This is a genomic window from Paractinoplanes atraurantiacus (genome assembly GCF_900215205.1).
In the GTDB taxonomy this organism is placed as follows: Bacteria; Actinomycetota; Actinomycetes; order Mycobacteriales; family Micromonosporaceae; genus Actinoplanes; species Actinoplanes atraurantiacus.
Genome location: NZ_OBDY01000030.1, coordinates 56,466 through 110,030 on the forward strand (window position 1 = coordinate 56,466; position 53,565 = coordinate 110,030).

63 protein-coding genes (2 of these 63 running past the window's edge) are annotated in these 53,565 nt (G+C 71.8%); 20 read left to right on the top strand and 43 right to left on the bottom strand.

Translation table 11 applies throughout. From position 1 onward, the window contains the following. The 3 genes in view from CRP55_RS41830 to CRP55_RS41840 are tightly spaced (each overlapping or abutting the next) and all read right to left on the bottom strand, a layout consistent with a single transcriptional unit that may run on beyond the window. Positions 1-155: the beginning of a ricin-type beta-trefoil lectin domain protein gene (locus CRP55_RS41830; protein WP_179855569.1), read on the bottom strand. It extends 1,390 nt beyond the left edge of the window; only the first 155 of its 1,545 coding nucleotides appear in the window; the start codon lies at positions 153-155; the stop codon falls past the left edge of the window. Then, a complete protein-coding gene (locus CRP55_RS41835; protein WP_097327557.1) occupies positions 128-748 on the bottom strand; it encodes a PulJ/GspJ family protein in 621 nt (206 codons plus the stop codon). The genes CRP55_RS41830 and CRP55_RS41835 overlap by 28 nt, the downstream gene beginning before the upstream one ends. Next, positions 745-2,421 carry a putative Ig domain-containing protein gene (locus CRP55_RS41840; RefSeq protein WP_097327558.1) on the bottom strand — a complete coding sequence of 559 codons (1,677 nt, stop codon included), beginning with the start codon at positions 2,419-2,421 and terminating at the stop codon, positions 745-747. Before CRP55_RS41840 ends, CRP55_RS41835 begins: the two co-directional genes overlap by 4 nt. Positions 2,422-2,558: 137 nt before the next feature. On the opposite strand from CRP55_RS41840, the gene CRP55_RS41845 reads away from it, so the two are divergent. Both CRP55_RS41845 and CRP55_RS41850 read left to right on the top strand, forming a co-directional pair. Further along, positions 2,559-3,074: a SigE family RNA polymerase sigma factor gene (locus CRP55_RS41845; protein WP_097327559.1), complete on the top strand. Its 516-nt coding sequence runs from the start codon at positions 2,559-2,561 to the stop codon at positions 3,072-3,074. Then, positions 3,071-3,841: a hypothetical protein gene (locus CRP55_RS41850; RefSeq protein WP_097327560.1), complete on the top strand. Its 771-nt coding sequence runs from the start codon at positions 3,071-3,073 to the stop codon at positions 3,839-3,841. The genes CRP55_RS41845 and CRP55_RS41850 overlap by 4 nt, the downstream gene beginning before the upstream one ends. Here the strand turns inward: CRP55_RS41850 and CRP55_RS41855 are convergent. The 10 genes from CRP55_RS41855 to CRP55_RS41900 form a co-directional block, all read right to left on the bottom strand. Then, positions 3,838-4,395 carry a hypothetical protein gene (locus CRP55_RS41855; RefSeq protein ID WP_143235307.1) on the bottom strand — a complete coding sequence of 186 codons (558 nt, stop codon included), beginning with the start codon at positions 4,393-4,395 and terminating at the stop codon, positions 3,838-3,840. The two genes, CRP55_RS41850 and CRP55_RS41855, sit on opposite strands and share 4 nt — an antisense overlap. Before the next feature lie 238 nt (positions 4,396-4,633). After that, positions 4,634-5,029, bottom strand: coding sequence for a DoxX family protein (locus CRP55_RS41860; protein ID WP_097327562.1), 396 nt, complete (start codon positions 5,027-5,029; stop codon positions 4,634-4,636). Positions 5,030-5,385: 356 nt separating this feature from the next. Continuing rightward, positions 5,386-7,596 carry a putative bifunctional diguanylate cyclase/phosphodiesterase gene (locus tag CRP55_RS41865; RefSeq protein WP_097327563.1) on the bottom strand — a complete coding sequence of 737 codons (2,211 nt, stop codon included), beginning with the start codon at positions 7,594-7,596 and terminating at the stop codon, positions 5,386-5,388. 49 nt (positions 7,597-7,645) lie between these two features. Beyond that, positions 7,646-8,032, bottom strand: a complete 387-nt coding sequence (locus CRP55_RS41870) for a four-helix bundle copper-binding protein (protein WP_097327564.1) — start codon at positions 8,030-8,032, stop codon at positions 7,646-7,648. Between the two features lie 91 nt (positions 8,033-8,123). Continuing rightward, positions 8,124-9,179: an amidoligase family protein gene (locus tag CRP55_RS41875; protein ID WP_097327565.1), complete on the bottom strand. Its 1,056-nt coding sequence runs from the start codon at positions 9,177-9,179 to the stop codon at positions 8,124-8,126. After that, positions 9,176-10,006, bottom strand: coding sequence for a hypothetical protein (locus CRP55_RS41880; protein WP_097327566.1), 831 nt, complete (start codon positions 10,004-10,006; stop codon positions 9,176-9,178). The genes CRP55_RS41875 and CRP55_RS41880 overlap by 4 nt, the downstream gene beginning before the upstream one ends. Continuing rightward, positions 10,003-10,518, bottom strand: a complete 516-nt coding sequence (locus CRP55_RS41885; protein ID WP_245923704.1) for a SigE family RNA polymerase sigma factor — start codon at positions 10,516-10,518, stop codon at positions 10,003-10,005. The genes CRP55_RS41880 and CRP55_RS41885 overlap by 4 nt, the downstream gene beginning before the upstream one ends. Positions 10,519-10,573: 55 nt before the next feature. Then, entirely contained in the window at positions 10,574-11,503 is a 930-nt protein-coding gene (locus tag CRP55_RS41890; RefSeq protein WP_097327567.1) for a diacylglycerol/lipid kinase family protein, read from the bottom strand. An 11-nt stretch (positions 11,504-11,514) separates the two neighbouring features. Next, on the bottom strand, positions 11,515-13,068 hold the full coding sequence (locus CRP55_RS41895; protein WP_097327568.1) for an alkaline phosphatase D family protein: 1,554 nt from the start codon (positions 13,066-13,068) through the stop codon (positions 11,515-11,517). Positions 13,069-13,169: 101 nt separating this feature from the next. Continuing rightward, complete coding sequence (locus CRP55_RS41900; RefSeq protein WP_097327569.1) at positions 13,170-14,432, bottom strand: pyridoxal phosphate-dependent aminotransferase; 1,263 nt, start codon at positions 14,430-14,432, stop codon at positions 13,170-13,172. Between the two features lie 221 nt (positions 14,433-14,653). Here CRP55_RS41900 and egtA point away from each other — a divergent pair, with 221 nt between their 5' ends. Genes egtA through egtD form a run of 4 tightly spaced genes read left to right on the top strand, consistent with a single transcriptional unit; the run spans position 14,654 to position 19,018 of the window. Further along, positions 14,654-15,838, top strand: a complete 1,185-nt coding sequence (gene egtA / locus CRP55_RS41905; protein ID WP_097327570.1) for an ergothioneine biosynthesis glutamate--cysteine ligase EgtA — start codon at positions 14,654-14,656, stop codon at positions 15,836-15,838. Continuing rightward, positions 15,835-17,157 (top strand): ergothioneine biosynthesis protein EgtB, encoded by a 1,323-nt coding sequence (gene egtB / locus CRP55_RS41910; protein ID WP_097327571.1) that lies wholly within the window; start codon positions 15,835-15,837, stop codon positions 17,155-17,157. Before egtA ends, egtB begins: the two co-directional genes overlap by 4 nt. Then, complete coding sequence (locus CRP55_RS41915; RefSeq protein WP_245923705.1) at positions 17,157-18,074, top strand: class II glutamine amidotransferase domain-containing protein; 918 nt, start codon at positions 17,157-17,159, stop codon at positions 18,072-18,074. The genes egtB and CRP55_RS41915 overlap by 1 nt, the downstream gene beginning before the upstream one ends. After that, positions 18,071-19,018 carry an L-histidine N(alpha)-methyltransferase gene (gene egtD, locus CRP55_RS41920; protein WP_097327572.1) on the top strand — a complete coding sequence of 316 codons (948 nt, stop codon included), beginning with the start codon at positions 18,071-18,073 and terminating at the stop codon, positions 19,016-19,018. Before CRP55_RS41915 ends, egtD begins: the two co-directional genes overlap by 4 nt. Here the strand turns inward: egtD and CRP55_RS41925 are convergent. The 3 genes from CRP55_RS41925 to CRP55_RS41935 all read right to left on the bottom strand — a co-directional run bounded on the left by CRP55_RS41925 (position 19,007) and on the right by CRP55_RS41935 (position 21,310). Continuing rightward, entirely contained in the window at positions 19,007-19,624 is a 618-nt protein-coding gene (locus tag CRP55_RS41925) for a dihydrofolate reductase family protein (protein ID WP_097327573.1), read from the bottom strand. The two genes, egtD and CRP55_RS41925, sit on opposite strands and share 12 nt — an antisense overlap. A 29-nt stretch (positions 19,625-19,653) precedes the next feature. Continuing rightward, on the bottom strand, positions 19,654-20,886 hold the full coding sequence (locus CRP55_RS41930) for a hypothetical protein (protein WP_179855570.1): 1,233 nt from the start codon (positions 20,884-20,886) through the stop codon (positions 19,654-19,656). A gap of 94 nt (positions 20,887-20,980) precedes the next feature. Further along, complete coding sequence (locus tag CRP55_RS41935; RefSeq protein WP_097327575.1) at positions 20,981-21,310, bottom strand: hypothetical protein; 330 nt, start codon at positions 21,308-21,310, stop codon at positions 20,981-20,983. A gap of 63 nt (positions 21,311-21,373) precedes the next feature. On the opposite strand from CRP55_RS41935, the gene CRP55_RS41940 reads away from it, so the two are divergent. Beyond that, positions 21,374-22,141, top strand: coding sequence for a phosphotransferase (locus CRP55_RS41940; protein WP_097327576.1), 768 nt, complete (start codon positions 21,374-21,376; stop codon positions 22,139-22,141). On the opposite strand, the gene CRP55_RS41945 is transcribed toward CRP55_RS41940, so the two are convergent. Beyond that, a complete protein-coding gene (locus CRP55_RS41945) occupies positions 22,138-22,713 on the bottom strand; it encodes a DinB family protein (protein ID WP_097327577.1) in 576 nt (191 codons plus the stop codon). The genes CRP55_RS41940 and CRP55_RS41945 overlap by 4 nt on opposite strands. Positions 22,714-22,718: 5 nt before the next feature. Continuing rightward, the gene (locus CRP55_RS41950; RefSeq protein ID WP_097327578.1) at positions 22,719-23,624 is read right to left on the bottom strand and encodes a DUF6282 family protein; all 906 of its coding nucleotides are present in this window, start codon (positions 23,622-23,624) and stop codon (positions 22,719-22,721) included. A 79-nt stretch (positions 23,625-23,703) separates the two neighbouring features. Here CRP55_RS41950 and CRP55_RS41955 point away from each other — a divergent pair, with 79 nt between their 5' ends. From CRP55_RS41955 to CRP55_RS41965, 3 genes are read left to right on the top strand one after another with little or no spacing between them, the layout of a single operon-like run. Next, positions 23,704-24,693, top strand: coding sequence for an ABC transporter substrate-binding protein (locus CRP55_RS41955; protein WP_218854886.1), 990 nt, complete (start codon positions 23,704-23,706; stop codon positions 24,691-24,693). Beyond that, positions 24,690-25,421 carry an ABC transporter permease gene (locus CRP55_RS41960; RefSeq protein ID WP_097327579.1) on the top strand — a complete coding sequence of 244 codons (732 nt, stop codon included), beginning with the start codon at positions 24,690-24,692 and terminating at the stop codon, positions 25,419-25,421. Before CRP55_RS41955 ends, CRP55_RS41960 begins: the two co-directional genes overlap by 4 nt. Then, a complete protein-coding gene (locus CRP55_RS41965) occupies positions 25,418-26,143 on the top strand; it encodes an ABC transporter ATP-binding protein (protein ID WP_097327580.1) in 726 nt (241 codons plus the stop codon). The genes CRP55_RS41960 and CRP55_RS41965 overlap by 4 nt, the downstream gene beginning before the upstream one ends. Here CRP55_RS41965 and CRP55_RS41970 read toward each other — a convergent pair. Next, positions 26,140-27,015, bottom strand: a complete 876-nt coding sequence (locus CRP55_RS41970) for a hypothetical protein (RefSeq protein ID WP_143235309.1) — start codon at positions 27,013-27,015, stop codon at positions 26,140-26,142. The genes CRP55_RS41965 and CRP55_RS41970 overlap by 4 nt on opposite strands. On the opposite strand from CRP55_RS41970, the gene CRP55_RS53620 reads away from it, so the two are divergent. Beyond that, the gene (locus CRP55_RS53620; RefSeq protein WP_179855571.1) at positions 27,003-27,155 is read left to right on the top strand and encodes a hypothetical protein; all 153 of its coding nucleotides are present in this window, start codon (positions 27,003-27,005) and stop codon (positions 27,153-27,155) included. The genes CRP55_RS41970 and CRP55_RS53620 overlap by 13 nt on opposite strands. Positions 27,156-27,656: 501 nt before the next feature. Here CRP55_RS53620 and CRP55_RS41975 read toward each other — a convergent pair. Then, a complete protein-coding gene (locus CRP55_RS41975) occupies positions 27,657-28,766 on the bottom strand; it encodes an SMP-30/gluconolactonase/LRE family protein (RefSeq protein ID WP_245923707.1) in 1,110 nt (369 codons plus the stop codon). Further along, the gene (locus tag CRP55_RS41980; RefSeq protein WP_143235311.1) at positions 28,763-29,116 is read right to left on the bottom strand and encodes a hypothetical protein; all 354 of its coding nucleotides are present in this window, start codon (positions 29,114-29,116) and stop codon (positions 28,763-28,765) included. The genes CRP55_RS41975 and CRP55_RS41980 overlap by 4 nt, the downstream gene beginning before the upstream one ends. A 94-nt stretch (positions 29,117-29,210) precedes the next feature. Here CRP55_RS41980 and CRP55_RS41985 point away from each other — a divergent pair, with 94 nt between their 5' ends. Then, a complete protein-coding gene (locus tag CRP55_RS41985; RefSeq protein ID WP_245923716.1) occupies positions 29,211-29,678 on the top strand; it encodes a YfbM family protein in 468 nt (155 codons plus the stop codon). Here the strand turns inward: CRP55_RS41985 and CRP55_RS53625 are convergent. Then, positions 29,671-30,111: a hypothetical protein gene (locus CRP55_RS53625; RefSeq protein WP_179855572.1), complete on the bottom strand. Its 441-nt coding sequence runs from the start codon at positions 30,109-30,111 to the stop codon at positions 29,671-29,673. The genes CRP55_RS41985 and CRP55_RS53625 overlap by 8 nt on opposite strands. Further along, complete coding sequence (locus tag CRP55_RS41995; protein ID WP_143235313.1) at positions 30,108-30,539, bottom strand: hypothetical protein; 432 nt, start codon at positions 30,537-30,539, stop codon at positions 30,108-30,110. The genes CRP55_RS53625 and CRP55_RS41995 overlap by 4 nt, the downstream gene beginning before the upstream one ends. Positions 30,540-30,600: 61 nt before the next feature. Between CRP55_RS41995 and CRP55_RS42000 the strand changes: the two genes are divergently transcribed. After that, positions 30,601-31,473 (top strand): hypothetical protein, encoded by an 873-nt coding sequence (locus CRP55_RS42000; RefSeq protein WP_097327585.1) that lies wholly within the window; start codon positions 30,601-30,603, stop codon positions 31,471-31,473. After that, positions 31,466-31,933: an NUDIX domain-containing protein gene (locus CRP55_RS42005; RefSeq protein WP_342751612.1), complete on the top strand. Its 468-nt coding sequence runs from the start codon at positions 31,466-31,468 to the stop codon at positions 31,931-31,933. The genes CRP55_RS42000 and CRP55_RS42005 overlap by 8 nt, the downstream gene beginning before the upstream one ends. Positions 31,934-31,940: 7 nt before the next feature. Here CRP55_RS42005 and CRP55_RS42010 read toward each other — a convergent pair whose 3' ends face one another. The 4 genes from CRP55_RS42010 to CRP55_RS42025 are packed head-to-tail and all read right to left on the bottom strand — an operon-like array spanning position 31,941 to position 35,180. Continuing rightward, complete coding sequence (locus tag CRP55_RS42010) at positions 31,941-32,609, bottom strand: glycosyltransferase family 2 protein (protein WP_218854896.1); 669 nt, start codon at positions 32,607-32,609, stop codon at positions 31,941-31,943. Continuing rightward, positions 32,606-33,211 (bottom strand): class I SAM-dependent DNA methyltransferase, encoded by a 606-nt coding sequence (locus tag CRP55_RS42015; RefSeq protein WP_097327586.1) that lies wholly within the window; start codon positions 33,209-33,211, stop codon positions 32,606-32,608. Before CRP55_RS42015 ends, CRP55_RS42010 begins: the two co-directional genes overlap by 4 nt. Next, positions 33,208-33,933 carry a PIG-L deacetylase family protein gene (locus CRP55_RS42020; RefSeq protein ID WP_245923708.1) on the bottom strand — a complete coding sequence of 242 codons (726 nt, stop codon included), beginning with the start codon at positions 33,931-33,933 and terminating at the stop codon, positions 33,208-33,210. Before CRP55_RS42020 ends, CRP55_RS42015 begins: the two co-directional genes overlap by 4 nt. Continuing rightward, positions 33,927-35,180 carry an acyl-CoA dehydrogenase family protein gene (locus CRP55_RS42025; protein WP_245923709.1) on the bottom strand — a complete coding sequence of 418 codons (1,254 nt, stop codon included), beginning with the start codon at positions 35,178-35,180 and terminating at the stop codon, positions 33,927-33,929. Before CRP55_RS42025 ends, CRP55_RS42020 begins: the two co-directional genes overlap by 7 nt. A gap of 54 nt (positions 35,181-35,234) precedes the next feature. On the opposite strand from CRP55_RS42025, the gene CRP55_RS42030 reads away from it, so the two are divergent. After that, positions 35,235-36,005, top strand: coding sequence for an alpha/beta fold hydrolase (locus CRP55_RS42030; protein ID WP_245923710.1), 771 nt, complete (start codon positions 35,235-35,237; stop codon positions 36,003-36,005). Here the strand turns inward: CRP55_RS42030 and CRP55_RS42035 are convergent. From CRP55_RS42035 to CRP55_RS42045, 3 genes are read right to left on the bottom strand one after another with little or no spacing between them, the layout of a single operon-like run. Continuing rightward, on the bottom strand, positions 35,992-36,396 hold the full coding sequence (locus CRP55_RS42035; RefSeq protein WP_097327587.1) for an RpiB/LacA/LacB family sugar-phosphate isomerase: 405 nt from the start codon (positions 36,394-36,396) through the stop codon (positions 35,992-35,994). The genes CRP55_RS42030 and CRP55_RS42035 overlap by 14 nt on opposite strands. Positions 36,397-36,406: 10 nt before the next feature. Next, a complete protein-coding gene (locus tag CRP55_RS42040) occupies positions 36,407-37,552 on the bottom strand; it encodes a zinc-binding dehydrogenase (RefSeq protein ID WP_097327588.1) in 1,146 nt (381 codons plus the stop codon). Between the two features lie 23 nt (positions 37,553-37,575). Continuing rightward, entirely contained in the window at positions 37,576-38,301 is a 726-nt protein-coding gene (locus tag CRP55_RS42045) for an SDR family NAD(P)-dependent oxidoreductase (protein WP_097327648.1), read from the bottom strand. 81 nt (positions 38,302-38,382) lie between these two features. On the opposite strand from CRP55_RS42045, the gene CRP55_RS42050 reads away from it, so the two are divergent. Then, the gene (locus tag CRP55_RS42050) at positions 38,383-39,213 is read left to right on the top strand and encodes a LysR family transcriptional regulator (RefSeq protein ID WP_097327589.1); all 831 of its coding nucleotides are present in this window, start codon (positions 38,383-38,385) and stop codon (positions 39,211-39,213) included. On the opposite strand, the gene CRP55_RS42055 is transcribed toward CRP55_RS42050, so the two are convergent. Both CRP55_RS42055 and CRP55_RS42060 read right to left on the bottom strand, forming a co-directional pair. Then, positions 39,191-40,051: a helix-turn-helix domain-containing protein gene (locus tag CRP55_RS42055; RefSeq protein WP_097327590.1), complete on the bottom strand. Its 861-nt coding sequence runs from the start codon at positions 40,049-40,051 to the stop codon at positions 39,191-39,193. The two genes, CRP55_RS42050 and CRP55_RS42055, sit on opposite strands and share 23 nt — an antisense overlap. A gap of 53 nt (positions 40,052-40,104) precedes the next feature. Beyond that, positions 40,105-40,848: an SDR family oxidoreductase gene (locus tag CRP55_RS42060; RefSeq protein ID WP_097327649.1), complete on the bottom strand. Its 744-nt coding sequence runs from the start codon at positions 40,846-40,848 to the stop codon at positions 40,105-40,107. Positions 40,849-40,932: 84 nt separating this feature from the next. Between CRP55_RS42060 and CRP55_RS42065 the strand changes: the two genes are divergently transcribed. Next, entirely contained in the window at positions 40,933-41,412 is a 480-nt protein-coding gene (locus CRP55_RS42065) for a flavin reductase family protein (protein WP_097327591.1), read from the top strand. 73 nt (positions 41,413-41,485) lie between these two features. On the opposite strand, the gene CRP55_RS42070 is transcribed toward CRP55_RS42065, so the two are convergent. Next, entirely contained in the window at positions 41,486-41,851 is a 366-nt protein-coding gene (locus CRP55_RS42070) for a hypothetical protein (protein WP_097327592.1), read from the bottom strand. A 66-nt stretch (positions 41,852-41,917) separates the two neighbouring features. Between CRP55_RS42070 and CRP55_RS42075 the strand changes: the two genes are divergently transcribed. After that, positions 41,918-43,354 carry a nitroreductase family protein gene (locus CRP55_RS42075; protein ID WP_245923712.1) on the top strand — a complete coding sequence of 479 codons (1,437 nt, stop codon included), beginning with the start codon at positions 41,918-41,920 and terminating at the stop codon, positions 43,352-43,354. Between the two features lie 3 nt (positions 43,355-43,357). Here CRP55_RS42075 and CRP55_RS42080 read toward each other — a convergent pair whose 3' ends face one another. Continuing rightward, a complete protein-coding gene (locus CRP55_RS42080) occupies positions 43,358-44,125 on the bottom strand; it encodes a PIG-L deacetylase family protein (protein WP_097327651.1) in 768 nt (255 codons plus the stop codon). Positions 44,126-44,220: 95 nt separating this feature from the next. Here CRP55_RS42080 and CRP55_RS42085 point away from each other — a divergent pair, with 95 nt between their 5' ends. Further along, on the top strand, positions 44,221-45,387 hold the full coding sequence (locus CRP55_RS42085; RefSeq protein WP_097327593.1) for a phosphodiester glycosidase family protein: 1,167 nt from the start codon (positions 44,221-44,223) through the stop codon (positions 45,385-45,387). A gap of 69 nt (positions 45,388-45,456) precedes the next feature. Continuing rightward, complete coding sequence (locus CRP55_RS42090; protein WP_097327594.1) at positions 45,457-46,908, top strand: GGDEF domain-containing protein; 1,452 nt, start codon at positions 45,457-45,459, stop codon at positions 46,906-46,908. Here the strand turns inward: CRP55_RS42090 and CRP55_RS42095 are convergent. The 9 genes in view from CRP55_RS42095 to CRP55_RS42135 are tightly spaced (each overlapping or abutting the next) and all read right to left on the bottom strand, a layout consistent with a single transcriptional unit that may run on beyond the window. Next, entirely contained in the window at positions 46,905-47,708 is an 804-nt protein-coding gene (locus CRP55_RS42095) for an HpcH/HpaI aldolase/citrate lyase family protein (protein ID WP_097327595.1), read from the bottom strand. The two genes, CRP55_RS42090 and CRP55_RS42095, sit on opposite strands and share 4 nt — an antisense overlap. Next, the gene (locus CRP55_RS42100) at positions 47,705-48,865 is read right to left on the bottom strand and encodes an acyl-CoA dehydrogenase family protein (RefSeq protein WP_097327596.1); all 1,161 of its coding nucleotides are present in this window, start codon (positions 48,863-48,865) and stop codon (positions 47,705-47,707) included. Before CRP55_RS42100 ends, CRP55_RS42095 begins: the two co-directional genes overlap by 4 nt. Next, positions 48,855-49,202 (bottom strand): Zn-ribbon domain-containing OB-fold protein, encoded by a 348-nt coding sequence (locus CRP55_RS42105; RefSeq protein ID WP_097327597.1) that lies wholly within the window; start codon positions 49,200-49,202, stop codon positions 48,855-48,857. The genes CRP55_RS42100 and CRP55_RS42105 overlap by 11 nt, the downstream gene beginning before the upstream one ends. After that, positions 49,199-50,272 carry a thiolase C-terminal domain-containing protein gene (locus CRP55_RS42110; protein WP_097327598.1) on the bottom strand — a complete coding sequence of 358 codons (1,074 nt, stop codon included), beginning with the start codon at positions 50,270-50,272 and terminating at the stop codon, positions 49,199-49,201. The genes CRP55_RS42105 and CRP55_RS42110 overlap by 4 nt, the downstream gene beginning before the upstream one ends. After that, entirely contained in the window at positions 50,269-50,661 is a 393-nt protein-coding gene (locus CRP55_RS42115; RefSeq protein WP_097327599.1) for a MaoC/PaaZ C-terminal domain-containing protein, read from the bottom strand. Before CRP55_RS42115 ends, CRP55_RS42110 begins: the two co-directional genes overlap by 4 nt. Continuing rightward, positions 50,648-51,097 (bottom strand): FAS1-like dehydratase domain-containing protein, encoded by a 450-nt coding sequence (locus tag CRP55_RS42120; protein WP_097327600.1) that lies wholly within the window; start codon positions 51,095-51,097, stop codon positions 50,648-50,650. Before CRP55_RS42120 ends, CRP55_RS42115 begins: the two co-directional genes overlap by 14 nt. After that, positions 51,097-52,008, bottom strand: a complete 912-nt coding sequence (locus CRP55_RS42125) for a RidA family protein (RefSeq protein ID WP_097327652.1) — start codon at positions 52,006-52,008, stop codon at positions 51,097-51,099. Before CRP55_RS42125 ends, CRP55_RS42120 begins: the two co-directional genes overlap by 1 nt. After that, on the bottom strand, positions 52,005-53,363 hold the full coding sequence (locus CRP55_RS42130) for an MmgE/PrpD family protein (RefSeq protein WP_097327601.1): 1,359 nt from the start codon (positions 53,361-53,363) through the stop codon (positions 52,005-52,007). Before CRP55_RS42130 ends, CRP55_RS42125 begins: the two co-directional genes overlap by 4 nt. Beyond that, on the bottom strand, positions 53,360-53,565 hold the 3' end of the coding sequence (locus CRP55_RS42135; RefSeq protein WP_097327602.1) for a CaiB/BaiF CoA transferase family protein. Its footprint extends 991 nt past the window's final position; 206 of the gene's 1,197 nt are visible here — the last part of the coding sequence; the start codon falls outside the window, past its right edge — the gene reads right to left on this strand; the stop codon is at positions 53,360-53,362. The genes CRP55_RS42130 and CRP55_RS42135 overlap by 4 nt, the downstream gene beginning before the upstream one ends.

Sequence of the window (53,565 nt, forward strand, 5' to 3'; positions counted from 1 at the left end):
TGGAGGTTGCGGGTCGAGGTGATCTGCCGGATCACCACGGGGGCGATCGCGGCCGACATCGCCAGGACGATCGTGATGATGAGCAGCGCCATCGGAATCGAGCCCCGCTCGTCGGTCCGGGGCATCCTCATGACGACGGCCTCCCGCTGCTGCACGGATTCTCCGTGTTGGTGTTGCGCGTCGTGTTCTCCGCGCTGAACAGCGTGTCGAACGGGATGGTCGTCGTGCCGACGGTGGCGTTGAGGCGCAGCCGGATCTGGTAGAACTCCGGCGTGTAACCGGAGCCCATGGCGTCGCTGCCCGCGCTGGCCGAGGCGTACGGCTGCTCGGTCGGGGTGATCACCGTGAACGGCGCCGTGCCCGGCATGAGCGCCAGCTCGCTGGCGACGACCATGGCCTTGCCCGGGGCGGCCGGCGCCGTCCAGCTCGCCAGGGTGAGCACTCCGTTGTCGTAGACCAGCTGACGGCATCCGGTGGGCAGGGCGAACTCCAGGTAATAGCGGCCGCCGACCGGCACCGCCGCTTTGGAGGACAGCCAGCTCGCGTACCGCAACTGCGTGTCGAGGCGGCGGAAGGCGGCCGCGACCTGGTCACGGGCGAAGGACGTGCCTTCCGTACGGTTCACGGCCGAGTACACCTGCATGATGCCCCCGAAGACCACCACCAGGACCACGCTCATGATGCCCATGGCGACGATCAGCTCCAGCAGGCTGTAGCCGCCGTCCTTTTCTTCCGGCGGAGCGCTCATGTGATCGTCCAGACGAAGGTGAGGACCGACGTCTGCGGCGGCAGCAGATTCGTCGAGGTCAGCGTGACGACGTACGTACCCGGTGTGTCCGGTTTACCGCTGATATTGCCCGATGCGCCGTTGAGCGTCAGACCCGGCGGCAGCCCGGTCGCCGTGATGACCGGGCTCAGGCCGAGCGCCGAGCCGTTGTCGGTGGCCTTGAGGTTCACCTGCTTGCCGGAGGCCGAGGTCTGGTCCGGCGCGAGCGGGTTCGGCGAGGTGAAGGAGAGCAGCGTGGTCGTGGTGATGGTCAGCGCGAACGATTGCGTGGCCTTGTTGCCGAGGGTGTCGGTCACGGTGATCGCCGGCAGGTAGCGGCCCGGCACGGTGGCGACGCCGGAGATGACGCCGGTGCTTGAATTCAGCGTCACCCCGAGGGGCAGACCGGTCGCGGCGTACGTGTAAGTGCCGTATCCACCGGAGGCCACCGCGGTGACGTTGACCGCCGAACCGAAGGCGACTGTCTGATCGGGCACGGCGGCCAGGGCGAGGCCGGGATAGACGACGTAGGTGAAGTTCGCCGTCCCGGTGACCTGGTTCTCGTCCGTCACCGTGACCGTGACCGGGTAGGAGCCGGCCGTCGCCGCGGTTCCGGTGATCAAGCCGGTGTCGGAGATGCTGAGCCCGGCGGGCAGGCCGGCCGCCGTGAAGGTTTTCGTTCCCCAGCCGTTCGCCCCCACCGCCTGCACGGAGACCGGGTCGCCGACCCGGCTGCTCGTGGTACCCACCGTCACGGTCGGCAGCAGCACGATCTGGAAGTTGACCGCGAAGGTGACGTTGCGCTGCAGCGGGGGCGCCTCGGTGACCTTGAAACGGAAGTCCTGGTTGAGAAGACCGGCGGTCGTCGCTCCGGTGACGACGCCGTTCGACGCCAGCGTCAATCCCGCCGGCAGCGTGTCGACCACGCTCCAGGTGTTGGGCAGCTGTCCGCCCTCGACCTTCAGCTGGACCGACCGGTCGAAGCCCTTGTAGAACACGGCCGTCTGTTTCGGGTCCGGGCCCGTCGGCGACGGCCGGTAGATGTCGAACGTCGGCTCCGAGGCACGGGCCACCAGCGTCGAGGTGACGTACTGGCACCGGCCCGCGTTGCAGCCCTTGTTGTTCCACGCGAGCAGCACCACGACCCGGAAGAACTGGAGGTCGTCCGGGGTGTTGAGCCAGGAGGGCGGATTCTTGTCCGGGTCGTAGCCGACGCAGTCACCGCTGACGCGCACGTCACAGGAGCCGACATAGATGGTGCGGTCGAAGTTGACCCCGTCCCACAGCAGGGTCCGGGTCTCGGTCGGTACGGCGGCGTCGTCACCGGAAGTGGAGGTGGCGCTCAGCAGCGGATCAGAGGACGGGAATGTCTTCGCCAGATAGGGCTGCACGATCGCCGGGGCGGCGCTGAACTGCGCCTTGACCTTGGCCGAGCTGCGGTCGGTCAGCAGCGAGCTGCCCTTGAGCGCGCGGACCTGCTCGATCGCCATGTTGGCGAGCTGCACGGCGTTCTGCTGATTGCGCTGCCGGGCGACGGCCTGAAAGCTTTGGATGAAGAACGGGCCGGCCGCGGCCAACGTGATCACGACGAGGGTGAGGGCAGTCACCGTCTCGATGATGGTGAACCCCTCGTCCGAGCCCCGATCGCGACCCATGCACCCTCCTCCACAGGCCCCATCGGCAGCGAAACGGCGAAAAGTAGGGAAACGGGCCACAAGAGCGGAACCGGCTTGCCCGGTGCGTCCCCGGCCTTCTATCGTCGGGCGTTCGATCTTGTCGGGAGGGCGGTGCGGTGCGCGAGCAGGCCTTCCACGCCTTCTTCGAGGCCCATCACGTCACATTGGCCCGCCTGGCGTACCTGCTCACGGGCGACACGACCGCCGCCGATGACCTGGCCGCCGACGCGCTCACCGAGGTGTGGCGGCATTGGGACCGGGTCGCGGCCGCCGACGACCCCGCCGCGTACGCCAAGGGGATCGTCGCGAATCTCGCCAGGAACTGGATCCGCCGCCAGGGACGGGCCCGCCGTGGTCTCGACCTGCTCGGCTTCCCGCGCTCGAGACCCGCGCCGGACGTGCCGGCCGTCCTCGACGTGCGCAGCGCGCTGCGCCGTCTCCCCTACCGCCGGCGCGCCTGCGTGGTGCTGCGGTACGCGTTCGACCTGCCCGAACAGGAGGTGGCCGACATCCTCGGCATCTCCGTCGGCACGGTCAAGAGCCAGACCTCACGCGGCGCCAAGCAGCTCGCCGACCTGCTCGAAGACCTGCGCCTGCCCGACCAGCTCGGTGGATGGGAGGTGGCCCGGTGAACGACGACTTCCTGCGCTCCGAGCTGCGAAACGCGCTGTCCGAGCACACCCCCGACCGCACCGCCATGCTCAACCGCATGGCGGCCAACCGCGCGGCCACCCCGTCCCCGCGAGGCCGCCGCCTGCGCCTGGCCGGCGCCGCGGCCGCCGTGACCACGGTCCTGGGCCTGGGCGGCGTGGCCCAGTGGGCCCTGGCCGGCGAACACGAGCCGGCCCCACCGGCCGCGCCACCACCCGCCACCGCTCCGGCCATCACTTCCCCCACGCCGCGCCCTTCCAAGTCATCGCCGACGCCGACACCCTCGCGCACCTCGTCCCCCTCTACTTCGCCGCCCGCCGCCACGACGACGGAAGTTCGCGGCCACCCCGGCGACACCCAGGTCGAGAAGGGCACCCTCTGGTCCGACGGCTCGGTCGTGGCCGACGGCCGGAGCCGGGTCACTCTGAAGGCCAAAACCGCCTTGACCAGCCTCGACCTGATCCTGCGCATCGAGCCCGCCACCGGCCTCACCACCGGCAAGGTCAACTCCCCCGACCCCCGGGTCAACGCCACGCTGACCCGCGACGGCAACGCCTTGCTCTACCGCTTCACCCTGGCCAAGGGCCAAACCCTTCCCAGCGGCACGTACGTCTTCACGGCCACCTACAAGGGCGACATCACCGACCGGGACGCCGCCCAGGACACCTACGAGGCTTTCGCCGACACCACAGTCGACGACGAGAACAAGCGCCTGCACATCTACGGCAACTACTTCCCCACCGACTAGAGCGTCGTAGCGCGGACGTTGTCGCGGTTGCCGGTCAGGAAGATCGTGGCGCGGCCGTCGCTGACAGAGAGCTCGACGCAGGCGGTGGAGCCGTCCAGCAGCCAGCCGGTCGGGCGGCAGCCCGACCCCCAGCCGCGGGCCTTCAGGTGGCGGGTCAGCTCGGAGCGCAGGTCCGCGGCGGCCTGGCCGGGGCGGCCGGTGATCTCGATGGTGACCTGGCAGGTGCCGGAGCCGCAGTCGGCGTCGCTGTGAGGATGCACGGTGGCCCGCAGGCCGTCCGGGGCGGGCAGCACCGTGTCGGTCGCGGGGAAATACGGTCCGGGGACCGACACCACAAGGAGCGCGCACAAGCTGACCAGCAGCCAGCCGACGACGAGGAACGCCGGCACCGCCGAGCGGGCGCCCACGGCCGGCCTGTCGAACAGCCGGGCGGCGATCAGGGTCAGGCCGCCGAGCACCGGCACGGCCAGCAGGACCTCGAGGCTCGCCCGCGGCACGAGCCACAGGGCCAGGGCGGCCACCGCCACGATCGCCGTCAGGACGGTCGCGACCACCCAGCGGCTCCCGCGCCGGCGCGACATAAGAAGCCAAAGCGCCAGCACCGGAGCCATCACAATGAATACGAGAACCACGCGAAGATCATGCCCGCCGGACGGGCCCGGGCGACCGGCGCACACAATGCCTTCACACAATCCGCCCGACGGCGCCGCACGGGTGGCGCCGCCGGGCGAGTGGCGCCGCCGGGCGAGTGGCGCCGCCGGGCGAGTGGCGGCGCCGCGCTGCCGGTGGTGGTCAGCGGTGCGCCAGCCGGGCGATCGAGGCGCGGCGGCCCCAGGCGACGAAGCCGAACAGGGCGAACAGCACCACAGGCGTGATCGCAACGGCGCCGCCGTGCAGGATGAACACCTGGGTGTAGAAGGCGCCGACCATCAGAAGCATGAGGCCCACCGCGGCCAGGCCGGCCAGGCGGGGCACGAGGAGGCCGAGGCCGCCGGCCAGTTCGACGACACCGATGAAGTAGCGGAACCAGGTGGCGGCGCCCATGTCGTCGAAGGTCTGCACGGCGTTCGCCTCGCCGACCAGCTTGGGCGCGGCCGAGGCGACCACCATGAAGAGCCCGAGAACGATCTGCACGGCCCACAGCGTGCGGCGAAAAGCGAGCGGGGCGGTGGTGGCGGTGATGGTCATGACGTCTCCTTCGTTAGCCGTGAGTTGCATCTGCACCTACTGAGACCAGCGGCGCATACCGAACTCATCGCATTTCCGAAAGAAATATTTGTCGGCCTGTGGAGGGGTGCGTTGAAGGCCCGGAGGGGCGCGGAGGGGCACGGAGGGGCGCGGAGGGGCACGGAGGGGCGCGGAGGGGCACGGAGGGGCGGAGGGCGCGGAGGCGCGGAGGGCGCGGAGGGCGCGGAGGCGCGGAGGGCGCGGAGGCGCGGAGGGCGCGGAGGCGCGGAGGCGCGGAGGGCGCGGAGGCGCGGAGGCGCGGAGGGCGCGGAGGCGCGGAGGGCGCGGAGGCGCGGAGGGCGCGGAGAGGCGCGGGGTCAGGTGTTTGCGGGTGAAGGGCGGGGCGCGTTCCAGGCTGTGGTGAGCAGGGCCGTTACCTGGTCGGACGGGGTGGGGCGGGCGAACAGGTAGCCCTGGCCCCGGTCGCAGCCGAGCTCGCGGAGCAGGTCGGCGTGGTGTGCGGTTTCGACGCCCTCGGCGACCGTGGTCAGGTTCAGGCTGCGGGCCAGGTCGACCACCGCGCGGACCAGCGCCGTCTGGCGCCGGTCGGTGGGGTCGGCCGGCATGAAGGACTTGTCGATCTTCAGGGTGTCGATGGGGAGGTCGCGCAGGTAGGCCAGCGACGAATATCCGGTGCCGAAGTCGTCGATCGCCACCCGGACGCCCTCGGCCCGCAGGGCGTGCAGGTGGGCCAGGGCCTGCGCGCCCGAGCCGATCAGCACGCCCTCGGTGATCTCCAGGGTGAGGGCGGACGGGTGCAGGCCGCTGTCGGCGATGGCGCGGTTGGCCTTCGCCGTGAAGGCGGGGTCGGCGAGCTGGCGCGGGGAGACGTTCACCGTCACCGCTATGCCGTAGCGGCCGTGCCAGACCGCCGCGTCGGCGCAGGCCCGGCGCAGCACACGCTCGCCCAGGTCGATGATGAGGCCGCTGTCCTCGGCGGCCGGGATGAAACGGTCCGGGCCGATCGGCGGCCGGCCCGGTGGCGTCCAGCGCACGAGCGCCTCGACGGCCACGATCAGGCCGCTGCACAGGGCGACGATCGGCTGGTAGTGGACCGTGAACTCGTCGTGTTCGAGTCCGGCGCGGAGGTGCTCCACCATCCGTACACGGTCAATCTGCTCCTGCCGCAAGCGCGGGTCGAAGAGCTCGGCCCGGTCCTTGCCCGCCGCCTTGGCGGCGTAAAGCGCCAGATCGGCGTCGCTGAGCACCTCGGCCACGTCGGCGCCCGGCGCGAGCAACCGGATGCCGGCACTGCCGGTGACGTGCAGGGTGTGCCCGCTGACCGCGAACGGACTGCGCACCGCGGCCAGCACGTCGCCGGCCCGCGCGGTGACCTCGATCGCGTCGGAGGAGGGCAGGAGAAGGGCGAATTCATCTCCGCCCGTACGCGCGAGCATCTCGCCCGGGCGCAACATCGGGCGCAGCCGGCCCGCGATCGCCACCAGCAGCTCGTCGCCCAGCGAGTGGCCGAGGCGGTCGTTGACGTCCTTGAAGCCGTCGAGGTCGAACAGGATCAGCGCGCCCGACGACGCCACTTCGGCCGTGAGCAGGTGCCGGTTCGGCAGATCGGTGAGCGCGTCGTGCAGCACCATGTGCCGCATGGCCGACGCCTGCCGGCGGGCCAGCCGCAGGGTGAGCGTCATCCGGACGACCAGCATCACTGTGATCACCGCCGTGAAGGTGACCGGCACGCCGATGTCCAACACGTCCAGCTCTTCCTCCCGGATGTCGCGGATCAGCGCGTACGCGGTGACGGCCGGCCCGGTCAGCACCAGCGCCAGGTGGACCGCCATCAGCTTCCACGAGCCCGCCTTGGGCTCCGGGATCGCGCGGTGCGAGGCCATCGCCGGATGCAGCGCGGCCGCCGCGATCAGCGCGAACGCCACACCCCACCCGGTGACGCTCAGCTCCGGGCCGCTGACCGTGCCGGCCACCGCGGCCAGGAAGAAACGGATGTCCGAAGCGGCGAACAACGTCGCGGCCGCCACCACCAGCAGGTGCGGACGGGGCAGCCGCTCCTGTAAAGCGAACAGGCGCAGCGCCAGGCCGAGCACGAGCACATCGGCCAGCGGGTAGATCAGCACCTCGGGGCTGGGGGGAACATCCGCGTCGTACACGTACGGGTCGTACAGCAGTACCCAGGCAACGAGCGCGCCCGTGCAGACGATGACGCCGGTCTCGGCCAGCCCGCCCGGGCGCCCGGTCGACGGATCACGCCGGGGCAGCAGGACGAGCCCGCCGAGCGCCAGCAGGAACGTCGCCGGGTGCAGCACGTCGACGAGGTTCCACCGAGGGAAGCCCACCGAGCTCAGCATGCCGAGCCCGGCGCACGCGGCGGCACCCGCGAGGAGTCGCCAGGCCACCGCCCGGTCGGGCTTGTACAGGCGTACACCCCAGATGACGCCCGCGCACGCGCCCAGCGCGACCACGCCGCTGGTGACGCTCCGAACGCTGAACCCGTACAGCTGGGCCGCGCCGAGCATCAACGCGGCGGCGACCAGCAGCCACCACCACGCGTGTTGTCTCACGCCCTCATTTTCGCCACCGATAGACGGCCCGGTCCGGGCTTTCCGGCAACTACTGCAGGGCCGCCAGCAGCTCCGAGCAGGCCTTCTCGCAGGCACGGCAGGCTTGCGCGCAGACCCGGCAGTGCTCGTGCATGCCGGCGTGCCGCTCGCATTCCTCGGCGCAGGCGCGGCAGGCGGCCAGGCACGCCTGGAGGAGCTCGCGGGACGGGTGCTGCCGCGTCAGCACGCGCTCGGTGGCCGCGCAGACGTCGGCGCAGTCGAGGTTCGTTCGGATGCAGGTTCTCAGCTCGGCGACCATGTCCTCGGCCAGGCACGCGTCGGCGCAGGCCGTGCACGTCTGCGCGCAGGCGGCCAGCGCGTCGATCGCCGCGACCAGCAGACCACGGTCAAGAGCGATTTCTCGGGGGTACGCGTCGAGCATCGTTTTCGTGTCCATGACCGCACCGCTTACCCGCGCCGGCCTGCGGTTACCGCTGTCTCGCCTGTCCCCGTAGTCACAGCCGGCACGGCCGAACTCAGGCGAGATCTCACCGTTGTGCGGCCAGGGCCTCCGCGGCGAAATGCAGCAGGTCCTCGACCGACGGCGCCGGGCTCACCGGCAGCGGCTCCGGGTCCTGGCAGCGGTCGAGCAGCAGCTCGACCAGGGCGGCCCGGTTGACGATCTCGTCGGTCGAGATCATGCCGGGCAGGATGCGGATCTCGACGGTGTCGCGGATCGGCTGGTCGGCGAAGAGCTGCGTGAGGTTGACGTCGAAGTATTTCGTCAGCTCGCCCTCGCCGGCCGCCTTGGCCAGATCGTCGAAGTCGGGGACGCCCTCGGCCGCCGCGACCAGCTGAGCGGGCAGCGGGGCCAGCCGGCGGCAGGCCGGGTTGGTCTGCAGCAGCTCCCGCAGCGGCTCGCGCCAGTGCGCGAACAGCCGCACGACGTTGGCCAGGGCGTGTGCCTCATGGAACGGGGCGCCGTCGACGTGCAGGTGGACCGCGGCCTCGTTGGGCACCGTGAAGCCGAGCTCGCGGGCCGGGCCGAGCAGCTCGTCGAGGGCCCGCTCGTGGTCGTGGGCGAGCGGCGGCGTGACGATCTCGCACGGGCGCTCGCGCTCGGCACCCTGTGGGGCGGCCAGCGCGATGGTCGCGCCGTGCTCGTCGTCGAGGCGGACCACGTCGGCGATCGGCTCCGGGGCGCGGCCCCACAGCTCGCCGGCCGCGTCGAGGACCTGCTCGAGCGGGGCGCCGGGATCGGTGTGCCGGGCCAGCAGGCGCAGCAGCCGCGGCTCGTCGCTCAGCACCCGGTACCAGCCGGGCCGGGCCGGCGAGCGCGGGTTGAGCCCGTCGAGCAGGGTGATGTCGTCGACCAGGGTGCACAGCAGCGTGCCGTCGGCCCGCAGCACCTCGAAACCCTGGGTCAGGTGCAGGAAACGCCCCAGACCGGGCACCAGGGACGGCTCGCTGTCGGAGTGCCAGACCGGTCGGACCCGGCCGCCGTGACGGGCGGCCAGGTCGTCGGCGAGCGTGCGCCGGCTGGCGCCTCGCGGCGCCATCAGCTCGATCTCGAAGCCGATGCGCCGGCGCAGCTCCGCGGTCACGGCTGGATCGGCAGCGTCTGACCGGCGAGGATCCGCTTGCCGGCCTCGGCCTTGGCGTCGCCCGTGGAGATCTTCCACAGCTTGCCCAGCTTCACCGCGTCGTCGTAGTCGTAGCCCTTGGCGAAGAAGGCGTTGACGTTCTTGGCCTCCTTGGCCGCCGCCACGTTGGCCGGCGTCGGCGCCACGGGCAGCGTCTCGCCCGCGATCAGCCGCTTGCCGGCCTCGACCTTCGCGTCGGACGGGTCGGCCATCTTCCAGATCTTGGCCAGTTTCTCGGCCTCGTCCCAGGTGTAGCCGGCGTTGAAGAAGGCGTCGAACTGCTTCTGGTTCTTCTCGATCTCCTCGCTCGACGGCCCGGTCACCTCGGGGTCGGGCGAGGGCTTGATCGGCAGGGTCTCGCCGAGCAGCAGGCGCCGGCCGGCCTCGGCCTTGGCGTCGCCCGCGTTGTCGCCCAGCTTCCACAGCTTGGCCAGCTTGAGAGCGTCGTTGTAGCCGTAGCCGGCCTCGAAGTAGGCCTTCCAGTAGTTCTGGAGGTCGGCCTCGCTGGGGGCGCTGCTGGCCGAGGGGGACACGGCCGGCGCGGCGGCCGGGAGCGTGGCGCCGCCCGTGTTGGCCGGGTCGGAGGGCAGGAACGTCGGCAGGTTGAGCACGCCGGCGATCAGGCCGGCGCCGAGCACGGCCCCGCCGGCGGCGTAGGCGCCGCGGCGGCGGCGCTTGTACTTGCCGGCGAGCTCCTCGACGCGGGCGTAGACGGCGGCCGGGTCGGGGGTCTGGTTCGAATATTTCTCGAAGACCACGCGGAGCTGGTCCTCGTGCTGCTCAGTCACGACTTCTCCTCGACGGGGATCCGGTTCGCGTGCTCCGAGAGCCGGAGCGATTTCAATGCCCTCGACGCGTGGCTGCGCACGGTGGCGGGCGTGCAGTCGAGCAGGTCGGCGATGGAGTCGTCGTCCAGCTGCTCGTAGTAGCGCAGCACCAGCACCGCCCGTTGCTTGCGCCCCAGGGTGGCCAGCCTGTTCCACAGCGCGTCGGCCTCGACGACATCCTGGGCATGGTCGTTCGTCATGCTGCGGGCGTCATCGATCTCGACCAGGCGCTCCCCGACGGCGTGCACATGCCGCACCGCCCAGCTGCGCCGCCACGACAGGTACTCGTTGAGCACCATGCGCCGCACGTACGCCTCGGGCGAGTCGGCCTCGCTGATACGCCGCCATCGGACCTGCGCCCGGGCCAGGACCTCCTGAACGACATCCTGTGCGAGATCGTTGTCGCCGGTGAGGACGACCGCGTACCGCATCAGGCTGGGAAGCCGGGCCATCGCGAATTGCTCGAAGGTCACGAACACTAAGACGTCCCCCGGGCCGCTGTTGTGCAGTCGTACACGAAAGAATTTTTTATCTGTCCGGAACGCCGAGGGGCGCCATCACCCGAAGCGCGTTCGCGGCCAGGCCGACCCGCAGCGGCGTGGTGCCGCCGGGCTCGCCGTCGACCTCGACCCGGACCGGCCGGTCGGTCTCGAGCCACAGCTCGTCCACCGCGAGGAAAGGCTCCTCGCGCAGGCTGCGGCGCGGGCCGGTGGCGGCGTTGCGCGCCGTCTCGCGCAACAGCTGGATCTTGGCCGGGCCACCGACGGGGTACGCGATGAGCAGCCGGTCGTCGGCGTTGGCGTCGCCGGTGATCGGGCGACCGGCGTGATGCCCGCCGTTGGCCACGTACACCTGATGACTCACAAAGACATGACTGCGTTCTCCCGTACGCACGGTGATGCGCAACGGGCGGTGACGGGTGAGCAGGCCGAGCGCCGTCAACGGGTAGGCCACCTTGCCCAGCACCCGCTTGAGCAGCGGCGGCGCCTTGAGCATGACCTCGGCCGACAGCCCCACGCCGACGTGGTTGGTGAACGCCTGGTCGCCGGCCAGTCCCAGGTCGAGGTCGATCACCTTGCCCTCGGCCAGGACCGCGATCGCCTCGTCGAGGCCGAGCGGGATCCCCGCCGTACGGGCGAAATTGTTCGTCGTGCCCAGCGGCAGCAGGCCCAGCGCGATGTCGCGGTGGGCCAGCAGCCGGGCCGCCGTGCTGATCGTGCCGTCGCCGCCGCCGGCCACCAGAAGGTCGGGCCCGAGACCGATGGCCTCGGCCAAAATCTCGGGCAGCTCCTGGGGCCGGTCGACCGGATAGGCCTTGAGCAGCGTGAAACCGGCCTCGGCGAGCCGCGCGCGGGCGCCCTCGTAGAGCTGCCGCCCGCGCCGGGAGTGTGCGTTGACGACCAGCACCGCCCGGCGCTCGCCGCGGATGGCCTCGGTCAGCTGCTCTTTCGTACGCATCAGGGCCGACCCTATCGGGTCAGCACCGAGGTCCCCGCTTCCACCGCGTACGAGGCGCTGGTGCTCACCGGCGCGTCGGGCACGTCGATCGTCTCCACGGTGCGCACGTCGGTGTGCCATACGGAACGGTTGACCACGCAGCGCAGGTAGCCGCGCCTTGAGCCGTCGAAGTACCTGACGTGCGGGTTGAGGGTCGGGTTGACCGCCTTGAGCGGCGCGTCGAAGGCGATCGGGAAGTCCGAGCTGATCGAGGTGGCGGTGAACTCGACCGCGACCGGGCGCTGTTCCGGCCGGTCGAAGTCGGTGCGCAGCTCGCTGAACCAGGTCGAGTGGATGTCGCCGGCCAGGATGACCGGGTTGGCGACCTTCGCGTCGGACAGATGCTGGAGGAAGCGGGTGCGCTGCGGCGCGTAGCCGTCCCACTGGTCGAGGTTGGCCACGATCGGCGGCACCGGGGCGCCGGTCGGGTTGGGGAACTTGATCCGGCTCATCATGACCTGCTGGGCGACCACGTTCCAGCGGGCCGGCGAGTGGTCGAGCCCGGCCCGCAGCCAGCGCTCCTGGCTCTCGCCGGTGAGCGAGCCGGTGGCGTTGGCCAGGCCGGCCTCGGCCAGGCCGAAGTCGCCGGGGAAACCGCCGGGCTGGTCGGTGCGGTACTGCCGGGTGTCGAGCACGTTGAGCCGCAGCAGCCGGCCGAAGTCGAAGCGGCGGAAGATGCGCAGGTCGGTGCTGCCCGGCCGCAGGTCGGCCCGGATCGGCATGTGCTCGTAGTAGGCCTGGTAGGCCGCGGCGCGCTGCCGGGCGAACTGGTCGACGGTCTGATGCTTGGCCCCGGTGTCGTCGATCTCGTCGATCAGCCCGGCGTAGTTGTTCTCGGTCTCGTGGTCGTCCCAGGTGACGATCCACGGGAAGGCGGCGTGCGCGGCCTGCAGGGCCGGGTCGCCCTTGTACTGGGCGTGCCGGGCGCGGTAGTCGTCGAGCGTGACCAGCTGGTCGAGCCCGGCCGTCAGCGGCGCGGTGTGCCGCCGGTCGGCGAAGCGGCTGCTCGGGTCGTACTCGTAGATGTAGTCGCCCAGATGGACCACGACGTCGAGGTCCTCGGCGGCCAGGCCGAGATAGGCCGGCCAGTAGCCGTTCTGGAAGTCCTGGCAGTTGACGATGCCGAAGCGCAGATTGTTGCCGCGCCCGGCCGTCTTGGTGCGGCCCACGGGGCTGATCCGGCCGAGGGCGCGGAAGCGGTAGAAATACTCCCGGCCCGCGTCGAGGCCGCGCGCGTCCACGTGCACGGAGTGGGCCAGCTCGGGCCGCGCGACCGTGCGGCCCTGCCGGGCGATGCGGCGGAAGCGCTCGTCGTGGGCGACCTGCCATTCGACCTCGACCTTGCCCTTGAGGCCCTGCCTGATCAGGCGGGTCCAGAGGATGACGGCGTTCGGTAACGGGTCGCCGCTGGCCACGCCGAGCGGGAACAGGTCGGCGGCCCGCGTGGCGTGGGCCGAGACGGGCGGCAGGGCGGCGAGCCCGGCCGCCGCGGCGGCTCCGGACAGGACGTGGCGGCGGGTCAGCATGGCGGCGACTCCTCGACGTCGAGTGAACGCGTCCAATTTCGACCGTCACCCTGTCATGGAGGTCACCCCCCGGCGAAAGCCCGGTGACGCATATATGACCCCTACGCGTTGGCGGCCCGGCGTGCGGTGTACTCGCCGCCGGAGCGGTGCGACGGGTACTGGATGAGGTTGTTGGGGGCGTCCTCCAGGCCGCTCGACCAGCTGCGGCGGCCCTCCAGGGGCTCCTCCTGGTACGTGTCGCGGACCCGGAACTGGCGGCCGTAGTCCATCATCCCGTCGATGAGCCGGTCGACGTCGCGGGCCGGCCGCACCACCAGGCGCATGAACTGGCTGGTCATGCCCAGCTTGTTGCCGCACTCGCGGGTGTAGACGCCGTGGTTGGCCACCAGGTAGTCGCGCAGCGCCACGCCGGACCACTCGGTGGGCAGCTTGACCAGGATGAAGTTGCCCTGCGAGGGGAAGACCGTGATGCCCGGGATGCGGGCCAGCTCGCCGGCCATGGCCCGGCGGTCCCGGCTGAGCAGGCGCAGGCTGTCCTCGTACTCCTCCTCATGATCTTGAATCATGAAGACGACCTTCTCGGCCAGCGAGTTCAGGTTCCACTTGGGCAGCGCCTTGCCGATCTTGCCGGCGATCGACGGGTTGGCCATGAGGTAGCCGAAGCGGATGCCGTGCAGGCCGAAGTTCTTGCCGAGGCTCTTGAGCACCACCGTGTTGGGGCGGATCACCGCGTCCGGGCCGACCGACGGGTACTGCTCCATGTCCGAGAAGTCGATGAACGACTCGTCGATGACCACCAGGTCGAGGTCGCCGAGCATGTCCATGAACCGGATGACGTCGCGGCGCGGCAGGTAGCAGCCGTCCGGGTTGTTCACGTTGCAGACCACCGCCACCTTGGAGCCGCGGTCGCGGATGAAGCGCACGTAGTCGTCGAGGTTGAGCCGGAATCCGTCGCGCTCCTGGAGCGGGAACATGTCGACCCGCTTGCCCGTCTCCAGCGGCTGGTCGGTCCAGCGGCCGAAGGTCGGGATGGGAATGGCCACGCTCTCCTTGATCAGCAGGTGGTCGATCCAGGTGATCAGCTCGGTCGAGCCGTTGGCCATGGCCACCGTCTGCGGATGGAGGCCGAGAACGCTGCACAGCTTCTTGGTGATGCTGGTGGAGTCGCTCGGGTAGTACTTCAGGATGTTCTTCAGGTCGCGGCTGAGCTCGTCGAACATCTCCGGGGTCGGGAAGTACGGGTTGCACGGGATGCAGAAGTCCACGATCTCCACGCCCTCGCCCGCGGTGCGCGCGAGGTCGAAGTAGGACGCGCTGTGCGCGCCCTTGTGCAGGATCGAGGTGTCGATTCCGGTCCCCGCCATGACGACTCCTAGCTCGTGAGAGGTGGCCGCCCCTCAGTACGGGAGAAGACATCGAAGGGTTCAGAAATTCTGTTTTCGCAGGTCAGCGTCTTAGGTAACCCTTAACCGGAGCCTGTGAGCCAGATCACTTCACGGCGATTGCCCTGGTCGGCGCGGGTTCATCCAAGGTCATGTGGGATCCGTCGCGGGAAAGTGTCGGACCCCGGCTTTAGCGTCAGCCCATGACCGAAAGCACGCGCACAGTCACGGCAACCGTGCTGCGCACCCAGGACGAGGTGGAGGCGCGCATCCGTGCCATCTGCTTCAAGACCGGCCCACCCACCCTCATCGGCGCCGAGCTGGAATGGACCCTGCACCACACGGCGGCGCCCTCCGCGCCGCTTCATCCCTCCGACATCCGAGACGCCCTGGGCCGCTACACGCCGGAGACCCTGGGCTCACCGGTTCCACCCGGCCCGCTTCCCGCGGGCGGTGCGGTGACCGTCGAGCCCGGCGGCCAGGTCGAGATCTCCTCCGCCCCCGCGTCCTCTCTTCTCGCGCTGCACGCCGCGGTCAGCACCGACACGGCCTTCCTGACCGAGCTGCTCGCCGAGTCCGGCCTCTCCCTCGGGGAGCACGGCGCCGATCCCTACCGCGAGCCCCGGCGGCTCGTGCGCACCCCGCGCTACGACGCGATGGAGCAGGCCTTCGACATCCGCGGCCCCCACGGGCGGGTCATGATGTGCAGCACGGCCGGGCTCCAGGTCTGCCTCGACCCCGGTGCCGACTCGCTCCGCTGGGCGGCCGTCTCCGCGATCGGGCCGGCCATGGTGGCCGCGTTCGCCAATTCGCGCCGGCACGCCGGCCGCGACACCGGGCTCGCCTCGGCCCGCATGGCGGCCTGGTGGGCCATGGATCCCCGGCTCACTCATCCCGTGCCCGCCTTCGGCGACGATCCGGCCGGCGACTGGGCCCGTTATGCCCTCGAGGCGCCGCTGACCTGTGTGCGCCGCGACGGCGACTGCTGGGACGCGCCCCGCGGCCTGACCCTGCGCGACTGGGTCCGCGGCGCGCTGCCGTGGCAGCCGACCGACGACGACGTCGACTATCACCTCAGCCTGCTGTTCCCGCCCGTGCGGCCACGCGGCTACCTCGAGGTGCGCTACCTCGACGCGCAGCCCGGCGGCGACTGGATCGTGCCGGTCGCCGTCATTACCGCGCTCATGGACGACCCGGGCGACACCCTCGACCTGGCGGCGCCCACCGCCGGCCGCTGGGTCGAGGCGGCCCGCCTCGGCGTCGCCGACCCCGCCCTGCGGCGCACCGCCGCCACCCTGCTCGACCGGGCCTGCCGCCGCCTCGGCGGCTCGGGCCTCGACCCGCGTGTCGTCGAGTCCGCTTCGCGGCTCCAGGAGGCTTTGACATGACCATCGAGACCGAACGGCTGCGCGACCGCGTGGCCGCCGACATGATCCGTGCCCGCGAGCGCACCACACTGCTGACCGGGGCCGTCGACGACGGCGACCTGATCCGCCAGCATTCCCCGCTGATGTCGCCGCTGGTCTGGGACCTGGCCCACGTCGGCAGCCAGGAGGAGCTGTGGCTGGTGCGCGACGTCGGCGGCCGCGAGCCGGTGCGCCCCGACATCGACGAGCTGTACGACGCGTTCAAGCACACCCGCGCCGACCGTCCCGCCCTGCCGCTGCTGAGCCCGGCCGAGGCCCGGCGCTACGTGGCCCAGGTGCGCGACAAGGCGCTCGACGTGCTCGACGCGGCCCGCCTGGAGGGCCGCCGGCTCACCGTCGACGGCTTCGCCTTCGGCATGATCGTGCAGCACGAGCAGCAGCACGACGAGACCATGCTCGCCACCCACCAGCTGCGCGTGGGCTCGCCGGTGCTGACCGCTCCCCCGCCGCCTGCCGTCTCCTCGCCGATCGCGGGTGAGGTGTTCGTGCCGGGCGGGCCGTTCGACATGGGCACCGACACCGAGGCGTGGGCGCTGGACAACGAGCGGCCGGCCCACCGGGTCGACGTCCCGGCCTACTACATCGACCGGGCGGCGGTGACGAACGGGCACTATGCGGCGTTCATCGCGGCCGGCGGCTACGACGACCCGCGCTGGTGGAGCCCGGCCGGGTGGGACCACCGCCAGGCGGCCGGGCTGACCGCTCCCCGGCACTGGCAGCGCGACGGCGACGGCTGGCTGGCCACGTCGTTCGGCCGGACGGCGCCGATCGTGGCCGATGAGCCGGTCGTGCACGTCTGCTACTACGAGGCCGAGGCGTTCGCCGCGTGGGCCGGCAAGCGGCTGCCGACCGAGGCCGAGTGGGAAAAGGCGGCCCGTCACGACCCGGCCACCGGCCGCTCCCGGCGCTACCCGTGGGGCGACGACACACCGGAGAGCCATCACGCCAACCTCGGCCAGCAGCATCTGCGGCCGGCCGCGGCCGGCGCGTTCCCCGGCGGCGCGTCGCCGCTCGGCGTCCACCAGCTCATCGGCGACGTGTGGGAGTGGACGTCGACCGACTTCGCGGGCTACCCGGGCTTCGGCCCGTTCCCGTACAGGGAGTATTCGGAGGTCTTCTTCGGCCCCGACTACAAGGTGCTGCGAGGCGGCTCGTTCGGCACCGACCGCGCGGCCATCCGGGGCACGTTCCGCAACTGGGACTACCCCATCCGCCGCCAGATCTTCAGCGGCTTCCGCCTGGCGCGGGACGCCTCCTCCGAATCCGCAGGGGACGCCTGATGTGCCGACATCTGGCCTACACCGGGCCGGCGATCCCGCCGGCCCGGCTCCTCTTCGACCCGCCACACTCGCTGTCCCGCCAGTCGTGGGCCCCGCGCGACATGAGAGGCGGCGGCACGATAAACGCCGACGGCTTCGGCCTCGGCTGGTTCCCCAGCGCGGGTGCCGGCGGGGACGCGGGTGCCGGCGCGGGCTCGGGTGCCGGCGCCGGCTCGGGTGCGGGTGTGGGCTCGGGTGCCGGCGCCGGCTCGGGTGCGGGTGTGGGCTCGGGTGCCGGCGCGGGCTCGGGTGCGGGTGTGGGCTCGGGTGCCGGCGCGGGCTCGGGTGCGGGTGCGGTGCCGATTCGGTATCGGCGGGCCACGCCGATCTGGAGCGACACCACACTTCCCGCGCTGGCGGCTTCGCTGGCGGTGAGCGGGATGCTGGCGGCCGTGCGCAGCGCGACCGAGGGCATGCCGGTGGTGGAGACCGCGGCGGCGCCCTTCGGCGGCGTGGACGGACCGTGGCTTTTCAGCCACAACGGCAAGGTGACCGGGTGGCCCGACTCGGTGGCCAAGCTCGCCGCCACCCTGCCGACCGTCGACCTGCTCACCCTGGAAGCGCCGACCGACTCGGCGCTGCTCTGGGCGCTGGTGCGTGAGCGGCTGCGCTCCTCGTCCCCGGCCGAGGCCGTCTCGTCCGTCGTGGCCGACGTCGAGGCGGTCGCGCCCGGGTCCCGGCTCAACCTTCTGCTCACCGACGGCACGACGATCGTGGCCACCACGGTCGGTCATTCCCTTTCCGTCCGGCTCGGCGCCGGCGTGACGGTCAGCTCCGAACCGCTCGACGACTCGCCGGAATGGCAGCCCGTCCCCGACCGTTCCCTGCTCGTCGCCACCGCGAACGACCTCGCCCGCACGCCCCTGGGAGCGCCATGACCACCACCGACGTCTACCTCGACGACGCCTACATCGAGCGCTCGCTGCGCGCCGACGTGGTCGCCGGTCTCACCGCCGACCCCAAGTGGCTGCCGCCGAAGTGGTTCTACGACGCCCGCGGCAGCGAGCTCTTCGAGCTGATCACCGAGCTGCCCGAGTACTACCCGTACCGGGCCGAACGGTCGATCCTGTCCGCCCGTGCCGGCTCGTTGCCGCCCGTGCGCACCTTGATCGAGCTCGGCTCCGGATATTCGACCAAGACCCGGCTGCTGCTCGACGCGCTCGGCACGCTCGAGACGTACGTGGCCATGGACATCTCGGCGTCGGCGCTGGCCGCCGCCGCCACGCAGATCGAGGCCGGCCATCCGGCGCTGCGGGTGCACAACGTCGTCGGCGACTTCGGCCGCCACCTCGGCCATCTGCCGGACGGGCCCGACCGCATGGTCGTCTTCCTCGGCGGCACGATCGGCAACCTCGAGCCGGCCGAGCGGGCCAAGTTCCTGGCCGCCATCCGCGAGGTCCTGCACCCGGGCGAGCATCTGCTGCTCGGCACCGACCTGGTGAAGAGCCCGCGCGTGCTGGTGCCGGCCTACGACGACGCGCGGGGTGTCACGGCCGACTTCAACCGCAACGTCCTCCGCGTGATCAACGGCTCGCTCGGGGCCGACTTCGACGTCGACGGCTTCTCCCATCAGGCGCTGTGGGACGACCGCAACGAGTGGATCGAGATGCGCCTGCGGGCCCGCTGGCCCATGCGGGTCACCATCCCCGCCGTCGACCTCGTGTTCGAGCTCGGCACCGGCGAGGAGATCCGCACCGAGATCTCGGCGAAGTTCCGCCGCGAGGGCGCCGAGAAGGAGCTGGCCGAGGCCGGCTTCAGCCTCGACCAGTGGTGGACCGACCCCGAGGGCCGCTTCGGCTTGTCACTGGCCTCAGCGGTCTGAGGCGAGGTGGGCCTTCGCGTCGTCGTATCCGGCTTCGGCGGGCGCGTCCCCCACCCCGTACACCAAATGAAGAACGCCCGTCTCGAAAGCCTTCGAGGATCGGAGGGTGAGCGGCAGACGCCGCTCGCCCTCCGGGAAGAGACGTTTCCCTTGCCGTACGGCGAGGGGATGCACCAGCAGATGCAGTTCGTCCAGCAGGCCCGCCTCGATCAGCTGCACCACGATCGACGGCGAGCCGCTGATGCCGATCGGGCCGCCGGGCTCGTTCTTCAGCGCGGTCACCCCTTCGACGAGGCCGCCGCGCAGCTGCTCCGAGTTACGCCAGCTGAAGCTGAGCTCCCGGTGGGAAACGACGACCTTGCGGCAGTCGCCGAAGTGCTTGGCGAAGGCCGCGTCGTCCCCACCGGCCAGCTCACGGTCGGGCCACGCGCCGGCGAAGCTGTCGTAGGTCTTCCGCCCGATCAGCAGCGTGTCCGTCGTGCCCTCACCGACGACGGCTTCGACGGCCACGCCCATCTCGTCGTTGAAGTACGGGAAATGCCACTGGTCGGGCGCCTCGACGACGCCGTCGAGGGAGATGAACAGGGTCGCTTTGATCGTTCGCATGCCCTACAGACCGGGCGGCTCGACGGAACTCATCGGTTGAAGCGGAAGACCGCCACCGACTCGGTCTGGGCCCGGCCCCCGACGAGCAGTTTGCCGCCGGGCTGGACCATCAGCGTGGTGCCGAGCTCGAAGCCGCCGCCGAAGTCGGTGGTGTCCGACCACAGCAGCCGGCCGTCCGCGGCGAACTCGGCGAGAAGGACGTCTTCGTTCAGCTCCCCGGTGACCATGATGCGGCCGCCGGCGCCGACGACCGGCGAGTTGAGCGCGCCGAAGGCGGTGGTCACGAGGCCGTCGCGGTCGAAGCTGCGGTCGGGGCGGCCGTTCGGCAGGAAACGCAGCAGGGCCGTACGCCGGGTGTCGTCCTTCTGCGTCCACCCGGTCACCAGGATGCGCCCGTCGGCGGTGACGGTCGGCTTGCCACCACCGTCGATACCCTGCGGCCCGGTGATGTCGCGGGTCACCCGGCCGCCGTTGCCGAAGGAGGTGTCGAGGGTGCCGTTCGGCGTGAACCGGGCCACCATGATGTCGCTGGTCATCTCGGGCAGGGTGCTCCACCACATGGTCGAGCCGCTCACCACGATGCGGCCGTCCGGGGTGACGGCCAGGCCGTTCACCTGGTCGACGTCGCGCTCGCCGACGTCGGCCCGCACCACCCCGCCGACGCCGAACGTGGCGTCGGGCGTGCCGTCCGGCAGCAGCCGGGTGAGCACGGGCGGGGCGCTGCCGTCCTCGGTGGCCGCGTCGACCGCGACGAGCAGCTTGCCGCCGGCCAGCGGCGCCAGCCCGGTCACCCGGGCGCTGACCACGCCGTCCCCCAGGTCGGGGCGGATCGTGCTCAGCACGGTGCCGTCGGCGGCGTACGTCACCAGCAGGGGAAGCTCACGGGCCTCGGGACTGGTGGAGCCACCCACGACGATACGTCCGTCCGCCAGCAGGGTGAGCGTCGTCGGATAGTCCCAGTAGCCGCTGGACTCGACGTCGGTGCTGACTCGCCCCCAGAGACCGAAGGACTGGTCGGGAAAGCCGTCGGGCGTGAGGCGCATCAGGTTGAAGTCGAAGTTACCGGGCGACATCGCGATGATCTTCCCGTCGGGCTGCACCGCCAGGGCGGCGATCCCGTCCCCCCACCCGAAGTCGTCGAGGGCCACACCGGTCACGGCGAACGAGGTGTCGAGACTCGGCGTGCGGCTCGCGGCATGTGCCCCGGCCGGCGCGATCAGCGCCCCGGCCACGACGGCGGCCAGCAGAATTCGTGTACGCATGGCGACCACCTTCCTCATTCACGGTCCACGCTGGACGGTGTCGGGCCAGTCTCGGGGCGCCGGTGTGAGGTCCGTGCCAACAGTTCACGATGCGTCAATCGGTGCAAGACGTCAGCCGTGCCGCCAGGTCAGCGCCGGAGGCGCACTCCTCGGCCCCGGCCACCAGGTCGGCCGGGGCCCAGCCGGCCAGCGGGGCCGGTGTGCCGTTGCCCCAGAAGTCCCAGCCGTCGAAGAAGAGGTGTTCGCGCAGGTAGGGACCTGTTGGATCAGCCCGGGCCACGCCGCCGTCGCGGCTCCAGCAGCCGGACCAGCCGGCGGTGACGGCGGCGCCGGCCGGCCGCACGCAGACCCACAACCGGTGACCGGTCAGGACGACCGCGACGAACGGGTGCTCGCCGTCGAAGGCCAACTTCAGTGGGACCATCCCGGCAGGCTACGTCGCGAAACTCGATGTCGGTGATGATGCGGGTTGCGGTATGAAGCAGCAATGGACGAAGAAGTTCTGCCGGGTGGCAACACTGTCGGGGCGGCGCGGATCGGCGAGGTCGTCCACAAGCGGGCGTCGCCGTGGACGGAGACCGTGCACGCGCTGCTGCGCCATCTGGAGAGCGCCGGCTTCGACGGGGCGCCGCGGGCGGTCGGCTTCGACGCCGAGGGGCGCGAGATGGTGAGCTATCTGCCCGGTGAGGTGATCGGCGGGCGGGTGCCGTGGCCGGCGTGGGCGTTCACCGAGGCGACCCTGAGCCAGGTGGGGCGCTGGCTGCGCCGCCTGCATGATGTGACGGCCCGCTTCGAGCCGCCCGACGGCGCGCGCTGGTTCGCGGGTGGCGAGATGCGGCCGGGCATGGTCGTCGGGCATCAGGACGCGGCGCCGTACAACGCTGTGATGGACGGCGACCGGCTGGCGGGCTTCTTCGACTGGGACACGGCGGGGCCGTCGACGCGCGAGTTCGATCTGGCCTTCTCCGCGCTGTCGTGGGTGCCGCTCTACCCGCGGGCCGCGGCCGCTCATCTCGGCTTCCCGGACGGCGACCGTTCGCGCCGCCTGCGGCTGCTGCTCGACGCGTACGGCTATGAGGGCGACCGCCTCGCCTTCGGCGCCGTCGTCGTCGAGCGGGCCCGCCGGCAGGCCTCGGTCATGCGCCGGATGGCCGACGCCGGCGATCCCGCGGCGATCGCGCTCCTGCCGGTCGCGGCCAACCTCGAACAGTCGGCCGCGGAGGCCGAGGCCCTGCCGGACGAGTTCTGGACCTAGTCGCGGAAGGTCTGTGCCGCTTTCTCCAGGCGGTCGTGGTAGCCGGGCCACCACTCGCGCTCGGCCGGCGGGAGGTTGGAGAGGTTGGCGCGGACGCCCACCTCGCCGTCGATGAGCTCGCGGACGATGTCGGCGTGGCCGGCGTGGCGGTGGATCTCGGCGGTCACGTGGACCAGGATCTGGTGGAGGGTCACCGGCTCGTCGCCCCACCACGCCACCGTGCCGGCGCCGTCGGCCGGCAGGGCGGCGATGGTCTCGTCGGCGTGCGCCCACACCCGGCGGTAGAGGGCGATGATGTCGTCGCGGGACTCGGCCGGGGTCGCCCACATGTCGGCGTTCCACTCGGCGTCGTCGTCCATCCACGGCATCGGCTCGGGAAACGGGCGGCCGAAGGTCTCGCCGAAATAGGCGGCCTCCACGCCGGCCATGTGCTTGACCAGGCCGAGCAGGTTGGTGCCGGTCGGCACCAGGGGCCGGCGGGCGTCGTACTCGGAAACGCCGTCGATCTTCCACAGCAGCGCCTCGCGGGCCTGCTGCAGATAGCGGTGCAGCGTCGCGATCATCGGATCCATGGTCGTCAGGATGCCAGGCGCCGCGAGTTCGTGACGGCCATGGTCCGGACCTCGGCCGGGGTGAAGCCGGCCTCGAGCAGACGGTCGGCGAACAGGGCGAGACCGTCCTCGACCGGCGGGTTGAAGGGCTGGCCGAGGTCGCTCGACAGCACGGAGTGCTCGACGCCGACCGTCCGGATGTTCGCGAAAAGATCTTCCCAGGAGACCTTTCCGGTGTACGGGGTGGTGAAGCACCGCTCGAGCAGCGCGCCCATGGCGGCCAGTTCCCGCTGCGATGCGACGGGCAGACGCTGGGAGGTGAACTCCGGGTGGGTGACGACGATCCGCCGTACGCCCTCGGACCGCGCCGCCGCCACGACCGCGACGATCTCGCCGGCCGCGAGGTGGCCGGTGGCCAGGACCATGTCGTGCCGGGCGATCACCCGCAGCACCTGGCGCACCGAGTCGAGCACGGTGCCGTCCGGCGACACCACCTCGACGATGTCGGGGACGATGCCCCGCGCGTGCAGGTCGGCCTGCAGCGCGCCCCACATCGCGGGCTTGGCCCCGGGCAGGTCGCCGGCGGTGCTGGTGCGCTGGTTGCGGGAGTCGACGGTGGGCATCCAGACGATCCGCGCGCCGAGGCGGCCGGCGATCTCGACGGCGGCCGGGTTCATGCCGCCCATCGAGCCGTTCAGGGTGATCGCGCCGAGGGCGTCGACGCCGGGCACGGCGGCGCGGACGACCGAAGCACGCTCGGCGGTTGTCACATAGTGCGATTTGAGGACGAAGCCCGCGAGGCCCACCGAGGCGCAGCGGCGGGCCAGGGTGAGGTCGTCGATGCGCCGCTCCATGACGTCGGGGGCGACGTGCACATGCGTGTCGTATGCCCCATGAACGATCTCTCGGGCCGTTGCTGACGGATCGGGCATAAGACCCCCATGGATATCGTCGACAATCGCGTCTACGATCTCACTTCGATAGATCCAGATCTATAGCGGGGTGCGCGACATGATCAGACGGATCGCGATGACAGCGCTGGCCGCCTTGGTGATCACTACCGGCGGATGCGGCGACGACTCCAGTGGCGGCGAGGCGAACGACAAGGTCACCTACGTGACCGCGTTCGGGGCGGTCGGCCGCGACGCCTTCATCTGGGTGGCCAAGGAGAAGGGCTACCTGGCCGACGCCGGCATCGACGTGGAGATCCAGAAGGGCGCCGGCAACGTCCAGAACCTCACGATAATCAAATCCGGTCAAGCGCAGTTCGGCGCGCTCGACTTCACCGGGGCCGAGATCCAGGCCGGGCTCGGCAAGTTCACCGACTGGCGGGCCGTGGCCGCGGTGCACCAGCAGACCCTCGTCTCGATCATGACCACCGCCGACACCGGGATCACGAAGCCCACGGATCTCGCCGGCCGCACGATCGCCACGGCCACCGGCAGCGTCAGTGAGCTGCTCTTCCCCGCGTACGCCAAGCTCGCCGGTCTTGATCCGAAATCCGTGAAGATCCAGGGCGCGCAGACGACCGCGCTGAACAGCCTGATGGCCCAGCGCAAGGTCGACGCGCTCAGCACGTTCCTGCTCAGCCAGAAGGCCCTGGAGACGGCGTCGAAGAAGCCGGTGGTCGTGCTGCCGTACAGCCAATATCTGACCGACCTGTTCGGCAACGCGGTGATCGTCAAGGCGGACCTGATCGGCAGCAACCGTGACCTGGTCGACCGCTTCGTCGGCGCGGCGATGAAGGGCCTTCAGTACACGATCGACCATCCTCAGGAGGCGGCCGACATCCTGCACAAGGCCGAGCCGACGGCCACCACGGCGGCCGCGATCGGCGAGATCGAAGCCATGAAGCCGTACGTGCCGGCGCCCGGCGGCGGCGCACTCGGCTCGTTCGACCCGAAGCGCGTCGAAGCGGGCATCACCGAACTGACCAGGAACGGGCTCATGCCGGCCGGGCTGACCGCGGACAAGGTCGTCGACGCGAGCTTCATCAAGTGAAAGGTCTGCTCGGCGCCGCCATCGCGATCGCGCTGTGGTGGGGCGCGACGATCGTCTTCGACATCGACCCGTTCTACGTGCCGTCACCGGGCGACGTCGTGGAGACCTTCTGGAGTACGCCGGGATTCCTGCTCGGCGAGACCTGGGTGACGGCGGGCCGCGTGCTGATCGGGTTCGGGATCGCCGTGGCCGGCGGGCTCGCCGTCGCGGTGGCGCTGGCGGCGTCGCGCACCGTCGAGCAGATGACCATGCCCGTGCTGGCCGCCGTCAACGCCGTACCCAAAGTAGCCCTGGCTCCTCTGCTGTTGGTCTGGATGGGCTTCGGCAACACCCCGAAGATCGTGATGGTGGTGCTGGTGAGCTTCTTCCCGATCGTGGTGGCGACCATGTCGGGGCTCAGCTCCACCCCGGCCGAGCTGCGAAAACTCGCCCGGGTGCTGCGCTCGTCGTGGTGGCAGACCTTCGTGAAGGTGCGGCTGCCGTGGGCGCTGCCGCAGATCTTCGTGGGGCTCAAGGTGGCCACCCCGCTCGCGATCATCGGGGCGGTGATCGGCGAGGTGGTCAGCCCCGACCGCGGCCTCGGCTCGGTCATCACGGGATCGGGCGCGTCGGCCGACACGCCGATGGCGTTCGCCGCTCTGGTGCTGCTGGCGCTGGCCGGGGTGGTGCTGTTCTACCTGGTGGCGGCCGTGGAACGGGTCGTGATCCCGTGGAGCGCGGCCGTATGATCACCGTCGACGGCGCCGCCCGCTCGTTCGGCACGCTCGAGGCGCTCGCGGACGTCACCCTCACCGTCTCCGACGGCGAATTCGTCACGCTGATCGGGCGCTCGGGCTGCGGCAAATCGACACTGCTGAACATGATCGCCGGCCTGCTCCCGCCGACCCGCGGCACGATCACCATCGACGGCACACCGGTGACGTCGCCGCGCCGGGACGTGGCCATGGTGTTCCAGCAACCCGCATTGTTGCCGTGGCGGTCGGTCGAGGCGAATGTGCTGTTGCCGGCCGAGATCTTCGGGTGGAATGCGGCCGCCGAGGCGGCTCAACTACTCGAGATGACGGGGCTGGCGGAATTCCGGAAAAGGCGGCCGCACGAGCTGTCCGGTGGCATGCAGCAGAGGGTGGCCCTGTGCCGCGCGCTCATTCAGAAGCCGAAAGTGCTGCTGATGGACGAGCCGTTCTCGGCGCTGGACGCGCTGACCCGCGAAGAACTGGCCGTCGAATTGCAGCGCATCCACCTCGACCTGGGCACGACGATCGTGTTCGTGACCCATTCGATCCAGGAGGCGGTGCTGCTCGCCGACCGGGTGGCCGTGCTCAGCGAACGGCCGGGCCGGATCCGCGAGATCGTGAAAATCGACATCCCCCGGCCGCGGACGTTCGGTTACAACGCCCATCTGGAAGCGGTCGCGTCGGCGTCGGCGCGGTTGCATTCCCTGCTGCATTAGTTGCGGGTCCAATTCCAATTCCGCACGTGTACTTCATGGGAGGGCGCGGTGGTGGCATGGGCGCCCGGGAAAACGGAGATGGCTTCGGCTTGCAGGCGCGCGGCCACGCCCGTACCCCAGCCGGTCTTCGGTGTCGTGGAATAGGGAACCGGCAGCTTCCTGCCGTCCAGCACGAGTTGAACGGTCTTCTTGGCTGGCGTCACCGTGTAATTGACGGTGTGCCAGGCGGTGTCGGGCTTCTTGACGCCGGCGGCGACCCAGGCGTCACCCGTCCACACCGACAGCTGGCCGAAAGTGGTCAGCCACGGGTTGAGCTCCCACTGGAACGCGGTGCCGTGATCCAGGTGGCCGTCCCAGACGAAGAGGCCGCCCTCGACGGTCTGCGCGGTCCCGTTGACCGCGGGCACGGGCAGCCGGAAGGCGTAACCCCCGCGGTGGGTCACCCTCATCAGTCCGCTTCCGGTCACTTTTTTGTACGCGATGACGTGCGCCATGATCCCGCGACGGTTGACGTTGGCCCGCAGCCGCGAATAGCCACCGACATGCTCGACGGCGATGTCGCTGGCGGTGACGGGCGCCTGCCCCTTGGCCGCGTAGAGCCCGTCGCCGAGCGCGGCCGTCCAGCCCTTCAGGTCCTTGGCCGCTTGCGCTTGCGCCTTCGCCGGTTCGGCCAGGCCGGCGGTGGCCGCGGCGCTGACGCCGAGCAGCCCGAGGAACCCGCGGCGGGTGGTTTTGTGGTCACGCACGTCCCGAAGAATCGGCAGCACTGCGCGATTCAGCACCGAACTGGTTCTTTCGACGAGCCCCCATCCTCCGAACCGCCGATTCAGCCGATCACCCAGGCGCGAAGACTTGCCCGATGCGCCGCACACCGCGCCACTCCGACCGCGAGTGGCCGGGCCAGCCCAGGCCCCGGCTGTGGGACCGCCTGACCCCGTGGCAGCACGCCCTGGTCATAGTGACAATCCTGCTGCTCCTCTCGGCGGGTTGCATGGCCGCCCTGGGCGACTGACCCACCCCACCCACTCGCCACACTCACCGCGCCACACTCACCGCGCCGCGCCCCTACTCCGCACTCGCCGCTCCGCGCTCTCCGCGCCGCGCCTTCTACTCCGCACTCACCACGCCACGCTCTCCGCGCCGCGCCCTCTACTCCGCACTCACCACACCACGCTCTCCGCGCCGCGCCCCCACATCCGCGACCACCGCGCCAAGCTCTCCGCGCCACACTCACCGCGGGGCGCCCTCAACCCCGCGAACACCGCGCCATGCTCTCCGCGCCACACTCACCGCGCCCTCAACCCGGCGACCACCGCGCCATGCTCTCTGCGCCACACTCACCGCGCCCTCAACCCGGCGACCGCCGCGCCATGCTCTCTGCGCAGCACTCACCGCGCCGGGCCCTCAACGCCGCACTCTCGGCGCCGCGACCGCCGCGACCGCCGCGACCGCCTGACTTGCCAGCCCGCCGCGCGCTGCCGCCAAGAGCTATGTCGCGCCTACGTGTCGCTTGTCAGCGACTTTTGCCGCTTTTGCGCCGGACGACCAGGATCCCGGTCGCGGCGGCGGCCAGGACCACGCCGGTGATCACGATGCCGAGGGGGACGCGGTCGGACGACTCTGATACCGCAGCTCCCGCCGCCTTCGACGACGCCGGGGCAGGGTCATCGCCCGAAGACGCGGCAGGTCCCGCGGGCGTCGAAGCCTCGGGAGACGAACCTGCGGGCGTCGACGACTGTGCGGGCGTCGACGACTCCACGCCGCCCTTTGTCGGATTTATCAGTGGATAGCGGAGAATCTCTGGTTTGGCGCCCTCGGAGATTGTCAGCAGGGCAGTACCGTCGCGGGTGTAGGCGATCGACTCGCCCTGCGGCTCGTCGGGCAGGGCCGTCTGGCGCGGCGAGCCCCCGGTTATCGCGGCGACCACGTCTCCGTCGCGTACGTCGAATTCGAAGGCGTCGGCGTACGTCCTCAGGACCGCCCTCGTCCCGTCCGGGCTCACCGCGCCTCCGGTGATCACCAGCCGCCCGGCCAGCGAGAACGGATTGCTCGTGGTGGTCACCGGCAGCCGTACATTGCCCACCATTTTCAGCGCCGTCGTCTTCTTCAGCGGCCCCGCCGGCACGTAGACCCCCGCCGCCAGCGGCGTTTTCGTCACGATGATCGGCGTACCGTCCGGGCTGAGCAGCAACGCTTCCGCGTCGTGCGCCCCGTCCGGATATCTCAGGCGGAGAAGCTCCGGCGTACGCCCACCCGGTTTGAGCCGCCACAAAGCGACCGTCTCCCTCGTGGCCGAATTATCCCCGATGTCCCCCACCCACACCGTGCCGTCCGCCCCCAGCGCGAGGTCCTCGGTGTCCCGCGGCCGCGACGGATAGGCCACCGCCCGGGTCACCTTGCAGCGCCCGTCCAGAAAGAAGACGCGCCGCCCGGCCGGATCGTCGGCGCCGTCATTGACCATGACGTAGCCGTTCCCGGTCGCCGCCATGCCCGAGATCTCGTTGAGCCGGCTGTCCCCGACCCGGCACACCCGCTCCGGCGCCGCCGCCGCGTAAGCCGGCCCGCCCAGCCCCACCACCGCGACGGCTACCGCTCCGAGACAGGCGCCGAACCAGGCCCTCATCGAGCCGTTGCCGCCCGGTTCGCCCGCACCCGCTGCGCTTCCAGCCGCGCCGGCGTCATGAAGGCCAGGAACAGCAGCACCAGCCCGACCACCACGGCCAGCCCTGCCGGCTTGCTGCCGTCGTAATAGATCACCGGCAGCGTCGCGGCCAGGGCCAGCCCCGCCGCGGTCCACCATCCGGCCAGGATCCAGCGCGACCCCCGCTCCCGCGGCCGCCGCAGGCGCTGCCCGGCGCCGTCGAAGAGCCGCGTGGCGAACATTCCCGCCGCACCGTAGTAGGCCGGCTGCGCGACATCCCACGCCCCCAGGAGCTGACTCACGACCGCGACGAGCAGGAGCCACCCGCTCATCAGCCCTGTGATCAGCCAGAACACTCCCGTGCTTTCCTTGCCGGCGGCCATCGCCCCGCACTCCCCCGCTGCCTGTACCTTCTCCCGCGTGGGAATGATATTCGTAGGCCGCCGCCTCCCGAGCGACGAAGTCGACGCCGTCCTCGACAACCCCGAGGCCATCGACGCCCTGCTGTACGGCGACGGACCCGGCCAGATCGACCTCGACAAGTCCTGGCACGGCATCCACTTCTTGTTGACCGGCACCACCTGGGACATCACCGAGGGCGCCGGCTCGGCCGTGCTGGGCGGCACCGTGGTCGGCGACGACAACGGCGCCGGCCCGCCCCGCCTGCTGCGCCCCACCGAGGTCCAGGCCGTGGCCGCGGCCCTGGCACCCATCACCTCCGGCACGCTGCGTGCCCGCTGGGATCCGGCGGCCTTGTCCGAGGCCGAGATCTATCCCGACGCCTGGGACGCAACCGACTTCGACTCCTACCTGGAGCCCAACTTCACCATCCTGCGCGCCTTCTACGAGTCGGCCGCCGCCGAGAACCAGGCCGTCCTGATCGCCATCACCTGACCAGCTCCACAGCGGTGGCCGGAACCGTGACGACCACGTAGTCCTCGGCCAGGTCGGACTGGATGACGATGGTCGGAGCCCGGCTGACGTAGCGGACCACGAACACCGTCTCGGCGTACCCGGCCAGGCTGTCCGGCAGTTCACCCACGAGCCGGACCGCGTCGCCCGGCTTGAGCACCGCGCCTTCGGGAGCCTCCCGGCGCTGCACGGCTGTGATCTCGCCGATCAGAGCCTCCAGCGGCTCCATGTCGGTGCCGTAGTGAACCAGGTGCCCGGCCTGCCCGAAGAGCCTTTCGGACTCGGCCCGGCTGAGATCCTCCAGCGCTTCCACCGCACCCGCCGCCAGCACGTGACCGGGCGTCGCGGCAACTTGCGCCGCCAGCGCCTGGAGCAGGCGGTCGATGAGATTCTCGGCGACGTCCTCGTCCCTCACCAGGACCGCCACTCGCGGCCGACGACGCCCGGCCATGCGCGCAGGTGGGTGGCCAGCGTCCCGCCGAAGGCGACGGTCCACTCGTGGGAGGCGTACGCGATCCAGTCGTGGTGCTCGTCGGTCCAGATGCCCTCGGCGCCCGTGTAGGCCGGGGCGAATTCGTCGTCCACCTCGAGCAGACAATCAACATCGCCGGTCTCGCGGAGCTCGACCACGTGCGTGCGGCCCAGGCTCCGTAGGATGCGGCGCACCTCGGCGGCGCCCTGGCCGTCCCACATCGACTCGTTGAGCACCAGCACGTCCGGCGGGACCTCGGCTCCGAGCATGGGGTGCCAGACGCCGGCGCCGTCGACGCCCCAGCGGCGCTGCACCTCCGTACGCCAAGCGTCTGATTCTTCCGGAGTGAGAACGCGCGTCGTCGGGTCCATCGGCGCATTGTGCCTGGATGCGGGTATCTTCGACGCGGCCGGGGTGTGGGGAGGGCTGGGGATGAGGACGGCGACGCGGCGGTTCGCGCTGTGGCGTGCGGACATCGACGGCGGGGTCTGTGCGGCGCCCGAGGAGTGTGTCCGGGAGCTGGAGGACCGCGAGACCGTCACCGTGGTGATGGAGCATCGGCAGCTCGGCGTGACCGCTGTGCGGGCCGAGTTCGCGTCGGCGCTGCGGCAGGATGTCGAGTGGGAGTTCACCGGCATCTCCTGGCCGCCCGACGTGCGCCCGGGTGTGCTCGTCACCGTCACCTGGCAGAAGAGCAAGGACGCCGTGGTGGTGCGGACCACGCCGCTGGACGAGCCGATGCGCGTGGACGGGGTCGACTACTTCCACGAGTACGACCCGAAGGTGGTCACGCGCGAGTTCGATCCGGGCACATCAAACCGAGGTCAAGTGCTTGCGGCCGTACGGCGTCAGGGCCGCGTCTTCTCCGACGGCAGCGCCGTGCTCCCCGAGGAGCGTGTCAGTTCCCTGAGCGGGCTCGGCCGCGGCGCCAAGGCCGCTTTCCTGCTGCGCAACGCCGTCGACCAGCTGATCCGGGAGGGGTTCCTGACGCGGGTCGAGGGCAGCGTCGACTCCTCCGGCTACCCGTCCTATCCGCCGGCCGACGGCCAGAAGACGGCCGACATGCTCTTCTACGCCCCTCTGGTCGAGCCGGTGGAGTTCTACGACGAGGACGGCGAGGACGGGGACGGAGCCGATCGGCGAGACCATTGGGTACGGGGTTTCGTGCGCCGCCTTCCACCCGGCGCCCACCCGTCGGAGAAGCAGCTGAGCGCCCACGAGCAGGCCGTGGAGAACGCCCAGATAGGAGCCGGCGAGCTGGCGCCCGGTTATACGTTCGTCAAGCGCCACCACCGCAATGGCTGACTACACGGCCACGTTGCCGCGCAAGCGCATGGGGGCCGGCGCGCTGCTCACCGGCGCCGACGGGCGGGTGCTGCTGGTCGAGCCGACGTACAAGCCGTACTGGGAGATTCCCGGCGGCGCGGTCGAGGCCGGCGAGTCGCCGCACGCGGCCGTGACGCGGGAGCTCGAGGAGGAGCTCGGCCTGGCCCTGAAGCCGGGCCGGCTGCTGGTCACCGACTGGGTGCCGCCGCGCGAGGGCCGCACCGAAGGGCTGATGCTGGTCTTCGACGGCGGCACGCTCAGCGACGAGCAGGCCGCCCGGATCCGCGTGCCCGCCGACGAGTTGCGCGGCTGGGCGTGGTCGACCGAGCGGCAGGCCGAGGAGCGCCTGTCCGGCCTGCTGGCCCGGCGGATCGTCGCCGCGATCCGCGCTCGCGCGGCCGGAACAGCGGTCTACCTGGAGAACGGCTACGTCGTCTGAAAGCCGGCTACGTCGTTCGCAGGCCGGCGGCCAGGGCCGCCAAATGGGCCGAGAAGCCGTGTGGGGCGCGGGCGACCGGCCGCGAGCTCGTGCTGACCGGGCAGCCCCCGTCGGCCACCACGTGCGCGCCGGCCGCGCGGAACCGGCCGATCAGCGCACGATCCTCGTCGTACGGCAAGGGCGGAAACCCACCCACCGAGACGTACGCCGTCGCGGAGAACCCGAGATTCGCCCCGTGCACGTGCGGTTGTCCCGCCCGGCGATATCGGGCCTCGTAGACGGCTCGCAGCGCCTCCGGCCAGCGCAGCCAATCATCCACGGCCACCGTGCCCATCAGCAGGTCGGCACCCGCCCGGGCGTGCGCGAGCTGCCACTGCAGCCACTGCGCCGGCACCCGGCTGTCGGCGTCCGTCGTGGCCAGCCACAGACCGCCGGTTCCGGCTCTCATGGCGTACGCGGCCCCGGCCGCCCGCGCCTGACCGACGTTCCGCGCGTTCGTGGCGACCACGTGCGCCCCGGCCTTCGCGGCCAGCGCGGCGGTGTCGTCGGTGCACGAGTCGGCCGCCACGATGATCTCGACCGGAACCGGCGACGGGCACGAGCCCAGAGCGTTCAGGCATCCCGGCAGCAGTGACTCCTCGTTGTGCGCCGGCACGATCACCGCGATCCGGTTCACGCGAGTCCCTCACGCTGGGCGACGGACCGGGCTTCGGTGGTACGGGAGTAGACCTCCAGCACGAAGTCCGCCTCCTGCAGCCTCGACAGGCGGGTCAGGCCGGGCCGGGCGGCGATGGCCCGGTGCACGTCGTCGCCGGAGCGCGCGTGCTCCTCGACCGGCCAGCGCCAGTGCACCGCGACGAGGTCGCCGCCCGGTTCCAGCGAGTCGACGGCCCGGGTGAGCAGCGTGTCGAGGTCGGCGTCGTCGAAGTAGTAGCCGAGCTCCGACAGTACGACCAGATCGAACGACCCGTCCGGCCACTCGGCCGGAATCGTGGCGCGCCCGACGGTCACCCCCGGCACCCCGGCCAGGCGCTTCGCGGCCGTCTCGACGGCGTCGCCGACCGCGTCGACGGCCAGCAGCTTGTCGCACCGCGGGGCCAGCAGCGCGGTGAGCCGCCCGGTCGAGCAGCCGGGCTCGAAGGCCGACCGGTAGCGCCGGGCCGGCGCGATAGCTGCCGTGAGTGCGTGTTTGCGGGCGTCGTACCACCGGGACTCGAAGCTCCACGGGTCGGCGCTGGCCGCGTACATCTGCTGGAAGTAGTCAATGGGGGTCGTCATGCCAGCACCACCTCGAACGGGCGCGCGAATCGCGCGAGAACATGCGGCGGCAGAATGGCCGCGTCGGCCGGATCCGGTCCGAGCGGATGGATCTGGCTGGGAAAGGCTTCGATGGCGGCCTGCTTGGCGGCCAAGACTTCGGGGCTCAGGGGTACGCGGCGAGCGCGTTCCCACGGCACGCGGGAATCTCCCGGCGAAGCCCAGTGCCAGGTCCAGATCGGATATTCGAGAAGGCGAGCGCCGGTCCGCGCACAGGCTTCGGCGGCGGCCCGGCCGACGGCCTCGTGGTCGGGGTGCCCGTCACCCCGCCAGGTCGCAAGACACCACTGGCCCTCGCCGAGCAGCCCGGCCAGCGCGTCGGCGAGCGCCGCTTCGTCGATGCCGCCGTCCGGCTGCCCGAGCCGAACCACCGGCGATGCACCGAGCCCGAGACGGTCCATCGCCTCCGCGGTCTCGTCGCGGCGGATGCCGGCCAGCCGCTCCGGCGTGTAGACGCTCGACCCGGGATGTGACGCCTCACCATCGGTGACGGCCACCAGGCTGACGTCACCGAGAGTCGCCATCAGTCCCGCCACGCCGAGTATCTCGTCATCCGGATGCGGCGCGACGACGACAGGCGGCCGCGGCCCGGCCTCCAGCCCCAGCACCGGCCACGCCGTCATCGCCGGCCAGCTTTGCCAGGTCGCCTCGGCCGTCCCCTCACCGGCAATCGCGATCACCACGGCTCGCCGTCCCCACGTGCCACTCCGAGTCGCGGGAGGGAGGCCGAACGCAGGGCGCCCGGGTCAGGCCGGCCGACGTCCGTGGCTGCCCCGCGCCGGCCGAGACCCTCGGCTTCCTCGGGCGGGGCCAGGTCGGTGCTTTCCCCGGGCGAAGCCAGGTCGGTGGCTTCCTCGGGCGAAGCCAGGTCGGTGGCTTCCTCGGGCGAGGCCAGGATGGCGGCGCCGAGTTGCTCCAGGTCCTTCTCGGCGTGGCTCTGACGCAGGTAGACGGTCAGGTCGGCGACGCGGCGAGCGTGCTGCTCGTCGCGGCTCAGGGGGCCCGCACCGAGCGCGCGGCCCACATGGTCGAGGACCTGGGTGGCGGCCGCCTCGACGGTCGCGCGCACCCGCAGCGCCAGCCGGTGCACGTTCCGGGTGGGGTCGGCGTCGATCTCAGCCGCCGCCTCGGCCAGAACCGCGCGAGCCGCGCCCAGCGCCACGTCCACCGCGCCCAGGTGGGCCAGCCCGTGCGGGCCGAGATCAGCGGCACTGAGGCGAGTCCGGCCGCGCGGACCGCCGTCGGCCGCGCTGAGGTCGGCCGAACGACGGGAGCCGCGGTCGGCGACGCTGAGGTCGGCCGAACGACGGGAGCCGCCGTCGGCGGCGCTGAGGTCGCCCGGACCGCGCGGGCGCAGGTCGGGGGCGGTGAGCAGGCGGTCGGCGACGCCGAGGGCGCCGCCGTACCAGCAGGCGGCCACGCCGATGCCGCCGTGCCAGAAGCCTGGGCGATTCACGTACTGGCCGGGCTCTCCCACCGGGCGGGCGGGTGCGGCGTCGAAGCGGATCGTGCGGCTGTCGCTGCCGGCCATGCCGATCGCGGGCCAGGTCCCGTCGACCGGTCGGGCGTGCGGGGGCTCGTTCCGCACGGCGAACAGCCGGATGCCGTCGTCGGCCACCGCCGTCACCAGCGCGTCCGTGCACCAGGCGGCGCCCGAGCACCACGGGCGGTCGCCGGTCAGGCGCCAGCCGCCGGGGGTGTGCTCAGCCCGTACGGACGAAGGTGCCGCCGCCCAGACACCCCACCTCTCCCCCGGCGGGGTTTCGGGTTTGCCCAGGTCGCCCAGCTCGACGCGAATGGCGACGGCGTCGGCGTGGCCCTCGCCGAGCCGGGCCTCGACGAGATCGTGGCGGCCGAGATCGGCCAGGAGGCGCAGACGTTCAGCGGTGGCACCGTGCCCGGGAAGCGGCAGGTGAGGGGGGTTGATCACGTGCGCGCATTTACCCGCGCCACCGAAACTCAACCAACGTGCGAGACTTCCGCGGTGCTCACCCTCCCCAGCGGCGTCTCGCTCTCCTACCTGACGCGCGGCAGCGCCGGCGGCCCCGTCACCGTTCTGCTGCACGGGCTGGCGGGAAGCGCCCGGGAGATGCTGCCGACGGCCACCGCTCTGGCCGCCGCCGGGCATCGGGCCGTCGCGCTCGACCAGCGCGGCCACGGCCGCTCCACCCGCCGCCCCGGCGACCTGTCCCGCGAGGCCTTCGTCGCCGATGTCGTGGCGCTGATCCGTGAGGTGGCCGACGGCCCGGTCACCCTCGTGGGGCAGTCGATGGGCGGGCACACCGCGATGCTGACGGCCGCCTGGCATCCCGATCTGGTGGGCCGGCTGGTCATGCTCGAAGCCGGCGTCGGCGGTGGTGAACGGGCCGAGCTGGGCCGGTATTTCGCCTCATGGCCGCTGCCGTTCCCCACCCTCGAGGCGGCCGCGTCGTTCCTCGGGCCCAAGCCCATCACCGGGGCCTGGCTCGCCGACCTCGAGGAGCGGGACGGCGGCTGGTGGCCCCGGTTCGACGCCGACGTCATGCAGGCCGCCATCGACCCGGTCACGGCCGTGGCCCGCTGGGCCGAGTGGGAGCAGATCATCGCGCCCACCCTGCTCGTGACCGGCGAAAAGGGCATTGTTCCGGCCACCGAAACAGAGCAGATGCTTGCCGTACGGCCGGAGACCGCCCACGCCGTGATCGCGGGCGCCGGGCACGACGCCCATCTCGAACAGCCCGAGGCGTGGATCGAGGCCCTGCTCAGAGGGCTTTGATGTTCGCCGCCTCGTCCGGGTCGGGCTCCGGCTCGGCCAGGAACGCCCGCAGCACCTCGACCGCCACGTCCGGCGCGAGGCGCTTGAGGCTCATGGCGAGCACGTTGGCGTCGTTCCAGAGGCGGGCGCCCTTGGCGATCCACGGGTCCCAGGCCAGGGCGGCCCGCACGCCGGGCACCTTGTTGGCCGCGATGGCCGTGCCCGTGCCGGTCCAGCACATCACCACGCCGTAGTCGGCGCGGCCCTCGACGACGTCGAGTCCGACCGCGCGGCCCAGCTCGGGCCAGGTCGCGAAGGACGGCCGGAGCACCTCGTGGCCGTCGTCGGTCAGGGCCTGGACCACCGCCCGGGTCGTGTCGTTCTCGTCGTCGCTGCCGAAGGCCACCCGCATGACGGCCAGCCTATTTCAGCCACGGGTCGACGAGAATCTTCGCGTGCCGCCCGGCCCGCCCCAGCTCGTCGAAGGCGCCGGCCACGCCGTCGAGGCCGACCACGCCGGTGAGCAGCGGGCGCGGGTCGAGCTTGCGGCGGGCGACCAGGTGCAGCGTGGCGCGGAACTCGGCCGGGTCGTAGCAGAACGAGAACCGCAGGTCGATCTCCTTGTTGCTGGCCATGGTGGGGCGGAACGTGTCCGGTCGCATGCACACGCCGACCACGACCACGCGGGACTGGAACGGCGCCCGGGTCACGATCTCCTCGATGACGCCGGGCACGCCCACGCACTCGAAGACCACCGCGCCGCGCGGGCCGGCGCCGAGGCGCTGGGCGGCGGTCAGGGCCGACCACCACGGCAGGCCGGGCACGGAACGCAAGGCGTGCAGCGCGTCCAGGCCGGTGCCGTAGAGCTCGGGCGCCGAGGTGACCGGCCCGTCACCGAGCATCTCCCACGGCGACTCCACGGCCGGGTCGACCACCACGTCGGCGCCGCACGCCCACGCGAGCTCCCGCCGGCCGGCCGAGTAATCGCTCGCCACCACGTGGCGTACACCCAAAGCCTTGAGAATGAGGATGACCGCCAGGCCGATGGGACCGCAACCGATGACCACCGCGGGGTCGCGGCGGGCGACCTCGCCGCGCCGGACCGCGTGGTAGGCCACGGCCAGCGGCTCGGTCAGCGCGGCCAGATCCGGCGGCAGGCCGGCCGGCACCGGCATGGCGGCGTCCTCGGCGACCAGCATGTACTCCGCGTACGCGCCCGGGGCCTCGGTGGACAGGCCGATCATGTGGATGTCGTCGCCGTGCCGGATCAGCGGCAGGGCGACGACCGCCTGGCCCGGCCGCCAGCGCCGCCGGCAGCCCGGACCGTAGGCGTCGACCGCGCCGGTGAACTCGTGCCCCATGACGACCCGCTGCTTGGCCCGCATGAAATCGGGATAGCCGACCTCGGCCGCGACGTCGGCGCTCACGTCCGGGTCGACCCGCACGTGCAGGTCGGAGCCGCAGATGCCGGCCCGGGTGACGCGCAGACGGACCTGGCCCGGCCCGGGTGTCGGTTGTGGAACGTCGGCCACGCCGAGTTCGCCTTCGTGCAGCACCACGGCTCTCATGCCTCACATCGTCGGGCATCACTTCACCACGGCACCACCCCCGCGTCCTCGAAGAACGCGCCGCTGGGCCCGCCGTCGGGCAGCGTGGCCAGGCGGAGAGCGGTGGCCGCGCCCTGCTCGGGCGTGCGGTGACCACGGAAGCCGTTCAGATCGGTCGCCACGAAACCCGGGCAGGCCATGTTGATCAGGATGTTCGTGTCCCGCAGCGCCTTGGCGTACTGGATGGTCACGGCGTTCAAGAACGTCTTCGAGGGGGCGTAGGCCATGGAGAGCGGCCCGGTCTCGCCATCGGGCTCACTCTGCCGCGTCAGCGATCCGACGCCGCTCGACATGTTGACGATCCGCGGCGACGCCGACCGGCGCAGCAGCGGCAGCATCACGTCGGTGACCCGGATGACGCCGAGGACGTTCGTCTCCATCACGTCCCGCACGATCGACAGGTCCGTCTCGGTCGGCGCCTGCTGCCAGCCGCCGGTGATGGCGGCGTTATTGACGAGCACATCCAAACGGCCGGCCTTGGCCTCGATCAGGGCCGCGGCGGCACTCACGCTGGCGTCGTCGGTGACATTCAGGGGTACGCCGAACACGTCCGCCCCGGACGCACGAAGCTTCTCCACCGCGGCGTCGCGCCGCTGCTCGTCGCGGGCGCCCACACCGACGGTGAACCCGCGGGCGGCCAGGCCGGCCGCGATCTCGTACCCGATTCCCTTGTTGGCCCCCGTGACCAGGGCAATCTTGTTGTCGCTCATGCCATCGATCCTGTCGCCGCCGGCCCGGGCGACCAACACCGTTCCGGTACCCACCGATACCGTGCGGGTATCGTTCGCGGCATGGAGACCCGCGAGCTGCGCTACTTCGTGGCGGTCGCCGAGGAACTGCACTTCGGCCGCGCCGCCGACCGCCTGGGCATGGCCCAGCCGCCGCTGTCCCGTGCGATCGGCCACCTGGAGCGCCGCCTGGGCGTCTCCCTGTTCACGCGAACCAGCCGGGCCGTCGCGCTCACCCCGGCCGGCACGGTGCTGTTGCGGGAGGGCCGGGCCGCCCTGGACGCCATGGAGGCGGCCGAGCGCCGTACTCAGCGCGCCGTCGACGGCACCGAGCGCCTGGTCCTGGTCACCAAGGCCGGCGCCTCCAGCGACCTGCTCCCCAAGCTGCTGGACGCGTACGCGGCCGAGCCCGGCTCCGTCCCGGTCGACGTGATCCTCTGCGGCGTCGCCGAGCAGGAGTCCCACCTGCGCGACGGCCGCGCCGACGTGGCCCTGCTGCACCTGCCGTTCGACTCGACCGCCGGCTTCGACACCGAGGAACTGGTCACCGAGGGCCAGGTGCTGATCCTGCCCGGCGGCCACCCCTTGAGCACCCGCACGTCGATCACCATGGCCGAGCTGTCCGGCATCCCCCTGCCCCGCTGGCCCGGCCACAACGGCGCCTACGCCGACGGCCCCGGCCCCGAGGTCCGCGACCACGCCCAGCTGCTCCAGCTCATCTCCCTGGGCCGCGCGGTGGCCGTCCTCCCCGAGTCCTGCCGCCCCCTGCTCCCGTACGACCTGACCGTCGTCCCGGTCACCGACGCCCCGCAGGTGACGACGGTGATCGCCTGGCCCCCGCACAGCCGCTCCCGCCCCTTGGCCACCCTGATCAGGACAGCGACCCGCCTCTGACCTCCGCCACCTTCTCGATGAGGTCGACCGTCTCCTGCTGGTCGAGACATCGCGCGACCAGTTCCTCGAAGCTCTCCCGGCACTGCGCCACCTCGGCCGGCTGCCTCACGAACCGGTGGGTGCCGCGGTACTGCTCGAGATAGACGACATCCAGGTCCGGGACTTCCGCGAACTCCAGGATCGCGACGGCGATACCCAGCAGCGCGTGCTCCCCGGCGTCATAGGGAAAGATGCGGACGTCCACCGTCGGCAGCCGCGACATGACGACCAGGTGCCGCAACTGCCCGGCCATCACCTGGTCGTCACCGATCCGCCGATGGATCACCGACTCGTCCATCACCGCGAACAAGCGGAGCGGGCGCGGCCCGGTCAGCCGCCGCTGGCGAGCGAGCCGAAGCGACACCGCACGGTCGATGCGGGCCGGTTGCAGCCCGACCGCGAACAGCGCCCGCATGTACGCCTCGGTCTGCAACAGCCCCGGCACGGCCACCGGTTCCCAGTTGCGCATGGTTGACGCGTCCGACTCGAGTTGGATGAACGGGTTGGCCCGCAAGATGTCGCGATATTCCCACCACCAGGCGCGCTCCCGGCCCGACCGGGCGAGCTGCATCAGCGATTCGCGGTACTCCCGGTCCTCGACCCCGTAGAGCGCGAGGAGGTCCTTGACATCGCGAGGTGTCACGGCGACGCGCGCGGCCTCGATGCGGGTCACCTTGGCGGCATGCCACTCGAACTCGCGCGACACTTGCTCCTGTGTCAGCCCGGCGGCTTCGCGGCAGCGCTTCAGCTCCGCGCCCAGACGGCGGCGGCGGATTGTCGGTCCCTCTTCGACAGACACCGAAGCTCCTCGATACGGCGGGTCGGCCCGCCACCCATCCTGCCAGCGCGGCCTCAGTCGGGGAACGGGCCGCGCACGGTCACTCCACCGTCGACGGCGAGGGTCTGGCCGGTGACGTAGGACGACGCCGGGGAAGCCAGGTAGACGGCGGCCGCGGCCGCGTCGGCCGGGAGGCCCAGGCGCCTCATCGGGATCTCGGGCACGTCGTCCGCGGCCTGGCCGGTGTTGGCCACCGAGGTCGCTATCGCGCCGCAAGCCACGATGTTCATGCGGATGCCGTCGGCGGCGTACTCGGCCGCCACCGTCCTCGCCAGGCTGGCCAGGCCGGCCTTGGCCGCGCCGTACGCCGCCTGTTCGGGGGCGGCCATGATGCCGGCCACCGAGCCCACGCTGACGATCGATCCGCCGCCGCCCTGCGCCAGGAACGCGCGGATCGCGGCGCGGGCCGCCCTCGCCACGTAGCGCAGGTTCATCTCGTACGCCAGGTCCCAGTCCTCGTCGGTCATCTCGTGCAGTTTCACCGCGGGCACGAACGCCACCTGTCCCCCGACGACCGTGACCAGCGTGTCCAGGCGGCCGAACGACGAGACCGTATGCTGCACGAAGCCGTCGACGTCGGCGCGGGAACGCACGTCGCCGCTGAGCGCGAGGCCGCCCTTCCCGAGCTCGCCGGCCGCTTCCCCGGCGCGGGCGGCGGAGATGTCGGCGACCGCGACCGAGGCGCCGGCCGCTCCGAAGGCCCGCGTGATGGCGCGGCCGATTCCCTCGCCGCCACCGCCGATGACCAGGGCTTTCATGCCGTCCAAGGACGTCATTGACTTCAACCTCGCTTCAAGTTTTAGCTTGTACTCGGCGTGTGCACGGACTACCAAGGGAACACTGTGATCGCGGAGCAGTTCAAGGCGGCCTTCCGGCGCTATCCGACCGGGGTCGCGGTCATCTCCGCCATCGGGCCGTACGGGCCGGTCGGGCTGACCGCCTCGAGTGTGGCCTCCGTGTCGGTCGATCCACCGGCACTGTCGTTCTCGGCCATGGGTACGAGGTCGGCCCTGGCCCTGCTCGAGGCCGAGAGCTTCGTCGTCAACCTGCTCGGGCCCGCGAGCGCCGACGTGGCGCGGCATTTCGCGAGCAGCGGCGGGCCGCGGTTCACCGAGGAGCAGGGCTGGACCTTCTTGCCCACCGGGGAGCCGGCGCTGCGGCACGCGCTGGCCTCGCTGCGGGCGACGCCCCTGCACCGCCTCCCGGTCGGGGATTCGACCGTCGTCGTCGCGTCGGTGCACGAGGTGTTCCTCGGCCCGGCCGGCGGGCGGCTCGTCTACCACGACCGCCAGTTCGTCGAAGCCCAAGGAGAGAGTCACTGATGCGCTTCTCCCAGCCGCGCACCGTCGTGAGCGCCCACTGACCAGGCCAACCAGGACCCCGAGTTCCGCGGGCTCAGCGGGTGCGGAACAGCCGGCGCCCGGCGAAGGCGACCGCCGCCGAGCCGGCGGCCATTCCGGCCGCGACCAGGATGGCGCCGACCAGCCACAGGCCGGTCTCGTCGGAGCCGGCCGCCTTCGCCGACCAGGCGGCGGTGAACACCACCGTCATCACCGCCGCCACCACCAGCGGAGGCGCCGACCGGCCCGCGACCGCCGCGATCACGATGAGAGTCAGCACGCACCCGGCGACCTGCCACCACGCGTACGGCCCGCTCACCGCCCCCGTCGACGGGTCGGTCACGTAGCCGCTCTCCCAGCCGAGCCAGCCCGCCCAGGCGGCGAGGGTGAGCACGGCGACGGCGAACGGTGTCTTCCACATGCCGTCATCCTTCCGCCGCCCGGCAAGGGAGGGCATGAGTACGGGGGCTCATGGCACGCTGTCCGGGTGGATTTCGACTCCGGCGCCGGCCTGCTGCACCGCCTCACGTCCTACCAGCCCGACCGCGAATGGGACGCACCCGTCGACGACCCGCGGGTGCGTCACGATCTCACCCCGAACGACCCCGGGACCCTCCCACCGCCTTACAAGACGTACGGGCCGGGCCTGCCCACCGTGGCTCTCCCCCGAGACCTGCCCGACCCCGGCGTGCCCGCCACCGCCGTCCTGTCCGGCGCCGCCACGCCGCCGCAGCCGCTCGACGCGGCCCAGCTCGGCCGCGTCCTGTTCCTGGGCGCGGGTGTCGTGCGCACCTCCGAGCGCAACGGCCGCCGTTCCGTCTTCCGCGCCGCCGGCTCCGCGGGCGCCCGCTTCCCGCTGGAGCTGTACGTCTCCACGCGCGGGGTGATGGGCGTTCCCGACGGCGTCCACTGGTACGACCCGATGGCCCACGCCCTGCTCCAGATCGCCCCGCCGGCCGACGGTGACGCCACGACCCTGATCGTCACCGGCGTCCCGTGGCGCACGGGCTGGCGCTACGCCGAGCGCGGTTTCCGCCACATCTACTGGGACGCCGGCACTTTGCTGGCCCAGCTGGACGCCGCGGCCGCCTCGGCCGGGCTGGCCCCGCGCCTGCGCACCGAGTTCCCCGACGCTCAGGTCGGCGACCTGGTCGCCGCCGACGGCGTCCACGAGTTCCCGGTGGCCCTGTTGACGTTCGGCGACGGCACTCCGGCGGCCACCCCCACCGGCAAAGCCGCACCCGGCGAGCTTCCTCCGGTCGAGTTCCCCCTGGTCACCGCCGCCCAGCGCGCGGGTGATCGTGAGACTCTCGCCGCCGCCTGGCCGACGGCCGCCCCGGTGCCCTCCGCAGCGGCCGGCCAGTCGCTGGACGAGGTCATCCGCAAGCGGGGCTCGCAGCGCCGCATGGACCGCACGAAGACGGTGCCTCGCGCCGACCTCGAGTGGGCCATGGCCGCGGCCACCCGGGGCATCGACGTGCCGCACTGGGTGGTCGCCCACGGCGTGGACGGTCTCCAGCCCGGCCTCTACCGCTGGCCCGACCTGAGCGCGCCCATCACGACGGGTGACCTCCGCGGCGAGCTCGAGCGGGTCTGCCTCGGCCAGTCCCTGGCCGCCGAGGCCGCGTACGTGGTCATCGCCGCCGTGCCCGGCGGCGACCTGGACGACCGCTCCTACCGCGAGGCCCAGCTGGCCTCCGGCATCGTCGAGGGCCGCCTGCATCTGGCCGCCTACGCCACCGGCGCGACCGCCACCGGCATGACCTTCCTCGACTCCGAGGTGCCGGCCCTGTTGCACGAGCCCGACGGCCTCGTCACGCTCCTGTTCACCTGCGTCGGCATCGGTGAGTACAAGTCCCGCCCCGGCGGCGCTCCCGGCGCCCCGGTCGAGGTGCGCAGCGTGATGCCGCGCTTCGTCGAATAGGCCTCAGCAGGCGCACTGCCAGCGGGCGGTGGTGAGATCCCACCAACAGGACGGGCACGGGATGTGGCCCGAGTTCGGCGGCGTCCACTCGACGAAGGACTCCTCCCGGACCCACTCCGTGTACCGCTCGACGCCCATCGCGCCGATCAGGGTGGCCGTCTGGGTGCGCTGGGCGGCCAGCGCCCGCACCTTGCGCTGCACGGTCAGATCGTCGAGCACGAGATCGACCGTCAGCGCGCGGGCGGGAACGACGACGGGATAGCCGGGCTCGAAGACGCCCAGCCCTTCGTTCAGCGGCGCCCACCGGCGGTGCCAGCGTTCCCCGACGGCGCTGCGCAGCAGGCGCGCCCCGGGCGCGGCGGCGCGGGCGAAGGCGGCCGCCGCCCACCGGCCGACCGTGCGGTGGTCAGCGTGGCCGGTGTTGCCGTCGAGGCCGAACGTGACGACGGTGTCGGGCCGGATCTCGCCGATCAGGGCCTCCAGCTTCGCGATCGCCTCCCCAGCGGGCGCGGCGGCACAGCCACCGTCGGGATAGCCCAGCCAGTGGTGCTCGGTGACGCCGAGGATCCGCAGGCAGCGCGCCAGTTCCGTGGCCCGCTCGGCGGCCAGGCGGTCCGGCGGCCACCGCTGCGGGTCGCTCGTGCCCTGTTCGCCGCGCGTGGCGGTCACGCAGACCACCCGGTCGCCGCGGTCGGCGGCGAGCGCCATCAGGCCGCCGGACAGATAGGCCTCGTCGTCGGGGTGGGCCCAGATTCCCAGAAGTGTGCTCATGCCGGCCAGCCTCGCCGGGAACGCTTGCGGCACGCTTGCCGCCCGCTTGCCTGGTCTTCATGGGTTGGTCAGACGGCCCGAGCAGGATATCGATCATGATTCACAACCTGGTCGCGGGTGTGATGCTGGCTGCGCTGGCGCCGGCCCACCCTGCCGCTCCCGTAGGTACGCTTCCGCTCGGCGACGCCGGGCTGGCCGAGACGCGCACGGTGCAGACGCTGGAGCGCGGCGTCACGCTGACGCGGATCGTGCGCGGCACCGAGCCCGCCGCCTCCGGCGAGATCAACACGACGGCCAAGGGCCCGTGGCGGGTCAACGTGCTGACCATCGACCCGGATCGCGCGCGGGGACATTTGAAGGCGACGTACGGCGCCGATCTGTCCCGCACCGAGACGGTCAGCGACCTGGTCGCCGCCGAGAGCGCGGTAGCCGGTGTCAACGCCTCGTTCTTCACCTTCACCGCCAGCCAGCTCTACCCGGGAACGCCGGTGGGCCTCGGGGCGTACCGCGGCAAGCTCCTCAGCGAGCCGACCACCGACGTGGCCGAGGCCGACCTCGTCATCGACTCGCGGCGCAACACCATGGCGGTGGGCAAACTGTCGTACGAGGGAACCGTCGTCAACCCGCGCACCAAGGCCTCCCTGCCGATCGCGCAGATCAACGACCCGTCGGCCGGCGTCGCCGAGTTCACGCCCGAGTTCGGCGCCCGGACGCCCTCGGGCGATGGCGCCGAGGTCGTGCTCGACAAGCGTGGCTGCGTCGTGCGCGTCGCCGCCACGCGCGGAACCACGCTGGCCAAGGGGCAGACGTCGTTGCAGGCCTCCGGCGAGCAGGCGGCCGCGCTGACCGCCCTGGCCGGCGGCTGCCTGAACGTGAAGCACCGGGTGACCGACGCTTCCGGGCGCCGGGTGGCCATCGAGCCCGGGACGTACGCGGTGAACGGCCGCTACCGCCTCGTCGAGAAGGGCCGGATCGTGGTGCCGGACGGGACGGGCAGCTTCTTCGACCGCAACCCGCGCACCATCGCCGGCACGAACCGCCACGGCGACCTGGTGCTGGCCACCATCGACGGCCGCATGACCACCAGCGTGGGCACGACCATGGACGAGACGGCCGAGGTGGCCGAGGCGCTCGGCCTGCGCGACGCCGTCAACCTCGACGGCGGCGGCTCGACCACGATGGTCGCGGGCGGCGCCGTGGTGAACACCCCGAGCGGCGGCTCGCAGCGCCCGGTCGGTGACGCCCTGGTCTGGGACCACTGACGATCCTCAAGTCGGGTCCGTCACAACCGATGCTGGGCAGGTCGGTGGTGGCGGATCCGTGAGGGGACCATGAGCAGCTCGAAGGGCGCGTACCTGGGCCTCGGCCTCCTTTACGCGGTCGTGCTCGCGTTGTCGGTGAGCGCGCTGTTCACCGGATACCAGCACTACGACCAGGTGGCCGAGGCCGCCCGGGGCGTCTTCGGCCTGATCGGCCTGGTCGCGGCGATCCGCGCCTCCCGCCAGGCGGGGCCGGCGTGGCGGGCGGTGGCGCTGAGTTTCCTGGTGCTGGTGGTGTCGCCCCTGTTCGCTCTCGCCGGCCGGACCATGGTGGACGACGTGACGCATGTGGCGTTCGTCGTCGCGCTGTTGCTGGCGTTGCAGCTGTTCCCGTTGCCGGCCACGACGCGCCGGGAACGGTGGAAGACGGCGCTGGACGCGTCGGTCGTGCTGGTCGGCGGCTGCATGCTCCTGTGGTACTTCTCGTTCGGTCTGTACATCTCGCAGCACGGCTTCTCGGGCAGCGTCATCGTGCCGGCCGCCGTCAATCCGATCGCCGACCTGGCCCTGCTGTTCAGCGTGGCCCGGGTGCTGCTGCGCGGCACGCACGGCTCGACGCCGCGGGCGCTGCGCATGCTGACGGCGGGCGCGCTGGTGCTGTTCGCGGGCGACGCGGTGCACGGCTATCTGCGCAGCCACGAGCTGGTCGACACGAACTCGCCGTGGCAGTTCATCTGCTGGCTGACCGCGGACGCGCTGCTGGCCGCGGCCGCGGTGGAGCAGTGCCGCGGCCTGAACGAGCGGCGCGAGTCCCGGCGCCGGTTCGTGGCGGCGCGCTTCATGCCCTTCGTGGCGATCGCGGTCGCCAACGGGCTGATGCTGACGGCCGCGGTGCGTTCCGGTTCGCTGTGGCCCTGGGGCGGCCTCGCCCTGGGCGGCACCGTCATCAGCGTCATCGTGCTGATCCGGCAGACGCTGGTGCAGCAGGAGAGCGACGAGCGCGCGGTCACCGACGGCCTGACCGGGCTGGCCAACCGCGTCCCGTTCCGCGCCACCTCGAACCGCGCCCTGGAGCGCGACGCCCGCACCGGCAAGCACAGCGCGGTCATGGTGATCGACCTGAACGGCTTCAAGGGCATCAACGACACGCTCGGCCACAAGTCCGGCGACCTGGTGCTGGTCGAGTTCGCCCGCGTCCTGCGCGACTGCGTGCCCGACTGGGGCCTGCCGTGCCGGCTGGGCGGCGACGAGTTCTCGGTCGTCCTGCCGGGCCTCGATTTCCCGGAGCAGGCGTACGACGTGGCCGGCCGCATCGCCTCGTCGCTGGCCCCGGTCGTCATCGACGGCAAGCTGATCCCGTTGCGGGCCAGCGTGGGCATCGCGGTGTCGGCGCCGGGCGAGCTCACCCACGACGTCATCGTGCACCGGGCCGACCTGGCGATGTACCGGGCCAAGGCACTCGGCCCGGAGACCCGCTGGGCGGTCTGGCAGGAGTCCTTCGAGCAGGACAGCGTCGCCGCCTAGATTCCGAGCACACGGCGGGCCTCGCGGACGACCGCCAGATCGACCATCCGGCCGCGCGCGTCCAGGCAGACGCCGCCGCCCGCGCTCTCGAACCGGTCGATCAGGTCGCGGGCGGCGGCCACCTCCTCGGCGGTCGGGGTGAAGACGGCGTTGACCACCGGCACCTGGGCCGGGTGGATGCAGGCCCGGCCGCGGAAACCCAGTCGCCTCAGCGCTTCGGTGGAGCGGCGCAGCCGGTCCAGGTCGCGGAAGTCGGTCGACACGGCCGCGGTGGGCGGCTCGATGCCGGCCGCGGCCGAGGCGAGCACGACCGCCGATCGTACGAACAAAAGCTCCCGCTCGTCCTCGCCCGGCGTGACTCCCAGCTCGGCCGCGAGGTCGGCCTCCCCGATCTGGAGCCGCACGACGCGCGGCGCGAGGGCCAGCTCGCGGGCCTCCAGGACGGCGGCCGGCGTCTCCAGCAACGGAATCAGCCCGGCCTCGCTTCCGGCCTCGTCGAGCACGGCCGCCACGGCGGTCACGTCCGGCACCGACGCCTTGGCCAGACAGAGTCCGTGTAGCCCGGGCGAGACCACCGCCCGAGCGTCCTCGAGGCCGTCCTGGCCCGGGTTGACGCGCACGATGACCGGCGCCCCGGCCGGCTGCTCGCGCACCCAGGCCGCGACCGTCCGCCGGGCATCGGCCTTCTCCGCCGGCGGTACGGCGTCCTCCAGGTCGACGATGACCGCGTCGGCACCCTTGGCCAGCGCCCCCGCGAGCATCGACGGCCGGTTGCCGGGAACATAGAGAGCGGACCTCATCCGATCGCCGCGGCCCCGGACAGCAGCGCCCGCGCGATGACGATCCGCTGGATGTCGTTGGTGCCCTCGCCGATCATCATGAGCGGCGCATCCCGGTAGAGGCGCTCCACCTCGAACTCCGTGGAATAGCCGTATCCGCCGTGCACCTGCATCGCGGCGAGCGAGCAGAAGACCGCCGCCTCGGCCGCGTACGCCTTGGCCATGCCGGCCTCCATGTCGACCCGGTGCCCGCCGTCGGCCCGCGACGCCGCCCACCGCACGAGCAGCCGCGCCGCCTGCACCCGCGATGCCATCTCGGCGATCTTCAGCTGGATCGCCTGGAAGTCGCCGATCGGCTTGCCGAACGCCTTGCGCTGCCCGGCATAGGCAAGAGCTTGTGAATACGCCTCCTGGGCGATCCCGAGCGCGCGGGCGGCCACGTTGACGCGCCCGATCTCGAGCCCGGACAACACCTGCTGCATGCCGCGGCCCTCGGCGCCGCCGAGCAGGTTGGCAGCCGGGACCCGGCAGTCCTCGAAGAGCACCTCGCACGACTCCGTGCCCTTGTAGCCGAGCTTGGGCAGGTCGCGCTCGACGGTGAAGCCGCGGGTGCCCGCGTCGACCAGCAGCACGGACATGCCCCGGTGGGCCGGTGTGGTCGCGGATGTCTTGCACAGCACCGGGAGCGGGTCGGCGTGCCGGGCGTTGGTGATCCAGGTCTTACGGCCGTTGAGCACGTACGCGTCGCCGTCGCGCACCGCCACGGTCGCGATGCCCTGCAGGTCGGTTCCGGCGTCCGGCTCGGTCAGCGCGATCCCGGTGCGGCGCTTCCCACCGGCCAGGTCGGGCAGATAGCGCTCCTTCTGTTCCTCGGTGCCGTGCCGTGCCAGCAGCCAGCACGACAGCGAGTGGCTGCCGAGGATGCCGGCCACGCCCATCCAGCCCCGGGCGATCTCCTCGAAGACCAGCGCGAAACTGATCATGTCGGCGCCGAGCCCGCCGTACTCCTCGGGCACGGTCAGCCCGAACAGCCCCATCTCGGCCATGGTGGCCACGATCTCGGCCGGATAGCGGCCGCTCGCCTCCCATTCGCGGGCCACCGGCCGGATCTCGCGGTCGACGAAGTCGCGCAGCACGTCGCGGAAGAGCCGCTGCTCCTCGCTGAGGTCAAAGTCCATCGGCGCTCCTGAAGACGGGTAGGTGGCGGCCGTCGGGCAGCGGCCGCCAGGCGAGGAGGACGGGCATGTCGCAGCGCGGCTCGGCGATGTCGTCCAGGTGGGTGAGCAGGATCGGCCCCTCGGTGAGCCGGACCCGGGCCAGCACGTACGGCTCGCCGGCCCGATGCACGACCGTGAAGCTGTCCACCACGCCCGTGCCCACAGCCTCCCGGAAGGACAGATCGGACGAACCGCAGGTGATGCACAAGGCACGGGGATAGTGCTGGACCGATCCGCAGCCGTCGCAGTGCTGGAGAAGCAAGCGGTGATCTCGGGTGGCCTCCCACCACTCGCTCACCGGTCCACCCCCAGGATCACCGTGGCATGACTGGAGAAGATGCCACCGGTGCCGTGCACGAGCGCCGTCTCGGCCGAGGTCTCCCGCAGTTGGCGGACGGCCTCGACCAGCAGCAGCACGCCGAACTGGCCGGGGTGGCAGTAGGCCAGCCCGCCGCCACCCGTGTTCATCGGCGTGGTGACCGACAGCCCCTCGCCGGGCGCCGCGAAGCCGAGCTGTTCCAGCCCGAGCGGCACCGAGATGGTGAAGGCGTCGTAGAGCTGGATGACGTCGATGTCGGCCGGGGTCAGGCCGGCCGCGCGCAACGCCGTCCGTCCCGACTCGACCGCGCCCGTCCGCAGCAGATCCTTCGCGGTGGCCATGCTGGTGTGGTCGAGCATCTCCCCGCAGCCGAGCACGACGGCCGGCGGCCGGGGCAGATCGCGGGCCCGCTCCAGGGAGGTGAGCACCACGGCCCCGCCGCCGTCGGTGACGAGACAGCAGTCCAGGACGCCGAGAGGGCTCGACACCAGCGGTGCGGCCAGCACCTCTTCCACCGTGAGTGGTCCGGCGCCGTAGGTCCAGGCCTTCGGGTTGCGCTGGGCGCGTTCCCTCGCGCTCACCGCCACTTGCGCCAGGTGACGTCGATCGAGGCCGTACGTGTGCAGGTAGCGCTGGGCCACCATCGCGTAGTACGACGCCGGATAGAGGGGCCGGTACGGCGATTCGTACTCGTCGCCGGCAGCGGTCAGCGTGCGGGACCGGGCCGAGCGCTGATTCGAGGCGTACGAGATGACCACTGTCGAGCACTGGCCGGCGTCGATCGCCTGGGCGGCCCGGGCCACGTACATCTCGAAGGCCGAACCACCCACGAACGTCGAGTCGCACCACCGGGGCCGCAGGCCGAGGTATTCGGCGAGCTGTATGACCGGGAACCGCCCGATGTTGTTGGTGGCCAGACCGTCCACGTCGGACAAAGTGAGCCCAGCGTCGGTCAGCGCGCGAATGACGGCCTGGCTTTGCAGGGTGAGCACGTCCAGCCCCGTCTTGCCGAGGTCACATTCGGCGGCACCGGCGATGGCGACGGTCATTCGTGCGGGAGGCGCAGCCGGGCCGACGCGGGCGCCACCGCCAGGCGGCCGTCCTCGACGACCTCGACGCGCAGGTCCACGTCGGCGACGCCGTCCTGCACCGAGCGCAGCTCGCCGCGGCAGCGGATCGTCTCCCCCGCGAAGACGAGGCTGCGGAAGCGGAACGACAGGTCGGTCAGGACGCTGTCCGGGCCGAGCCAGCCGCGCAGCGCGATGGCCAGATAGGCGCCGAAGACCTGTCCGTCCACCACCGGCCGGTCGAGGCCGCGGGCGGCCAGATAGGCCGGGTCGTAGTGCAGCCGGTGCCAGTCCCAGGTCGCGCCGGCGTAGGCCACCATGTCCGGAAGCTCGATCCGCCGGACCAGCGGCGCGAACTCAAGCTTCGACATAGATGAGCGCCTCCTCGTTGGTGGCCAGGAGACGCCCGTCCTGGTTCGTGTAGGTGGCGAGCGAGGTGACGATGAGCATCCGCTTGCCGGCGCCGTTCGTGCGCTCGGCGATGTCGTCCAGCCGCCAGCGGGCGGTGATGACGTCGTCCGGCCCGGCCGGGCTGTGGAAGCGGTACGTGTTGCCGCCGCGGACCAGGCGCGCGCCGGGCACGTCGAGGTCCCACCTGTGCCCGGCGAAGCCGTCGGCGTCGCGTGGCCGGTCGGCGTACTGATTCGTCTCGCACACCAGCGTGGGCGGGGCGACATCGCCGGCCAGGTGGGCCGGGTCGGAATCGCCGGTGGCCAGCGCGAAGTAGCGGATCGACGCCCGGCCGAGCGGCTCGGGCGCGGTGTAGACGGCCTCCTCGCCGACGCGGGCGGCCAGCGCGGGCGTCATCACGGCAGCACCGCCGTGGGCACGCTCTCCAGCAGGAAGGAGGGACGCAGCAGCGCCGAGCAGACCACGGAGACGACGGCGGCGTTCGGGAAGTGCTTCTCCCGCAACGCTTTCGTACGCGGGTAGGCCTCCACCGCCGCGGGCGTCACGTATTCGACGAGGCTGGTGACGTGCTCGCCGGAGGCGCCGGCCTCGGCCAGGACCGTCTCGATGCTCACGTAGATGTGCTCGGCCTGCGCCGGCAGGTTCCCGTCGTGCAGCGCCTCCTGGGTCACCGGGTCGAGCGCGCCGAACCCGGAGAGGAACACGTGCTTTCCGGCCTGCACGGCGGGCTTGTAGGTGAGCGTGTCGTAGCGGGCCCAGCCCGGATTGAGCACCCGCAGCGGCCCGCTGGCGGCGACCGCGTCCAGTGCGACCCGTGCGCCCGGCGCGACCGGCACGTCGACCAGGATGCCGGCCGCCGCGGGGTGCACCGAGCCCAGCACGTCACGGCGGGGCCGGCCGCATCGCGGATAGTCGGCCCGGGTCGCCGTGGCCGTGTAGTCGATCGTGCGGACCAGGGTCGCGTCGCCCGCCAGTTCCCGCAGCCTTGCGAGACACCAGCGGTACTGGTCGCGGAAATCGCCCTCGGTCGTGTGCACGCTCGGCAGGTAGACGATCCCGTCGCTCGGGTGGGCGGTCACGCCGAGGACGTACGGGGTGGTGGAGCCGACGACCGCCTCGATGGGCACCCGGGAGACGGGGACACGGTGACCGCGCAGGGCGAACGAGCGGGCCGCGTCGAGGTCGTTCTTCGTCGCCGCCGTCACGTATTCGGTCACGTGCACGACGTCGGTGACGCCGAGCCCGGCCGAGGCGAGCGCGCCGGCCAGGGCGGCATAGCCGGGAACGGGCGGAAGGTGGACGGTCACCACAGGCACCTTTCGGTCGCGTCGAGAATCTCGGCCGGAGTGGCCGCCGCGAAGACCGCGGCCGCGCCGGGCCCGAGGTTGGCTTGCGCCTTGGCCTCGAAGCCGGGCCCGGCCGTCGTGTCGACGTGGGAGACGTGCTGGCCGAACGCGACGATGCCGGGAGCGTCGGCCGCGACCGTGCCGAAGTCCTTCTCCACCACGTCGATGCGGGCGGCCAGGTCGAGCAGGTCGGCCCGGTCGAGCCGGTCGAAGCTGTCCAGGCCGAGGTGACCGTCGACGATCATCGCGGCCACACACCAGTAGACGCTGAACTTGGCCTCGTAGGCGCTGCGCGGCCGGCGCTTCGCCTCGCCGGCGACGATCGGGACGGCGTCGGGGTGCAGGGTGACGGTCAGCGCCCGGGGGCGGACTCCGGCGAACTGGCGGGCGGCGTCCACCGAGGGGTGCACGAGCTGGCAGGCCGGATAGGGCTTGATGGTGATGAGCGGGATCTCCCAGCCGTCGCCGGTGAGCACGTCCCGGTCGGGTGACCGGCCGGTGAGGGCCCGGAACAGCCCGTACTCGCCGTCCAGCGCACCGGCCGGGCCGGTGGCGCCGGCGGCGGCCAGGCGGGCGGCCAGGATGCCGTTCGCGACCGCGGTGCCGGGGTGGATCTGCTTGGTGCCGGCCGGGCTGTGCAGGAACTCGAGGAGGCCGCCGGCGCCGCTGGCGGCGATGCCGATCGCGTGGGTCAGGGTCGGGGCGTCCAGCCGGAGCAGCTTCCCGGCGGTGACGGCGGCCGCGACCGGGCCGACCATGGAGGTGGCGTGCAGGCCGCGGGCGTGGAAGCCGTGCGGCACGGCCGCGCCGAGCCGGCAGGCCGTCTCCAGGCCGGCCACGAGGGCGGTCAGATGGTCGCCGCCGGTCTGCTCCCCCAGGGCCAGGGCGACCGGCACGGTGACGGCGCTGGGATGAACCAGGCCGCCGGGGTGGGTGTCGTCGAAGTCGAGCGCGTGGATGGCGACGGCGTTGCCGAAGGCGGCGGCCACCGCCCCGAGACGCTCACCGCTGAACAGGCGCGCCTCGGGCGGCCCACCGAGCCCCGCGGCCACGGCCAGCGCGGGCCCGGCCGCACCCCGCCGAACCCCCGCCACGGCACAGCCGACCGCGTCGATCAGATGCCGCCGCGCCGCCCCGGCGACCTGACCCGGAATGTCACCCGGGGTGAGCTCAGCCGACCAGCGGCCGAGAATGACCGCTGCCGGCTCACCGGTACGCCCTCCGGCCCCTTCTCCGTCCGGCGAAACGGCCCGCTTCTTGCCCGGCGGGTCGATCCGCTTTCCTTCCGGTCTTCCTGGCCCGGCGGCGCTGGTCATTCCGGCCTCCCGAATGCGCCCGCGGCCCGCAGCTCCGACAGCCTTCCCTCGTCGTAACCGAGCAGTCCGGCGACGTGGGAGAGGTCCTCCCCGCGTCGTGGGGCGCGCCGGTATGAGACGGGCGCGTCGCCCACCCGTACCGGAGAAGCGACCTGCCGCACCGTGCCGTAGTGCGGATGCTCGGTCTCCACGACCATTTCCC

Coding starts and splice junctions, on each gene's coding strand:
- CRP55_RS42110 (WP_097327598.1), bottom strand. CDS start 50,272: ATGACCGTCGCCATCGCCGGTGCCGCCGAATGTGACCTCGGCAAGACG.
- CRP55_RS41895 (WP_097327568.1), bottom strand. CDS start 13,068: ATGCTGACCCGCCGCCACGTCCTGTCCGGAGCCGCCGCGGCGGCCGGG.
- CRP55_RS41900 (WP_097327569.1), bottom strand. CDS start 14,432: ATGGCGGGGACCGGAATCGACACCTCGATCCTGCACAAGGGCGCGCAC.
- CRP55_RS42070 (WP_097327592.1), bottom strand. CDS start 41,851: ATGTGGAAGACACCGTTCGCCGTCGCCGTGCTCACCCTCGCCGCCTGG.
- CRP55_RS42015 (WP_097327586.1), bottom strand. CDS start 33,211: ATGACGACCCCCATTGACTACTTCCAGCAGATGTACGCGGCCAGCGCC.
- CRP55_RS41945 (WP_097327577.1), bottom strand. CDS start 22,713: ATGGATCCGATGATCGCGACGCTGCACCGCTATCTGCAGCAGGCCCGC.
- CRP55_RS41840 (WP_097327558.1), bottom strand. CDS start 2,421: ATGGGTCGCGATCGGGGCTCGGACGAGGGGTTCACCATCATCGAGACG.
- CRP55_RS42095 (WP_097327595.1), bottom strand. CDS start 47,708: ATGAGGTCCGCTCTCTATGTTCCCGGCAACCGGCCGTCGATGCTCGCG.
- CRP55_RS42130 (WP_097327601.1), bottom strand. CDS start 53,363: ATGACCAGCGCCGCCGGGCCAGGAAGACCGGAAGGAAAGCGGATCGAC.
- CRP55_RS42005 (WP_342751612.1), top strand. CDS start 31,466: ATGGCTGACTACACGGCCACGTTGCCGCGCAAGCGCATGGGGGCCGGC.
- CRP55_RS41975 (WP_245923707.1), bottom strand. CDS start 28,766: ATGAGGGCCTGGTTCGGCGCCTGTCTCGGAGCGGTAGCCGTCGCGGTG.
- CRP55_RS41950 (WP_097327578.1), bottom strand. CDS start 23,624: ATGCCCGATCCGTCAGCAACGGCCCGAGAGATCGTTCATGGGGCATAC.
- CRP55_RS42000 (WP_097327585.1), top strand. CDS start 30,601: ATGAGGACGGCGACGCGGCGGTTCGCGCTGTGGCGTGCGGACATCGAC.
- CRP55_RS41980 (WP_143235311.1), bottom strand. CDS start 29,116: ATGAGCGGGTGGCTCCTGCTCGTCGCGGTCGTGAGTCAGCTCCTGGGG.
- CRP55_RS41860 (WP_097327562.1), bottom strand. CDS start 5,029: ATGACCATCACCGCCACCACCGCCCCGCTCGCTTTTCGCCGCACGCTG.
- egtB (WP_097327571.1), top strand. CDS start 15,835: ATGACCATCGAGACCGAACGGCTGCGCGACCGCGTGGCCGCCGACATG.
- CRP55_RS41935 (WP_097327575.1), bottom strand. CDS start 21,310: ATGGTCCCACTGAAGTTGGCCTTCGACGGCGAGCACCCGTTCGTCGCG.
- CRP55_RS41995 (WP_143235313.1), bottom strand. CDS start 30,539: ATGGACCCGACGACGCGCGTTCTCACTCCGGAAGAATCAGACGCTTGG.
- CRP55_RS41915 (WP_245923705.1), top strand. CDS start 17,157: ATGTGCCGACATCTGGCCTACACCGGGCCGGCGATCCCGCCGGCCCGG.
- CRP55_RS42120 (WP_097327600.1), bottom strand. CDS start 51,097: ATGACGCCCGCGCTGGCCGCCCGCGTCGGCGAGGAGGCCGTCTACACC.
- CRP55_RS41955 (WP_218854886.1), top strand. CDS start 23,704: ATGATCAGACGGATCGCGATGACAGCGCTGGCCGCCTTGGTGATCACT.
- CRP55_RS41925 (WP_097327573.1), bottom strand. CDS start 19,624: ATGCGAACGATCAAAGCGACCCTGTTCATCTCCCTCGACGGCGTCGTC.
- CRP55_RS42060 (WP_097327649.1), bottom strand. CDS start 40,848: ATGAAAGCCCTGGTCATCGGCGGTGGCGGCGAGGGAATCGGCCGCGCC.
- CRP55_RS42080 (WP_097327651.1), bottom strand. CDS start 44,125: ATGAGCACACTTCTGGGAATCTGGGCCCACCCCGACGACGAGGCCTAT.
- CRP55_RS42040 (WP_097327588.1), bottom strand. CDS start 37,552: ATGAGAGCCGTGGTGCTGCACGAAGGCGAACTCGGCGTGGCCGACGTT.
- CRP55_RS41835 (WP_097327557.1), bottom strand. CDS start 748: ATGAGCGCTCCGCCGGAAGAAAAGGACGGCGGCTACAGCCTGCTGGAG.
- egtA (WP_097327570.1), top strand. CDS start 14,654: ATGACCGAAAGCACGCGCACAGTCACGGCAACCGTGCTGCGCACCCAG.
- CRP55_RS41930 (WP_179855570.1), bottom strand. CDS start 20,886: ATGCGTACACGAATTCTGCTGGCCGCCGTCGTGGCCGGGGCGCTGATC.
- CRP55_RS42115 (WP_097327599.1), bottom strand. CDS start 50,661: ATGTCGAAGCTTGAGTTCGCGCCGCTGGTCCGGCGGATCGAGCTTCCG.
- egtD (WP_097327572.1), top strand. CDS start 18,071: ATGACCACCACCGACGTCTACCTCGACGACGCCTACATCGAGCGCTCG.
- CRP55_RS42050 (WP_097327589.1), top strand. CDS start 38,383: ATGGAGACCCGCGAGCTGCGCTACTTCGTGGCGGTCGCCGAGGAACTG.
- CRP55_RS41940 (WP_097327576.1), top strand. CDS start 21,374: ATGGACGAAGAAGTTCTGCCGGGTGGCAACACTGTCGGGGCGGCGCGG.
- CRP55_RS42035 (WP_097327587.1), bottom strand. CDS start 36,396: ATGCGGGTGGCCTTCGGCAGCGACGACGAGAACGACACGACCCGGGCG.
- CRP55_RS41965 (WP_097327580.1), top strand. CDS start 25,418: ATGATCACCGTCGACGGCGCCGCCCGCTCGTTCGGCACGCTCGAGGCG.
- CRP55_RS42100 (WP_097327596.1), bottom strand. CDS start 48,865: ATGGACTTTGACCTCAGCGAGGAGCAGCGGCTCTTCCGCGACGTGCTG.
- CRP55_RS41890 (WP_097327567.1), bottom strand. CDS start 11,503: ATGCGTACGAAAGAGCAGCTGACCGAGGCCATCCGCGGCGAGCGCCGG.
- CRP55_RS42045 (WP_097327648.1), bottom strand. CDS start 38,301: ATGAGCGACAACAAGATTGCCCTGGTCACGGGGGCCAACAAGGGAATC.
- CRP55_RS42090 (WP_097327594.1), top strand. CDS start 45,457: ATGAGCAGCTCGAAGGGCGCGTACCTGGGCCTCGGCCTCCTTTACGCG.
- CRP55_RS53620 (WP_179855571.1), top strand. CDS start 27,003: ATGCGCCGCACACCGCGCCACTCCGACCGCGAGTGGCCGGGCCAGCCC.
- CRP55_RS41985 (WP_245923716.1), top strand. CDS start 29,211: ATGATATTCGTAGGCCGCCGCCTCCCGAGCGACGAAGTCGACGCCGTC.
- CRP55_RS41870 (WP_097327564.1), bottom strand. CDS start 8,032: ATGGACACGAAAACGATGCTCGACGCGTACCCCCGAGAAATCGCTCTT.
- CRP55_RS42085 (WP_097327593.1), top strand. CDS start 44,221: ATGATTCACAACCTGGTCGCGGGTGTGATGCTGGCTGCGCTGGCGCCG.